The sequence below is a fragment of the Aquabacterium sp. genome, assembly GCF_048860245.1.
Classification (GTDB): Bacteria; Pseudomonadota; Gammaproteobacteria; order Burkholderiales; family Burkholderiaceae_C; genus Aquabacterium.
On the sequence record NZ_JBLIZW010000096.1, the window covers coordinates 1 to 48090 of the forward strand.

Sequence of the window (48090 nt, forward strand, 5' to 3'; positions counted from 1 at the left end):
GCCATGACCAAGTGCAACAAGTGCGGTGGCCACTTCATCACCCACCCGCACGAAATCGCCCGTCACTTCACCTGCGGCCTGTGCAACCCGCCCGCCCGCGCCGGCAAGGGCAAGGCCTCCGGCGCCATCCAGATGCACTGAGTGCGTGCCTTTTGTCACAAAGTCGCCCTGCAATGCACTTTCGGCTTCAAGTTTTGAGATGCGTCGCCGAAGAAACAGTCGGACGGTTTTGTGAAGGAAAGCGTCCTTGCTTGTCTCCTCCGCACTAGATCAGTGCTTTATCGCGGACCCCGATCAGGGTCCGCTTTTTTTCTTGGACCACCGCGTGCTTTTTCCATAAAGCGGGATGTGAAGTGAAAAAAAGCCATGGTCGTGGCCTTGTTCACTGCATCAAATGCGCCTCGCTGACCGAAGATGCACACATGATTCGATCTCAAGCTGAGCCATCATGTTCGTACTCATTGGTTATGTAGTCTGCCTGGGGTGCATCTTTGGCGCCTACATCATTCACGGTGGCAACATGAGCGTGATCATTCACGCCATGCCTACGGAAATGATGGCCATTGGTGGTGGCGCGATTGGCGCCTTTCTGGTGAACAACCAGCCCAAGACCGTCAAAGCGGTGTTGCGTAACTTTGGCCCCCTCTTCAAGGGCTCCAAGTACAGCAAGGATCGCTACATGGAATTGATGGCGATGCTCTTCGAGATCCTGCAGAAGGTTCGAAAAGAGGGCCTGATGTCCATTGAAAAGGACGTCGAGGATCCGCACAACTCTGCGCTGTTCAAAAAATACCCCGTGGTCGGCAGTGATCACCACGTGGTGGAGTTTGTCACGGACTATCTGCGCATGATGGTGTCCGGCAACCTGAATGCCCATGAGATCGAAACGCTCATGGACAACGAAATTGACACCCACCACCATGAAGGCCATCAACCGGTGGCTGCCGTGGCACGTCTGGCCGGCGCCCTGCCCGCCTTCGGTATCGTGGCGGCGGTGCTGGGCGTGGTGAACACCATGGGCTCGGTGGGCCAACCCCCCGCCGTGCTGGGGGGCATGATCGGCTCCGCGCTGGTGGGGACCTTCCTGGGGATTTTGCTGGCGTACGGCGTGGTGGAACCTCTGGGCGGCCTGATGGAGCAAAAGCTGGATGAAGGCACCAAGGAATTTCAGGTCGTAAAAACCGTACTATTGGCATCGATGCAGGGCTACGCCCCTCAAGTTGCCATCGAGTTTGGCCGTAAGGTGTTGTATTCCACCGAGCGACCCACGTTTGCCGAGCTGGAAGCTCACGTCAAGAAGAAGTAAGCCATGGCCGGTGATTCGAAGAAGGTCCAGCCGATCATCATCAAGCGCATCAAGAAGGGCGGCCACGCTGCCCACGGTGGTGCGTGGAAGATCGCCTATGCCGACTTCGTGACCGCCATGATGGCGTTCTTCCTGCTGATGTGGCTGTTGGGCTCCACCACGGAAGGCGACAAGAAGGGCATTGCCGACTACTTCAACAGCCCGCTGAAGGTGGCTTTCTTCGGGGGCTCCGGTGCCGGGGATGCCACGTCCATCATCAAGGGCGGTGGCAACAACCTGTCCGAATCCACCGGTCAGATGAAGAAGGGCCGCACATCCGAGACGGCCGAAGAAAAGATGAAGCGCAAGGCCATCCGCATGGAGCAGGCCCGCGCAGAGGCTGAACGCCTGCGCGTGCTGAAGCAACGCGTGGAAGAAGTCATCGCCAATGACGACCGTCTGGCCAAGTACAAAACGCAGATCCGCCTGGACCTGACCGCCGAAGGTCTGCGCATCCAGATCGTGGATGACCAGAGTCGCCCCATGTTTGCCAGTGGCTCTCCAGTGGTGGAGGGCTACATGCGCGACATCTTGCGTGCCATCGGCAGCGTCTTGCAGGAGGTGCCGAACCGGCTGACCATCGAGGGCCACACGGACGCCAAGCCATTCAGCGCGGGTGAACGGGGCTACAGCAACTGGGAGTTGTCGGCAGACCGCGCCAATGCCTCTCGCAGAGAGTTGATCGCGGGCGGCTTGTCGGGGGACAAGGTGCTGCGAGTCCAAGGGCTGGCGGCCAGCATGCTGTTCGAAAAGGAGCAGCCGGAAAGCCCCCTCAACCGGCGGATCAGCATCATCGTGATGAACCGGGAAGCCGAAGATCGCTTCTTTGACGCCGCCCGATCCGCGGCCATTGATGCCGAAGATGAAGAATTGGCAGCCAAGGAAGAGGCCGCAGCGGCGAAGGTCCAGGAACAGACCGACATAAAGCCCTCAAGACCGTCCATCACTGGCCGATAAACCATCAGCGACTGCGCGCAGCGGAGACTGCGCCATGATTTCTCACAAGGACGAGCCCATGAGCAAACCCACCGACATGAAGTTTCTCATCGTGGATGATTTTTCCACCATGCGCCGAATCGTTAGAGGCTTGCTGAAGGAAAGTGGCTACGTGAACGCCGAAGAAGCAGAAGACGGTGCCGTGGCACTGAACATGCTCAAGAACGGCAAGTTCGACTTCGTGGTCAGCGACATCAATATGCCGAACATGAATGGCTTTGAGTTGCTCAAGGCCATCAAGGCAGACGATGCACTGAAGCATCTTCCCGTCCTGATGGTGACGGCCGAAGCCAAAAAAGAAGACATCGTGCTGGCCGCCCAATCGGGTGCTGCGGGCTACATCGTCAAACCTTTCACCAAGGCCACCTTGGAAGAGAAGGTCGAAAAGATCATGCAGAAACTGGCCGCAGCGGCCTGAGCTTAGGGAGAGCAGCATGCAGGTCGATCTGCCCGATAACATGACGATGCCAGCGGCATCGCCTGAAATTTTCCAACAACTGGGTACGCTGACCCGTCAGCTGCACGACACCTTGAACATGCTCGGCGTTTTGCCGGGCCTGAAAAACAATGTCGACGACCTGCCTGATGCCCGCGCGCGTCTGAGCTACATCGCCACCAAGACGGCTGACGCCGCCGAGCGCGTTTTGAATCTGGTTGACGCGGCCAAAGCCGATCAAGAGCACATTGCGAGCGAAACACGCAAGCTGGCGGCCCTGATCACCGCCGACCCGGTCAAAGCTGTCGCCACAGGCGCCGTTTACAACTTTGTGCAAGACGTTGAGACCACAACTCACCGCGTCGACGCACACCTGACCGACATCATGATGGCGCAGGACTTCCATGATCTGACGGGTCAGGTGGTCGCCAAAGTGGTCAAGCTCGCCAATGACCTCGAAAGTCAGTTGGTCAAACTGCTGGTGCAGGCGGCCCCGCTGGATCAAGCCCACAAGGTTGAGGCAGCACTGACGCACAGCCCCGCACCGGGCGAAATCAAGCTCGAAGGCCCCGTGGTGAGCCCCGAAGGCCGCTCTGACGTGGTCAGCAATCAAAGCGAAGTCGACGATCTGTTGGCCAGCTTGGGCTTCTGATCTTCAGACTGGCAACAGCCATGCATGGCGATGCGGCAGTCAACTGCCCATCGCCATGATTTCTTTGACGGTGGCCAATTGGCGGCGCGAAACCGCCAGCCACTCACCGGTGGGGCGGATCTGCACAGCCCACACCTCGCCACCCTCCTCATCGTCAGGGTGTCGCGCCAAGGCCTTCATGGCCGCACGAGCGACCAGGGTGTTGCGGTGTACGCGAACAAATCGTGGCCCTAGCCGAGACTCCAGCTCGACCAACGATTCGCTGACCACCGCCGTCCGCTCGACGGCATGAAGGGTCACGACCTTCTGCTCCGCCTTGAAGTAGAGGATGTGTGCCAAAGGAATGCGCTCGACACGGCCGCGGTCTTGCACCACGAAGGCATCCCCTGGCTCGCGCAACTCCTCAGGGGGGCGAGATGCCAGCCAATGGCGCACCCGCGCCAACGAGGCATTCAGTCGCTCCACCCGAACGGGCTTGGTCAAATAGTCAACGGCTGCCACATCAAAAGCACGCACCGCGTGCTCGGCATGCGCTGTCACAAACACGACCGCAGGCGGTGTCCGCATGTCCCGCAGCCGTGCAGCCAGAACCATGCCGTCCAAACCGGGCATCTGAATGTCCAACAACACCATGTCGGGAGACTGCCCGAGGTCGTCTTGCTCGCGCAGCCACATCAACGCCGCGACCGACTCGCCAAACTCACCAACGACCTCGCAGGAGGCATCAGCCTGGCTCAAGAGGGTGCGCATGCGGGCTCGGGCCAAGGGCTCGTCATCGATCAGAACCACCTTCAGGCTGGCACTCATGCTGACGCCTCCGAAGGCAAGGGCAACACCATGCGAACCACATACACCGGCGGCTGACGACCATCGGTACTTTGCTGCAAGCGAGCGTCAAAATCGGCCACCACGTCATGCATCAACTTCAGTCGTTGACGCACATTGCGCAAAGCCATGCCATGCCCCTCGCGGCCCTGCAGCGGCAGTTGCAAGGGCACCGAGTTGCTGACCGTCAACACGACCTGTCCGGCTTGCACCCCGGCCCTCACCGCGATCCAGCCACCTTGCGGATCCACCTCAATGCCGTGATGCACGGCGTTCTCGACCAAGGGCTGTAAAACCAGGGCAGGCACTTTGGCGCCGCCTGCGGCTTCGTCCACATCCCAGCGAACTTTCATCCGCTCACCAAAGCGAAGGGCTTCAATGTCGAGGTACCGCTTTGCCAGCGACACCTCCTCACGCAGGGTGGACATCGAGGACGGGGACTGCAAGGCTTGCCTGAACAACTCCGCCAAGTCCTCCAGCACACGCTCGGCGCGCTGTGGATCAATCTGCACCAACGCAATGGCCGTGTTCAGGGTGTTGAACAAGAAGTGAGGCCGAATGCGCGCTTGCAACTCGGCCAAGCGTGCGGTGGCATGGGCAGGCACGACGCTGCGCGCGCGATGACGCAGCCACCCGAGCGCCAGCGCCGACAGCGCGGCCCCGGTCATCATCGCGGACACCTGTGGCCAGCCCGTCAAGGCGCGCTCACCGATCAGATATTCATTGAGCAAGGCCCCGCCATACTGCGCCAAGCCACCCGCGATGGCCCCCAACGCCAACGCCACACACGTTTGCATCCAATCTGACAGCGTGTTGACCCAACGCTTGCCGGCACATGCCACCACCAGCCAGAACAAACTGGCGGACAAGGTCACCACCGCGACCTGCGACCACCGATTGAAGGCATCCCCCGCAGAGGCGGCTTGAACGGACACAGCCAGCGCCACCACCGCCTGGACACCCAGCACCACCCGCAACACCACCCCGACGTGACACACATCGAATGGCGAGCCCGACACGGGCGAAGACAGGCCATTTGACCCAGCTTGTGCATCAAGCTGGGTCGATCCGAAGGACGTAGACGGCGGCAACTCATTAAAATCCATGGTTTGCACATTTTGCGTGAGAAGCGCGCTGCCGGATACACCCATGAGCACCAACCAACTCGACAAGAAGTCCCAGGCCTGGTCGGCCCTGTTTTCCGAGCCGATGAGCGAGCTGGTCAAGCGCTACACCGCCAGCGTCTTCTTCGACAAGCGCCTGTGGGCCGCTGACATCCAGGGTTCCCTGGCCCACGCCGAAATGCTGCAAGCCCAAGGCCTGATCTCGGCCTCGGACTGGGAGGCCATTCAAAAGGGCATGGCTCAGATCCGCTCGGAGATCGAGGCAGGCACCTTCGAATGGAAGCTGGATCTGGAAGACGTCCACCTGAACATCGAAGCCCGCCTGACCCAATTGGTCGGGGACGCCGGCAAGCGCCTGCACACCGGACGCTCGCGCAACGACCAGGTCGCCACCGACGTGCGCCTGTGGCTGCGCGGCGAGATCGACGAAATCGGCGTGCTGCTGATCGAGCTGCAAAAAGCCCTGGTGGATGTGGCCGAGCAAAACGCCGACACCATCCTGCCCGGGTTCACCCACCTGCAAGTAGCCCAGCCCGTGGCCTTTGGTCACCACCTGCTGGCCTATGTGGAAATGTTTGCCCGTGACGCCGAGCGCATGATCGACCTGCGCAAGCGCGTGAACCGCCTGCCGCTGGGCTCGGCCGCTTTGGCCGGCACCAGCTACCCCTTGGACCGCGAGCGTGTGGCCCGCACTCTGGGCTTCGAAGCTGTCTGCCAGAACAGCCTGGACGGCGTGTCCGACCGCGACTTCGCCATCGAGTTCACCGCCGCAGCCTCCCTGCTGATGGTGCACGTATCTCGCCTGAGCGAAGAGCTGATCCTTTGGATGAGCCAATCGTTCGGCTTCATCGATCTGGCTGACCGCTTCTGCACCGGCTCGTCGATCATGCCCCAGAAGAAGAACCCCGACGTGCCCGAACTGGCGCGCGGCAAGACCGGCCGCGTGGTGGGCCACCTGATGGGCCTGATCACCCTGATGAAGGGCCAGCCCCTGGCCTACAACAAGGACAACCAGGAAGACAAGGAGCCCTTGTTCGACACGGTCGACACCCTGAAGGACACCCTGCGCATCTTCGCCGAAATGGCTGCTGGCATCACCGTCAAGCCCGAAGCCATGGAGCGCGCCGCCAAGAAGGGCTACGCCACCGCCACAGACTTGGCCGACTACCTGGTGAAGAAGGGCCTGCCCTTCCGTGACGCCCACGAAGTCGTGGCCCACGCCGTGAAGGACGCCATCGCGGCGGGCGTGGACCTGTCGGAACTGCCACTGGACAAGCTCCAGGCCTACAACCCTGCCATTGAACAGGATGTGTACGAGGTGCTGAGCCTGCGCGGCTCGCTGAACGCGCGCAACATTCTGGGTGGCACTGCGCCCGAGCAAGTGCGCGCCCAGGTGGCCCGCCACCGCGCTCGTCTGGCCTGATCCGCACCGGTTGGCAATGGCAAGGGGCATGCGCCCCCTTGCGCCAACGCAAAACCCTGCTGCGCACGGCCAGATACCCTCTGCGTCCGATGTGAACCTTGGCCCGTCGCGGCCCCGAGAAGGACTTTCTGATGTCGAGCTTTACCTGGTCCGAAGAGATGGCACTGGACCTGCCCGCCATTGATCACCTGCACACCGAGTGCACGGACCTGATCAATGCTGTCATCGCGGCCAGCGATGCCGACCTGCTGCCAGCCTGGGACAAGCTGATCGCGCACACGGCGGAGCACTTTGCACAAGAAGACCGCTGGATGCAGGACACGGGCTTTGCACCCAACAACTGCCACAGCTCCCAGCACGCCATCGTGCTGAAGATCATGCGCGAAGGCGCCGAGAAAGGCGCCAACGGTGACTTGAGCATCGTGCGCCAAATGGCGCAAGAACTGACCTTGTGGCTGCCTCATCACATTGACGCGATGGATGCCGGCTTGGTCATGCACCTGCGCAACGTGGGCTACAACACCGAAACCGGTGAAATCACTGCTCCAGAGGCTCTGCCAGAAACCACCCTGACCAGTTGCAGCGTGGAGCCTTGCGACGACCACGCCTGACGTCGGTCCCGACCAAGCAAAAGCCCTCGGCACAGTGATGTGCACGAGGGCTTTTTCATGGGCCACGCTGCGCACCCATGCGCAGCAGTTTGGACGCCTCAGTCCACCAATTGCGCGCGGCGTGCGCGCACCGATTGCTCGATGCCTTCGGCATCCAGCCCGCACAGCGACAGCAACTTGGCCGGCTCACCATGCTCGACAAACTCGTCCGGCAAACCCAAGATCATCAACGGGGTGTTCAGGCCAGCGGCAGCCAAAGCCTCGGCCACGGCCGAGCCAGCACCGCCCTGCACGCAGCCCTCTTCCACCGTGACCAGCAGGTCGTGGTTGCGTGCCACGTCCAGCAGCAGATCGGTGTCCAGCGGCTTCACAAAGCGCATGTTGACCACCGTGGCGTCCAACGCCTCGCCAGCCTGCAGCGCCGGATACAGCAAAGTACCAAAGGCCAGAATGGCCACACGCTTGCCGGGCACGGTTTCGTGCGACTGGCGACGGACCTCACCCTTGCCCCAAGGCAGCGGCGTCAGATCAGACGGAATGGGCGTCCCCACGCCGGCGCCACGCGGATAACGCACGCACACCGGATGGCTCTGCGCGTAGGCTGCGCTCAAGGCCTGACGGCACTCGGCCTCGTCCGCCGGCGCGATCATGCTCATATTGGGAATGCAGCGCACGAAGGCGATGTCAAACGCCCCCATGTGCGTGGCGCCATCGGCCCCCACGATGCCAGCGCGATCCAGCGCAAACACCACGGGCAGGTTCTGCAAGGCCACATCGTGGATCAACTGATCGTAGCCACGCTGGAGGAAGGTCGAGTAAATGGCCACGACCGGCTTGAGCCCTTCACAGGCCAGGCCCCCGGCAAACGTCACCGCGTGTTGCTCGGCGATGCCCACATCGAAATAGCGTGACGGGAATTTCTGGTGGAACTCCACCATGCCCGAGCCTTCACGCATGGCTGGCGTGATCGCCACCAGACGCGAATCGTTCGCAGCCATGTCACACAGCCATTGACCAAACACCTGGGTGAAGGTCGGCTTGGGTGGGGTGGCGGGCGTGGCCTTCACCAAGCCCACTGCCGGATCGAACTTACCCGGGCCATGGTACGAAATCGGATCGGCTTCGGCCAGTTTGTAGCCATAGCCTTTTTTGGTCACCACGTGCAGGAACTGCGGGCCCCCTCGGTCACGCAGGTTTTCCAGCGTGGGGATCAGCGAATCCAGATCGTGCCCATCAATCGGGCCCACGTAGTTGAAACCGAACTCTTCAAAGATGGTGCCCGGCACCACCATGCCCTTGGCATGCTCTTCAAACCGCTTGGCCAACTCGAACAAGGGCGGCGCGTGACGCAGCACTTCCTTGGCGCTTTCGCGCGCAGCGGCGTAGAAACGCCCCGACATCAGGCGCGCCAGATGTCGATTGAGTGCCCCCACCGGCGGCGAAATCGACATGTCGTTGTCGTTGAGCACCACCAGCATGTCGGGCATCTTGCCGTCGTGTGGCACACCGGCGTTGTTCATGGCTTCAAACGCCATGCCAGCAGTCATGGCGCCATCGCCAATGATGGCCACGGCCTTGCGCTTTTCCCCCCGCAGTTGCGCCCCCAGGGCCATGCCCAGCGCCGCCGAGATCGAGGTCGACGAGTGCGCGGTGCCGAAGGTGTCGTACTCGCTCTCATCACGGCGGGGAAACCCGCTCATGCCACCGAACTGACGCAAGGAGGGCATGCGGTCGCGGCGACCGGTCAGGATCTTGTGAGGATAGGTCTGGTGCCCCACGTCCCACACCAGGCGATCATCCGGCGTGTTGAAAACGTAGTGCAAGGCGATCGTCAGCTCCACCGTCCCCAGGTTGGACGACAAATGCCCGCCCGTGCGAGACACGCTGTGCAGCAGGTAATCGCGCAGCTCGGTCGCTAGCTGTTTGAGCTCAGTCCGGGACAGGTGCCGAATGTCGGCGGGCTTGTCGATCCTGGACAGCAAGGGGTAACTCATGGTGGGCATCCTCAGGGGATCAATTCGGTGTGTCAGTGATCGCGGTGAACGATCCGGTCCGCCAAGGCGGCCAAGGGGGCGGTAGCCTGCTCGGACAGACCACTGCGCGCCAGCGCATCGTGGGCCTGTGTCAGCAAGTCCGCCGCTTCCTGCCGGGCCCCTTCGAGACCCAACAGGCTGACATAAGTGGGTTTGTTGGCATCGGCATCCTTGCCCGCCGTCTTGCCCAAGGTTTCAGACCCTTGGGTGGCATCGAGCACGTCGTCGACGATCTGGAAAGCCAGGCCCATGGCATGGCCATACGCCGTCAGCGCCTGCCACGCGGCACTGTCGGCCTGCAGGCCGCCGCACGCTGCGCCCATCTGGACACTGGCTTGCAACAAGGCGCCCGTTTTGCGCTGGTGCATGTCGCGCAAGGTCTGCTCGTCCAGCGCACGGCCCACACTGGCCAAGTCAATCGCCTGACCACCCGCCATGCCCGACTGCCCCGACGCGCGAGCCAGCAAGCGCACCAGCCGGGCTTGCAATGCAGGCGCCACGCCAGCACCCTCGCCCACGTCCGGCGTCAGCACCTCAAAGGCCAAGGCTTGCATGGCGTCGCCCGCCAGCATGGCCTGCGCCTCGCCAAACGCCACATGCACGGTGGGCTTGCCTCGACGCAGCACGTCGTTGTCCATGCAGGGCATGTCGTCATGCACCAGCGAATAGGCATGAATCAGCTCGACCGCGCAGGCGGCACGCAAGGCCGCCTCGCCCCCAGCTGGCGAGGCCAGTGCCCCCACCGCTTGGGCGGCCGCCTGCACCAGCAAGGCGCGCAAACGCTTGCCGCCTTCCAGCACGCCATAGCGCATGGCCTCACCCAGGCCTGCAGGCGCCGACACCGGCACCCACGCACTCAGCGCCGTTTCCACGCGGGCCAGCACGTCGTCTGACCAGTTCTTGAATCCTTCGGGGCTCATGCCGCATCCCACGGTTTGACCTGCCCATCTTCCAGCAGCTTGACCTGCTCTTCCACGGCCTGCAGACGATCACGGCAGAACTGCAGCAATGCTGCGCCACGCTGATAGCTGCTCAACAACTGTTCCAGCGGCAAGGCGCCCGACTCCATCTGAGCGACGAGTTGCTCAAGCTCAGCCAGCGCCTCCTCATAGGTGGCGGGCAAAGTGGGTGCGGCAGCTGCGCCTGTTTTGGCAGAAGTTTTAGCCATGTGCGGGCCTGAGAAGCTTCGTCAGGGAAGTTTGCGGGCAAACGCGTATTCTATTTCGGTTGACCTGCCTCATACCCACGCGAGCAGGCAGGGCTACCCCAACCCCCCCCCCTAAGGGTACAATCTCGGGTTCCCCCGAACATGATCGCGCACCGACATGGCGCCTGACGCACCATGCCGGATACTGCCTCACGGCTGTGTTCCAGCGACCGGATTCGAGGGCATCGCCCCCCAATCAAGACATTGGGGATTCATCCAAGACCTTGGGTCGGGCCATGCCTGTGCTGTGCCGCCAAGGTGGGTTGACATTGGTTTTTGGAGATCCTGGGGATCATGTCCGACCTGAGTAACGCGCTCAACTCTCTTCAACGCAGCCACTCTCAGCTGCCTGTGTCCGTCTACTTTGACGAATCACTCTATAAGGAGGAGCTTGAACGCATCTTTCAGTCCGGTCCTCGCTACCTGGGCCACGCACTGAGCGTGCCTGAGGTAGGCGACTACTATGCACTGCCCCAGGAAAACGAAGGCCGTGCGCTCGTGCGCACGCCGGATGGCATCGAACTGATCTCCAACATCTGCCGCCACCGTCAGGCGGTGATGCTCAAAGGTCGCGGCAACAGCAAGCACAACATCGTGTGCCCGCTGCACCGCTGGACCTACAGCCACAAGGGCGAACTGATCGGTGCCCCGCACTTCGACCATGATCCCTGCCTGAACCTCAACAACTACAAGGTCCGCAACTGGAACGGCTTGCTGTTTGAGGACAATGGCCGCGACATCGCTGCAGATCTGGCTGGCATCGATGCCCGCTTCAAACCCGGCGGTGATCTGGACTTCAGCGGCTACGTGCTCGACCACGTTGAATTGCACGAGTGCAACTACAACTGGAAGACCTTCATCGAGGTGTACCTCGAGGACTACCACGTGGGCCCCTTCCACCCCGGCTTGGGCAATTTCGTCACCTGCGACGATCTGCGCTGGGACATGGCCAAGGAATACTCGGTGCAAACCGTGGGCGTGGCGTCGACGTTCGACAAGCCGGGCTCCGACGTGTACAAGAAGTGGCGCGAAGTGCTGCTCAAGTACCGCGGCGGGCAAAAGCCAACCCAAGGTGCCGTGTGGCTGACCTACTACCCCACCATGATGGTCGAGTGGTATCCGCACGTGCTGGTGGTATCGAACATGTACCCGATGGGGCCACAAAAGGCCCTCAATGTGGTCGAGTTCTACTACCCCGAAGAAATCGCCGCGTTCGAGCGCGAGTTCATCGAGGCACAGCGCGCAGCCTACATGGAGACCTGCATCGAGGACGATGAAATCGGTGAACGCATGGACGCCGGTCGCAAAGCTCTGATGCTGCGCGGTGAAAACGAAGTGGGCCCCTACCAAAGCCCCATGGAAGATGGCATGCAACACTTTCACGAGTGGTATCGCCGCGTGATGAACTTCAAGGACTGACCCAGCCCTCCGCCATCCAAGCCGCCCTCGGGCGGCTTTTTCTATCCATGACCCAGCCTCGCGTCTCCCCCTACATCCAGATGGTGATGGCCACCCTGCTGTTTGCCTGCATGGGGGTTTGCGTGAAGTTCGCGTCCAACGACTTCGGCACTGCCGCCGTTGTGGCCGCCCGAGGCTGCGTGGGCGCGGTGATCATGTCCGTCATCGCCCTGAGTGCCGCCACCAGCCTGCGCACGCGCGTGCCCATGCTGCATGTCAAGCGCGGCCTGGCGGGCGTGGCAGCCTTGTCCATGTGGTTCTATGCCATGGGGCAATTGCCCTTGGCCACCTCGGTCACCCTCAACTACATGTCGTCGGTGTGGATGGTCGTGTTCCTCATCGTTCAGGCATTGTTTTTAGGCGGACGACGGGTGGACCTGCGCATCGTGGCCGCCATCGCCGTGGGCTTCATGGGCGTCGCACTGGTCCTTCACCCCACCATCAACCGCGACCAGATGTGGGCAGGCTTGTGCGGCCTGTGCTCCGGCATGCTGGCCGCCACGGCCTATCTGCAAGTGACCGCACTGGGACGCGCCGGCGAGCCGGAAATTCGTGTGGTGTTTTATTTCTCGCTGATGGGGGCCGTACTGGGTGCCGCCTTGTGGCTGATCCCCGGCCAGTCCAACCCCACTGCGCTGGCGAACATCCCTTTGACATCATGGCTTGCCTTGCTGGGGGTCGGCGTCTTTGCCACCATCGCACAATTGCTGATGACCCGAGCCTATTCGCAAGGCAACACGCTGGTGATTGCCAACCTGCAGTACTTGGGCATCGTCCATGCCGGCCTGTTTGGCACTTGGCTGTTTGACGAGACCCTCAAATGGGATGCCGTCATCGGCATGCTGCTGATCGTGGCCTCCGGCATGGTGTCCACGCGCCTGAAGTCGGCGTCCTCGACACCCTCACCATCGACCAAATAAGTGAGACAGCCGTCAGGGCTTGACCTGCACTTGGCTGGCGCTCTGCGCGGCATGGTCTGCCGGCGCGTCAGCGTGTTCGTGGTGGCCATGCGCATCGTGTTCGTCGTGCAACTTGCCCACGATGGTTGCAATCATGCCCAGCCCAATCGCCAGCCAGACAATCTGCAGCGCCGTATCCCGGCCATTCAAGCGCTTTTGCAATTGCGGAATCAAATCGGCCACAGCCACGTAGATGAAACTGCTCGCAGCCAGCACCATCATGTAGGGCAAATAGTCCTGCCAAGGCCCGATCAGGAAGTAGCCCAGCACACCGCCCACCACGGCCGCCAGGCCTGACAGTGCGTTGTACGCCAGCGCCCGCATGCGCGAAAAGCCCGCATTGATCAGCACGATGTAATCGCCCACCTCCTGCGGAATCTCGTGCGCAATGATGGCCAGCGCCGTCACCACACCCAACTGCTGATCGGCCAGGAACGACGCGGCGATCAGCACCCCGTCACAGAAGTTGTGAATGCTGTCACCCACCAGCACACTCCAGCCGCCGCGGCCAGCCTGCTCGGCATCAAAGCCGTGGTGGTGATCGTGGTGGTCATGCTCATGGTGATGCCCATGGCGATACAGCTCCGCCTTTTCCAGCAGGAAGAAAAACAGCAGCCCACCCAGCAAGGTCATGAACAAGCCGTGCGGCGCCTTGCCCGAATCAAACGCCTCGGGCAACACATGCAACAAGGCCGTCCCGAGCAGCACACCGGTCGACAAACTCACCAGATGTCGAACGATCAAACCCAACAAAGGGGCAGACAGGGCTGCGGCCAGCAGCACCGAAACCAGGCCACCAATGAAGGTCGCCAGCACGATGGATAACAAGGTCATTTGACGATCTTAGCAATGCTGTCAACAACCCATGCCCCCTGTCACGCAAACCATAGACAATACCGGGCTATGGACACCATGCTGAGCGCCAAGTCGGCCAAGAAAACCTCTCCGGGGCTGGATCGCAGCCGTCAATCCGAATTGCTGGCAGCCATCGACATCGGCTCCAACAGTGCACGACTGGAAATCGGCACCATCACCAAGGGTCGATACAAGCGCGTCGACTACCTCAAGGAAATGGTGCGCCTGGGAGGCGGTCTCGATAGCCACGGCATGCTGACCGAAGAGGCCATGCAGCGCGGTTTGGCCTGCCTGGCTCGCTTTGCACAACGACTCAAAGGCTTTGAACCCTGGCAAGTCCGCGCCGTGGCCACGCAAACCCTGCGCGAAGCCCGCAACCGCGATGCTTTTCTGCAGCGCGCCAACCGCGTGCTGGGCCACCCGATCGAAGTGATTGCCGGCCGCGAAGAAGCGCGCCTGATTTACCAGGGCGTGGCTCGACTGCAACCCAGCGAACTGCCCCGTCTGGTCATTGACATTGGCGGCCGTTCGACCGAAATGATCTTGGGCCAGGGCCGCACCGCACTGACCAAGGAATCATTCAGCGTCGGTAGCGTGAGCCTGTCCCTGCAGCACTTTCCGCAAGGCCGCTTCACCGCAGAGGCCTTCCGCTCCGCACAAATTGCGGCAGGCGCCGAATTGGAAGAGGCGCTTACCTTGTTTGACCGCAGTGCCTGGCAAGAGGCGCTGGGCTCGTCCGGCACCGTGGGGGCTGTTTCACAAATTCTGGTGGCCAACGGCATCACCGACGGCAGCATCACCCCTGACAGCCTGCGCTGGTGCATTGAGCGCTGCATGGAAGCCGGCTCGGCCGATCTGCTGAATCTGCCTGGCCTGAAGGCCGAGCGCAAAGCGGTCTTGGGGGGCGGCCTGTCTATCCTCTACACCTTGGCGATGCACTTCGACATCGAAGCCTTGCGCCCGGCCAAGGGGGCCTTGCGCCAAGGGGTGATCTTCGACCTGGAAGAGCGCCACGAAGCCGCTCGCAATCACCGCGCCCTGGATCCCCGTGATGCCTCGGTGCGCGAACTTCAGCAACGTTTCCGGGTGGACAAAGTCCATGGCGAGCGCATCCGGGCTCGCGCGCTGTCGTTGTGGCAAAGCCTGGCAGACCCTTCCGCGGCCACAGACGGTGAGCACACGCGTGAACTGGGATGGGCCAGTGCCCTCCACGAAATCGGCATGATGGTGTCGCACCACGACCACCACCGACACAGCGCCTACCTGCTCGGTCACGTCGACGCGGCAGGCTTTTCGCAATCCCAGCAACGTCGCTTGGCGGCCTTGGTCTTGGGGCAGCGCGGCGAACTGATCAAATTGGCTGAGCACATGCACGACACCGCACTGATGTCGCAAGTGCTGTGCTTGCGACTGGCCATCATCCTGCATCACGCACGGATCGATCTGTCAGCCGAAACGGCCAGCCTGCAACGTGGCCGCAACAAGGTGCATCTCAAACTGAACAAGCGCTGGGCAAACCAGAATCCCCGCACGCTCCACCTGCTCGACGAAGAGTGCCGCCGATGGAGCGCTCAGGGCAACCGCCAACTGAGCCTCATGCTCACTTGAGGCCCATGGCCTTTTTGTAGGCCTTGGCCCACATGGGGTGCCCCGCCTCAGCCTTGCTCAGCGCAAAAGATGGGTCTGCCGTTTTCGCGGCCTTGAACGCAGCCAAACACTGCGCCTCCCGCTTGCTGGTGCAGTAAATAAACGCCAGATGTTTGTGCGCCTTGGCCGTGTCACTTGGCACAGCCAGGCCTGCCTTCAGCGCGGCTTTCAACTGCGATTCAGCCTGACCATATTGGCCGGCTTGATACGCCTTCACGCCTTGCGCCAAGGCAGCCTCAGCGGGCGGTGTCGCGCGAGCAGGCTCAGACGCCGCAGACGCAGGCGACGCACTGGATGCCACAGCTGAGGCCACCACAGAAGGTGGATGCGGCACATCAGCAGCGGGCACGGCCGGCTTGGTCGCGCAACCTGTCATCCACACCGCGCCCAAAACGAGCACGGCCCGAACAACCTGCCACGCCGAGACAGATGAACACAACTTCATAGCGAACTCGCGGATCAGAATTGATGCTTGATACGCACAGGCTTGCCTGCCTGCACATGCACAGTCTGCCGGAATTCCGGTGCATCCGCGTTACGAATGGTGATCGTGTGCTCACCTTCGGGCAAATTCAACTGATTGAGTGGCGGCGCCACACCAGCCGAACGGCCATCCACCCACACTTCTCCCCAAGGGCTGATGGCCAGTTTGACCACACCTTTGGCATCCACCGCTGCGGGGGATGGCGCACTCGCAGGCGCGGCAACACTGGCCGCCGGCACCGACTCCAGCGCCACAGACGGCATCTTCGGCGCAGGTGCCAAGCCCGCCGAGGCTGATGCAACCGTCGAGGGCACCGATTGCGCCACCGCAACAGGCACCGGATCGACCGCACGATGGCTCCAGGCCTGCCAGGCCATCCAGCTACCACCGACCAGCGCGGCCACCCAACCAAAGGCAGCGACATACCAGAGGCCCGACCGCGACGATGCGGACATGGGCGAGGCAGGCGCATCTCTCAATGCCGACTCGCCCTCAGCGCTGTCCAGCCACGCACGCAACTCACCCGAGAGACGTCGGGCCGAGCGCGTGCGCTGATCCACATCGCGATGCATGGCACGCGCCACAATCTCGGACAAAGTGCGGGGCACCGCCGGATTCACTTCGTGCGCCAGCGGAACCGGTTTGATCAACACCGCATCAGCGATCTCTTCCAGGCTGTTGCCCGTGAAAGCACGACGCCCCACCAGCAACTCAAACAACACGACACCCAAGGCGTACACATCCACCCGACGATCGACGGGACGGTACTGCACCTGCTCCGGGGCCATGTAATAAGGCGATCCGCCCACGATTTCCTGGAAGCGGCTTTGCGGGTCATCGCGGTTCGCCAGTGACTCTGCCTGACGAATGCGAGCAATACCGAAATCCAGCACACGCGGCTGTGTCCGACTCACCATGAAAATGTTGGCCGGCTTGATGTCTCGGTGAATGACGCCTTTGTGATGCGCATAGGACAGCGCATCTGCCACGCGCCGCACAATCAGCGCGGCCTGCGCGGGCGTGGGCTTCCACCCCATCGCCAGAAGCTGGCGCAGATCCTTGCCGCGCAGCATTTCCATGGCGATGTAGGCCGTGCCCTGCTCGGTCATGCCCGCGTCATACATCGTGACGATGTGCGGATGATTCAGGCTACCCGCCGCCTTGGCTTCGTTCAAGAACAGCGCATTGAACTGTTCACGGTCTTGCGCCGTGACATCCACATGCAGCGTCTTGATGGCAATCAGTCTGGACAGCAGCGGATCATGGGCCGCGTAAACCGTCCCCAATCCGCCTTCGCCAATCACATACTTCAGCGCATAACGGCCAATGTGCCCCATCGTGGGCATGGCCTCCGGGCGCAACTTCTTGAGGTCTGCGGCCTCAGGCTCGGGAAGAGGACGTGTCTCTGCCACGGTATCCGGATCGTCAATCGCCAAACGACGCTCAGCCTCTTCATCGTAAGGCTGCGTTTCTCCCGGCAATGTAGGACGCGACGACACGAATCAACAACCCTTTATGGCCAGATCTCAGCGTGAGCCAGGACGAGCCGCTTTGACTTCGTCAGGGCGCAGATTGGGAGCCAGGTGGTCCAGCACGCCGTTGACGTATTTGTGTCCGTCGGTCCCACCGAAGCTCTTGGCCAGCTCAACGGCCTCATTGATGGCGACCTTGTAAGGCACATCCAGGCAATGGGTCAGTTCGTACGCGCCGATCCAGAGCACGGCGTGCTCAACGGGTGAGAGTTCTTCGACGGGACGATCAAGGAACTTGAGCAATGTTGCATCCAGTTGCGAACGCTGCTCGATGCAGCCGTGCAGCAAACCGTCGTACAGCACGCGGTCACACTTGGCGAAATCATCCTGCTCGCGGATGTGTGCATCGACCGCACCGGGATCACGCGGGTTGATCTGCCATTCATACAGGCCTTGCAAAGCAAACTCGCGTGCACGGCGACGTGGCGATTTGGCGCGGTCACGAGGGCCGGGGCCCGTCTTGCGTGCAGGACGGCCTTGCAGGGGGGCGGATTGGGGGGTGTCAGCGGCGTCGGTCACAGCAGGTCATCCAGCAGATTGGCCATCTCGACGGCAACACGAGCCGCATCGCGACTCTTTTCTTCCACACGCGCTTGCGCCTGTGCGTCGTTCTCGACGGTCAGGATGGCATTGGCAATCGGCACATGGTGGTCCAGGCTGACACGGGTGACACCCGCGCCGCTTTCGTTGGACACCAGTTCGAAGTGATAGGTCTCGCCACGGATGATGCAGCCCAGCGCGACCAGCGCGTCGAAACGCTCGCTGTCGGCCATGGCTTGCAGGGCAACCGGCACCTCCAGGGCGCCCGGCACGGTCACGTGCTGAATGTGAGATGGGTTCACGCCCAACGCCACCAACTCTTCCTTGCACAGCTCGGCCATGCGGGAAGTCAGTTCATCGTTGAAGCGGGCTTGCACGATCCCGACACGCAAATCGTGTCCATCGAGTCGTGCAGCTTGTCCTTTGTCAGCGCCTTGCATAGTGCGTCATCCAGAAAAAGAGCGATCAATCAAATCAAAAGAGCAATGGGGCGGCTAACGCCGTCCGCCCTGCGGATCAGTGTGGCGGGTCGAGCAAGTCGCCGGCTGCCGTCAGGAAACCGGTGACTTCCAGGCCATAGCCCACCATACTGGGCATGCGCTGCTGGTTGCCCATCAGGCGCATGCGTTGCACACCCAAGGTGCGCAGAATTTGAGCCCCGACCCCGTAGGTACGCAAGTCCAGAGGCTGCTTGGCGGCTTGTTGCGGCACCGCAGGCAGCATGCGCTCCAGCAGGCGCTCGGCTTCGTCGCCTGCGTTCAGCAGCACCAGCACGCCGCGGCCGGCTTCGCGCACAGCGGCCAGCGCCTTGGGCAAGGCCCAAGAGTGACTGCGGTTGCCGGCATCCAGCCAGTCCATCACCGACAAAGGCTCATGCACACGCACCAGCACCTCGTCAGCCGGAGTCCACTCCCCCAGGCTCAAGGCCAAATGCAGCGCGCCAGTACGGTCACGGAACACGTTGGCATTGAACGGGCCCTCGGGGGTTTCCATCGTGCGCTGTCCCACGCGCTCGATGAGGGATTCGTTGCGGCTGCGATACTGGATCAGATCCGCGATGGTGCCGATCTTCAGACCGTGCTCCTTGGCGAAAATTTCCAGATCCGGCAGACGCGCCATCGTGCCGTCGTCGTTCATGATCTCGCAGATCACGGCCGACGGCGTCAGCCCCGCCATGCGGGCCATGTCGCACCCGGCTTCAGTATGACCTGCGCGCATCAACACGCCGCCATCCTGCGCTTGCAGGGGGAAGATGTGACCAGGCTGCACCAGATCTTCCGGCTTGGCATCGCGAGCCACAGCAGCCTGCACCGTGCGGGCACGGTCGGCGGCAGAGATCCCCGTGGTCACGCCCGTGGTCGCCTCGATCGACACAGTGAACGCCGTGCCGTGCTTGGTGCCATTGCGGGTCGCCATCGGTGGCAACTGCAAGGTCTCGCAGCGCTCACGCGTCAGCGTCAGACAGATCAGGCCACGACCAAACTTGGCCATGAAGTTGATGGCTTCCGGCGTGACGTGGTCAGACGCCAGGACAAGATCGCCCTCGTTTTCGCGGTCTTCTTCATCCACCAGGATGACCATGCGACCGGCAGCGAGTTCGGCAATCAGCTCGGGAATGGGAGAGATGGGCATCCTCACATTGTAGGCGGGCCGGGCACCAGTTTGGCGCCAGCCCGGTCAGGCGCCCCTCAGAAATCAGGCCTAATCTTCCCGATTTGGCCTGTTTCACACGGTGAGCAACGCCCCTCAGGCACCCAGCTTGCCGTCGGCGCGCAACATGCGCTCCACATAACGCGCAATGAGGTCCACCTCCAGGTTCACCTTCGCGCCGGCCTTCAGGTCACCCAAAGCGGTGTTCTCGATGGTGTGCGGGATCAGGTTGATGCTGAACACACAGCTACCGTTGGCGTCATCTGCCACGCTGTTGACCGTCAGGCTGGCACCATTGACCGTGACAGAGCCCTTGTACGCCAGGAAGCGCGACAGGGTCTGCGGGGCACGGATCTGGAGCAGCCAGGACTCGCCCACTGGCTCGAACACCACGACTTCACCCACATCATCGACGTGACCGGTGACGATGTGGCCGCCCAAACGGTCGTGTGAACGCAGGGCTTGCTCCATGTTGACGCGCCCCGTGCGGTCCAACCCCACCGTGCGTGCGAGGCTTTCCGCCGACACGTCGATGGTGAAACGGCCTGCGGCCGCATCGAAGCTGGTCACGGTCATGCAGGCGCCATTGATGGCAATGCTGTCGCCCAAGCCCACACCATCCAGATAGCCTGCAGGGGTTTGCAAGGTCAGACGACGACCATGGCTGGCGTCCGAGCCCAGGGGTTGGGAATCCACGATCTGGCCTACGCCAGTGATGATGCCGGTGAACATGTGTACAAACCTGTATCGAAAAGAAGAACGAACGTCAGAATTGATCGCGCCCGTCCGGTCGGGCGATGATACGCAGGTCCTCGCCCACTTGCTCGACCGAGTGGAATCGCAAGGTCAGCGCATCGGCCACGCGGGCCAGGGGCGACAGGGTCGCCAAACCGCGCCCTGGGCCGATGAGTTTCGGGGCCACGTACAGCAGGTATTCGTCGACCCACCCCCCCTCAATCAGCGCAGCATTCAGCCGAGCCCCGGCCTCCACGTGCAACTCGTTGACCCCACGGTGCACCAGATCGGCCATCGCCGCTCCCAAGTCCACATGTTGCCCCGAGGCGTCTGCCGGCAAGGTGTGAACCGAGGCCCCCATGGCCAGCAGGGCGTGCCGCTGCGCCGCGGCATCGCGCCCAGCCTCGTCGGCCAAGCCGTACACCAGGGCCTCACCCGGTGTTTGCAGCAAGCGCGCCTGGGGCGGCAAGCGCCAGTGTGAATCCAGCACCACCCGCAAGGGCTGACGCGCCACGTCGATCACCCGAACATCCAGGCGGGGGTCATCATCCAAGGCGGTGCCGATGCCCGTGAGCACCGCCCCGGCCCGCGCGCGCCAACGCTGACCGTCCGCCCGAGCGGCATCGCCGGTGATCCATTGGCTGTCGCCGTTGTCGAGCGCGGTGCGACCATCAAGGGACCCCGCGATCTTCATGCGCACCCATGGCCGCTGACGCACCATGCGCGACAGGAAACCCATGTTGAGTTCGCGCATCGCCACCGCTTGCGGATGCTGCGGCGACAAGGTCTCGACCTGGATGCCGGCTTCGCGCAGTCGCGCCACGCCCTGCCCCGACACCAAGGGATTCGGATCCATCAGGACCACGACCACGCGCGCCACTTGGGCGCGCACCAAGGCATCGGCACAAGGCGGCGTGCGCCCATGGTGCGAGCAGGGTTCAAGTGACACATAAGCCGTTGCGCCGACCGTACTGAGCCCGCGCGCCTGCGCATCACGCAGCGCCATGACCTCGGCATGCGGTCCACCGGCCCGCTGCGTGTGACCTTCGCCAATCACCTGCCCATCCGGCCCCACCAACACACAGCCCACACGGGGATTGGGATCTGACAGCCCCACGGCCTGGCGCGCCAACGCCACGGCGCGGCTGATATGCACATCACGTTCCATCACGGTTTCAACACCCAATCCTTGCTCTGAACCATCCCCCGGCGGGGCGTGACGATTTTGACGCAGGCCCATCATTCCTTTGGGGGAAACCTGCACACAAGCCACAACGACCGCACAACAATGCGCGCCCATGATGACAACTCATGGAAAACAGCGCCAGCGAGGGTGGACCTTGGTGGAGTTGCTGTGCACACTCGGCATCCTGGCCATTGTGGCCGCACTTGCCACGCCGCCCTTGCACCGCTGGGTGGCCCGGCACACGGTGGCCCTTCAGGCCAGCGCACTCACATCGGCATTGCGGCTGGCACGATCAGAAGCCATCCGACGAGGTCAACGGGTGAGCCTTTGTGCGGCAGTCGGCACCCCCGACGCACCCCGCTGCCAGACCCGCACCCGAGACTGGTCCCAAGGCTGGCTGGTGTTTGTCGACGAAGGCGCCACCCCTCGTCAATGGGATGAGGGCGAACGATTGATTGCCGTTCAAGACGGGCAGGGAGGCGTGACCATCACCCTCCCCTCCAACCAAGCCAGCGTGAGCTTCACGGCCAGCGGACTGGCTTTGGCCGACAACAGCAGCTTTGATGTCTCCCCCACGATGGCTGAGGCTGCGGCGGCACAGTGCGTGCGCGTGGCCACGTCCGGACGAATCCGGCTTCAGGAGGCACCATGCGCCAGCTGAACCGAGGCGGCAGCCTGATCGAAGCTTTGGTGTCGACCGTGTTGCTGTCGATGGGCGCGGTCGGGATGCTGGGCATGCAAGGACGCGCCCTGGCATATGGGCATGACAGCCAATCGGCCATTGCCGCCACGCTGCTGGCACAAGACCTGGTGGCACGCATCCGCGCCAATCCGCCCGAAGACCTGTCCCACAGCCCTTATCTGAACCCCGATGCGGGATTGGCCGATGCAGCCGACCACATCACCTGCCAGCACGCCGACACCCACTGCACACACGCCCAACTGGCCGCTGCCGATCTGCGCCAATGGCTCAAGGCCCTGCAGCAACATGTCAGCGACGGGACACCCCAAGTGCAACTGCATGCCGAGGGCATTGATGTGTGGATTGCATGGCAAGGCAGCGACAGCAATGGCTCGCCCGGCGTGGCGTGTCCACCAGGCCACACCCTGCCCGCAGGGGCGCAATGCATCCACCTGCAAAGCCCATGGTGAGCTGACATGCGCGCAGCCAGCATCCTCCATCGAGCCCGGCACCAGCAAGGCATGACCCTGCCTGAATTGATGATCGGACTGGCTTTGGGGCTGCTCATCAGCGCCGCGGCCCTGGGCTTGCTGTGGGGCAGCGAACGTACACAGCGCACCGCACGCGCATTGGCGCAAATGAGCGAAGACGCCAGCTTGGCCCACCAGATCCTGCGCCACCACCTGTCGCTTGCGGGCTGGCAGATGCCTGCCGACGAAAGCCTCGGCTCACGACCCATGGCACTGTTCGCCTGCCAAGGCGGGGTCAGCGCCGACACCGAGGCCGCACCGATGAGCGAGTGGCATTGCCTCGACACGAGCGGCCCCGACGCCTTGATCGTGCGCTACGAAGCCGACCTCCACAACACGCTGCCCACCGTCGACCGCGAACCCACAGACTGCCTGGGGCACCACGTCGACCCAGCTCCCACCGACACGCCAGACGCCCGCTCCCGCACCTGGGTCGACAACCGCTTCGCGGTCAAGGCCGGTGCCTTGCGCTGCAAAGGCCCTGGTCTGGGCCCCGCGCAGCCGATGCTGGACAACATTCTGGACATGAAGATTCAACTGGGATTGAGCGCAGCACCCGCCGCCTCATCAGGTCCTGCACGAGTGGCGCATTACCTGTCTCCACACGACATGGGCCCCGTCGGCGATGCCCGCTGGCAGCGGGTGCGTGCCGTTCGCATCTGCCTGCTGATTCGCAGCCTCACCCCGCTCACCGAGGCACCGACCACCTACCAGGACTGTGAAGGCCACACGCAAACCGCACCCACGACACACCTGTATCGCACCTACACCCAAACCACGCTGCTTCCCAATGTCGCGCCATGACAGCCCCAAACTCCAACGTCCACACGCATCGACCGCGAACACCGCCCTCGGTACAGGGCATCAGCCTCGTGGTGGTGCTCGTGGTACTGGCCCTGCTCAGCCTGGGCGCTGCCAGCATGATGCGCCAGGCCATCGAAGGTGACCTCGTCAGCCAGCACATCCGCATGGAAAGCCTGGCGCACGCGGCAGCCGAACAAGCCCTGCGCCACTGCGAAACGGCAGCGATGAGCAGTCCGGCTCGCATGACCCCAATCCCGCCCTCCAGCACCCCGACATGGCAAACGATGGCGCATTGGTTGCCCAGTCACCCAGCCTATCGGGCGCACACGGTTGAGGTCACAGCCCCTACTGCCCCGCCACCGCAATGCATGGCGCAATGGACGATCAACGCATCGCAACCCTTGCTGTGGATCACCGCGCGCGGCTTCAGCCCCGATTACGTCGCCAGCCGAACCGGCCACACCGACCGCGGCACCGTGGTGTGGCTCCAGACCGTCTGGCGCGTGCCGACAGCTCACACCGCTGAAGCCCCCACCAGCCCCGACGGCACATCCTCGCCGACCGAGCCACCCGCGCCGACTGCCGCCACCGAGGCGCCCTCGGCAGCCAGTGCCATACGCATCCACGAATCGGTGACGCTCCCTTCAGAGGCAGAACCCGCAGATGCACCAGATACCTCTGCCACCCCAACGCCACGCCCGCAAAGACTGGCCTGGCGCGTGCTGATCAACCCGCCTCGCCCATGACTTTGCCAACCTCACCAGCCCGCACACACCGTCAGGGCTGGACCTTGCCCGAAGTACTGGTCACGCTCACCCTGGTGGGCATCCTGTCTGCCTTGGCTTACCCGAGCTATGCGCGCCATCTGGCACGGGGCCATCGCGTGGAAGCGCAACGTGCCCTGCTCGAAGCGGCGCATCACCTGCTGCGCCTGCACGCCATGCAACATCGACTGGATGACTCGCGCGGCGGGGAGGCCATCAGCCTGCCCGCCACCTTGCGCCAGACACCCGCTCATGGAGATGCTGTGTATCGACTGCGCGTCGCGCGCATCAGCGCGCACTCCTTCAACATCGAAGCCGTACCCGAGGTCTCTGGCCCCATGCGCAATGATCCTTGCGGCACCCTCGCCGTGGATGAACTGCTGCGCCTGCGACACACAGGCGCGGCCGCGGCCAGCCTGTGCGCCCGCTAGCGCGAACCATCAGTCTTCTTCGCCCGCAGCGTCTTTGGTCGAACGCTTGGTGCCCGTTTCCTTGATGGCTGCCACAAACTCGCTGACATCATCAAAGCTGCGATACACCGAAGCGAAGCGCACATAGGCAACCTTGTCGAGCTTACGCAGTTCGCGCATCACCCACTCCCCCAACTGGGTCGAGTTGACTTCTTTCTCACCGCACTGGCGCAGTTTGGCTTCGATGGCCTCCAGCGCACTTTCCAGCGCTTCCGCGCTCACGGGCCGCTTGCGCAAGGCAATCATCAACGAGCCCTTGAGCTTGGCGCGGTCGTAGTCCGTACGGCGCCCGTCCCGCTTGACGATGGCGGGCATGTCGATTTCGGCGCGCTCGTAGGTGGTGAAACGCTTGTCACACCCATGGCACTTGCGACGACGGCGGATCGAATCTCCCTCGTCTGAGTCACGGGTTTCCACAACCTGGGTCTCCAGGTGTCCACAAAACGGACAGCGCATGGCGTCGGTACTTTCTGTCTGTAACTTGTAAAAAACCCGGCAAGGACCAAAGGCCCCGGCCGGGTTCATCGCATCGCTAAAGCGAAAGCGTCAATCAGCGATACACAGGGAACTGACGGGTCAGTTCAGCCACTTGCGAGCGTACGCGGGCGATGACAGCCTCGTCCTGAGGATTGTCCAGCACGTCAGCGATCAGGTTGGCCACCAGCACCGCTTGCTCTTCCTTGAAGCCGCGGGTGGTCATGGCGGGCGAACCCAGACGGATGCCCGACGTCACGAAAGGCTTCTGCGGGTCGTTGGGGATGCCGTTCTTGTTGCAGGTGATGTGCGCCTGACCCAGGATGGCTTCCGCTTCCTTACCGGTCAGGTTCTTCGGACGCAGGTCCACCAGCATCACGTGGCTTTCGGTACGGCCCGACACGATGCGCAGACCACGCTGGGTCAGCGTGTCAGCCAGGGCAGCAGCGTTCTTCACGACTTGCTGTTGGTAAGCCTTGAATTCAGCCGATGCCGCTTCCTTGAACGCCACGGCCTTACCAGCGATGACGTGCATCAGTGGACCACCCTGAATGCCAGGGAAGATGGCCGAATTGATCTTCTTGGCGATTTCTTCGCCGCGCATCAGGATGATGCCGCCACGAGGACCACGCAGGCTCTTGTGGGTGGTCGACGTGACCACGTCAGCGTGTGGCACGGGGTTGGGGTACACACCCGCAGCGATCAGACCGGCGTAGTGGGCCATGTCGACCATGAAGTAGGCGCCGACTTCCTTGGCGATCTTGCCAAAACGTTCGAAGTCAATGCGCAGCGCGAAGGCCGACGCACCAGCAATGATCAGCTTGGGCTTGTGCTCGCGAGCCAGCGCTTCCATCTTGTCGTAGTCGATGTCTTCGGCGGCGTTCAGACCGTAGGACACCACGTTGAACCACTTGCCAGACATGTTCAGCGGCATGCCGTGGGTCAAGTGACCACCTTCAGCCAGGCTCAGACCCATGATGGTGTCGCCAGGTTGCAGCAGACCAAAGAACACAGCCTGGTTGGCTTGCGAACCGGAATTAGGCTGAACGTTGGCGTATTCGGCACCGAACAGGGCCTTCAGGCGATCGATGGCCAGTTGCTCGACCACGTCGACGTTTTCGCAACCACCGTAGTAACGCTTGCCAGGATAGCCTTCAGCGTACTTGTTGGTCAGTTGGGAGCCTTGGGCCTCCATCACGGCCGGCGAGGTGTAGTTTTCAGAAGCGATCAGCTCGATGTGATCTTCCTGACGCTGGTTCTCAGCCTGGATGGCTGCAAACAGCTCGGGGTCAACGTTGGCAATGGTATGTTGGGCTCGGTCAAACATGACTTGGCAGTCCTCTTCAAGGTTGAAGTCCCGCAACACTGATTTCATCAATCAGGTGTGAGGGCTGCCCAGGCGAACGGCTGACTCAGCCCAGGCATTGGAAGCCCCTAGGGCTGGCCGCGCTTCCCGGTGGTTCACCACCTCAGGCATCGCTTCTCTGAACAGAAAAGCTATGCCATGTATCGCCAGTCGCGCAGCAGAAAGAATTGTAGCGGACTGGCCCGTTTTCGCGCCAGTCACGCTTTCAGACAAACAGGATCAAGGCGCCAGCAGCGCCACGTGCTCCACTTGGCGGGTGCTGGGGGCAGAGGGACCACCCTCGGGCTGATGCGCCTCGGGGGTGCCATGTGCGCCGTGCTGTGCTTCCGCATCCAGCTCTGCACCGCGCGACTGCACCAGTGCCTGAATCGGCGTGGCTTGCGGCAAAGGCGAGTTCACAGCGACCTTCTGGCCAGCTGCGACCTGACGCAAAAAGGCGCGCTCGGCCAGGACCTTGGCACCATAGCCCCCGTCGTCGGCCATGTTGGCTGCGCCGACATAGGCTTTCAGTCCACCTTCCAGGCTGCCCGCACGACGGATGCAATCCTTGAGCACCTGAGCGCCTACACGCAAGTTCGTCACGGGGTCAAACGCCGCCGCCATGCCACCAAAGATCTGGTACTTGTCATGGTGAACACGGGTCATCACCTGCATCAGGCCTTGGGCACCCACATGGCTTTGCGCGAAGGGATTGAAACCCGACTCCACCGCCATCACGGCCAGCACCAAGGTGGGCTCCACGCCCACGCGACGGCCCACGTCCCACGCCTCTTGAACCAAGCGGCTCACGGGCTCCGGGGCCACGCTGTAGCGACGCGCCAGCCAGTACGCCACATTCGCCTGCTGACGGTTCAGGTCAGCCGGGTTGGCGGCTGTGGCGCGCTGGATCGCATCCGGCTCCGCCATGGCCAGCAAGACTTCATCCGGCTCTTGACCATCTGCAGACGCCTGCGCGCCTGCGCGAACCGCAGCACGCTCGGTCAACCAGCTCAACACACGGGTCTCCAGGCCGTGGCGCACGTCCACGCGCCCTGCCAGGAACACCACAGCCACGACCGCCACCAGGCCCAACATGGCCAAAGCGTTGTGGCTGACACGGCGCATGCCCGTCAACACGTCTTGCAAAAAAAGTGACACCACCCCGCGCCAAGTCATGCGCTGACTGGGTCGGGCCCTTACAGAGTTCGACACTTCTGTCGATTTCGCGGCGACCGATTGGCCATCCGCTGCACGAACACACGCTGTCATGGTTCTCCTTTCCTCGCCATCGCCCTCCTCACCGTCTGGCTGGACCAGGCCAGCGCGACAACTCCGAAAGCGGCAGTGATAATGGCCCCGGCAAAACAATGGTGCGCGCCGTGCAAAAGCGATCGCACCACCACGACATGACCCGTCTACATCAACAGGCCGAATAAAACGCCAGGGCTGGCAGCGTTGCGCCTCTTAGATGAGGCACAAGGGGAAACCCGGTAAAAAAATGTGACCGGGTCCAACGAGGGCGGATTCTAGGCAAGCCTGTAATAACCAGTCAAGCATAAAGACTTTAAGTCTTATAACTTCAGAAGATGAAATACCGTGATTTGCGGGACTTCGTGTCCGGCTTGGAAAAGCAAGGAGAGTTGCGGCGCGTGGCAACTCCGGTCTCCGTTCACCTCGAGATGACCGCACTCAGCGACAAGATCCTGCGGGCGGGCGGCCCCGCGCTGTGGTTCGAACAACCCACCGGGGCGACTGGCACCAACCCGCCCAAGCGTTACAACTATCCGGTGCTGGCCAACCTGTTCGGTACGCCACGGCGCGTGGCCATGGGCATGGGCGCCAGCGATGTCAGTGAGTTGCGCGACATCGGGCACATCCTGGCCAGCCTGAAAGAACCCGAGCCCCCCCGCGGCCTGAAAGACACCGGCAAGTTGCTGCAAATGGCCAAGGCGCTGTGGGACATGAAGCCCAGCACCAGCCGCAGCGCCCCCTGCCAGGCAGAAATCCGCCGAGGCTGTGAGGTCGACCTCACCGAGCTTCCCATCCAACATTGCTGGCCAGATGACGCGGCCCCCCTGCTGACCTGGGGTTTGGTGGTGACTCGGGGGCCTCAAAGCGTGCCCAACCCGCGCCGCCGACAGAACCTGGGCATCTACCGCCAACAACTCATCAGCAAAAACCAGCTGATCATGCGTTGGCTGGCACATCGCGGTGGCGCACTGGACTTCCGGGAGTTCGCACTGGCCAATCCCGGCAAGCCTTTCCCGATTGCGGTCGCCTTGGGCGCCGACCCCGCCACCATCTTGGGCGCGGTCACCCCAGTCCCCGACTCCTTGAGTGAATACCAGTTTGCCGGTTTGCTGCGCGGCAGCCGCACCGAGGTGGTCAACACCGCCGTGGGCGAAGACGACCAATACCTGCAGGTTCCCGCCAGCGCCGAGTTCGTACTGGAAGGCCATATTCCCACCGCGCCCGCCGGTTTCAAGGGCGTGAGTGAGCACGGCGTGCCACTCATGGAGCGCGGCGGCTACCTGCACGCCCTCGAAGGCCCGTTTGGCGACCACACCGGTTACTACAACGAACAAGACTGGTTCCCGGTGTTCGAAGTCAGCCGACTCACCAACCGGCACAACCCGGTGTACCACTCTACGTACACCGGCAAACCGCCTGACGAGCCGGCCGTACTGGGCGTGGCACTCAATGAGGTCTTCGTCCCCATCCTGCAAAAGCAGTTCCCCGAGATCGTGGACTTCTACCTGCCGCCGGAAGGGTGCAGCTACCGCATGGCCATCATCAGCATGAAAAAGGCCTACGCGGGACACGCCAAGCGCTTGATGTTCGGCCTGTGGAGCTTCTTGCGTCAGTTCATGTACACGAAGTTCATCGTCATCGTGGACGACGACGTCAACATCCGGGACTGGCAAGAAGTGATCTGGGCGATCACCACACGGATGGACCCGGTGCGCGACACCACGCTGGTCGACAACACGCCCATCGACTACCTGGACTTCGCATCACCCATCAGTGGCCTGGGCGGCAAAATGGGGCTGGATGCCACCAACAAGTGGCCCGGCGAAACCACCCGGGAATGGGGACGCACCATCACCATGCCCGCCGACGTGGAGCAGCGCGTCGAGGCGCTGGTGGGCAGCATCCTCGGTCCGACAGGAAAGTGAGCAATATGCCCGCAAGGTCGCTCACAACCGTGTAACAGCCCTTGCGTGGCAGCCGCCCATCCCCTAATCTGGAGACACCTGCCAAGCAGGTACATCAAAGGGACGCAGTCTCCTGCGTCTTGGGAAGTGGTGGACTTTCCCCTCTACCCTTTCCTCGGACGGCCCGCGCGCCGCTCCAACCCCCGGCTTAGCCCGGGGGTTTTCGTTTTCAGCTTCCCACAACCCATCCCAGCCACTCCTTGAGGGCCAGGTGCACGCGCGCCATGCCTTCTGCAGAGGGCAACCAGTCCAAGCCCGGACGCTCCGTGCGCCGCCAAAAGCCCATCGGGGCATCGGTCACCTTGATGACCGGCCACTCTGGGTGAGCCACCGCAGCCGTCTGCACCGCCTCGACAAAAGCACGATGCGCACGGCGCATGTGATAGGCCTCGGTCACCACCACGACTTCCGCCACGCCCTGCTGCGCCAGCATGGCCACGGTCAAGGCCGCATTACCGCGCGTATCGCTGGAATGCGGTTCAACCCACTTCATCGGCACACCGTAGACCTGATCAGCAATGCGCGCCGCCACTTCAGCTTCAGCCGGACCGGGGTTGCCGCCAACCTGAGCCCACCCAATGCCGCCGCTGGCCCCCAAGGGCAAGCCGGTGCGTCGACTCAGCCACACACCGTATCGCAGACGCTGGGCCGCTGGCGCCGTCAAATCGGACACGCCATACTCGTAAGAGATCGGCTCGCGCCCCGCGCCCAACACAATGATGGCGGCCTGCGGCGCAGCACCTGCGACCGCCCCTGCACGCGTGGATTTGCGGCCGTTGTTCGAACCTCGCCCCGCCTGCTCCAATCTCTCCAGTGCTTCGCCCCGCAAGGCCTCAGGCGGCTTCAACACAAACTGCTGCAACCACACAGCCGTGACCTGGGCTGACGAGAACCAAAGCCCCGTCAAGCCCAACAGCACAAACAGATACCCCAAACCTCGTCGCGGCAAGATCAGTCGAGCCCCCACCAAGGTCAGCAGAATGAAGGGGACGGGCGGCAAAGCCAGCGCCGTCAAAAGGGGCTTGTAGATGGCCCAATCCGTCATGGACACTTCTCCTGCAATCTTGAAGACGCCCTCAGTCTAAGCACAAGCTGCACACCCATGGAAACAAACTGCTCACAGGCCACCGCGACACGTCACGAACTCGCCACGCTGGCGGGGGGGTGTTTTTGGTGCATGGAGGCCGTGTTCAGTCAACTGAAGGGCGTGCTGGAGGTGGCATCTGGCTACAGCAACGGCCACCACCCGCACCCCACTTATGAAGACGTGTGCAGCGGCGAAACAGGGCACGCAGAAGTCGTGCAAATCACTTTTGATCCGGCTGTCATCCGCTTTACAGACTTGCTCGCCGTGTTTTTCGAGACGCATGACCCGACCACACTGAATCGACAAGGGCATGACGTCGGCACCCAATACCGGTCGGGCATTTACACCCACTCTCCCGAGCAAGCCGAACAGGCCAGAGGCGTCATCCAACGCTTGACCGATTCAGGCGCGTTCGCCGCACCGATCGTGACGGAGGTTCATCCCGTCACCAACTATCACCCGGCAGAAGCCTTTCACGCCCGCTACGCCGAACGCAACCCTCATCAAGGCTATTGCGTGTATGTGGTCGCGCCGAAGGTGGCCCATTTTCGGCAACGCTTCGGCAACTGGCTCCAGGACGCCTGAGTGGATTCAGGGAGCCAAACGCTGCGTCAGCCACGTGCCATCTGCTTGCAGACGGTATTCGATCCGGTCATGCAAACGCGAGGGGCGCCCTTGCCAGAACTCCCAACGGTCCGGGATGAGGCGGAACCCACCCCAATGCGCGGGACGAGAAGGGTTGTCACCCAGACTGGCCTGCTGCGCCTTCCACGCCTCTTCCAGCACTTCCCGGTTGGGCAACACGGCGCTTTGCTGAGAAGCCCACGCACCAATGCGTGACCCCAAGGGGCGGCTTTGGTAATACTCGTCTGACTCGGCGTCGCTGACCCGCTCCACCCGACCTTCAATGCGCACCATGCGCTCCAGCTCGCCCCAGAAGAATTGCATCGCGGCATAGGGGTTGGCTGCCAGATCTTGCCCCTTTCGGCTCTGGTAATTCGTGAACCAGACCAGACCGCGCTCATCAGCCCCCTTGAGGAGCAGCACACGCGTCGAAGGCCGCCCCTGCGCATCGGCCGTTGCCAGCGTCATGGCATTGGGCTCCAGCACCTTGGCGTGCATGGCGGCATCAAACCAATGGTGGAACTGCTCCAGCGGCTCGGAACGCACATGCGCCTCGTCCAGTTCAGCCCGCTCATAGCTTTTGCGCATTTGCGCGAGATCGTGAGGTGTTTTGTTCATAGTTTGAGTATCAATCGGCTTCATTCACACCCAAAATGACCCGGATCAAACCTTGTCTCGGGTATGCACCTAAGTGATGGTGCGGTGGTGCGGCGCAACAAAACAAGTCACAGTTTGTAGCACAGCCAGAGACAGCCAACATGTCTACCTTGCCCACGCTCATTATCCTTGCCGACCCATGCAGTTGGCCAAGGAAACATGCTGCGCTGCCTCCCGAGGGCATCCACCAGCATGAACCACACTCACGCCACGATTCGGTGCCCGCCATCGAGATGGTGCGCTGCGGTATGTCCACCGGCATGCACGTGATGCTGGTCGGACCAACCAGCATCACCACCCATGCGCAGACCAGTCTTCCCCCTGATCAGTTGATCACATTGCCCGGCATGTGGAGCAACGACTACACGTCGCAGGACATCCTGGTTCAGGGCCTGAGCGCAGCTGTGTTGGCCAGCGCCAATGCACCGGCCTGGATTCTGCTGCCCGCCGACATGCCGCAACCGCAGCACACCACACTGACGCAGTTGGCCGATGCCGTGATGCACCAACATCCGATTGCCCACACGGAGTACCGCTGCCAGAGGGGGCGCCCGGTGGGCTTCTCATCGGAATTCTTCTCTGAACTGATCAGCTTGCGCGGGGAGCGCGACCTGCATCGACTGCAAGCCCGCTACCCATCCAAAGCCGTTGTGGTGAGCGATCCGGGGGTCGTGATGTCGCTCGAAGTTCATGCCCCATTGGGTGCACCCGCCCATCTCAAAGCGGCGGAGGCAACCCGTTAAACAACGCCCCGTAATATCCCTGATGGCGCCCCGTTAAAACCCGGCCCCGGATTACCCTGAAATTGGTTTATTTCCCGACAAACAAGGCAACTTAACCCCGCAGCTGAGGGAGGCGCCAAAACCGGTGGGCAAGCACCATAACTCCTGTCACATGTTCGCTTTGCACACCGCAAGCACAACCCCTGAGGAGTCACTGATGCGCATCCTGTCCATGCCCAAAGTCACCATCGTCGCTGCCATGCTGGCCGCAGCTTGCAGCTCTGCAAACGCCCTGACGATCCCCACCAACGCTCTGGAAGCCAACTCCGTTCAGGTCTTCTCCAAGGCAGCCCTGAACTCTTACAAGTTGTTTGGCATCTCGATCAAGCCCATGGGGAACGCCACCGCCGTCGCCGGCACCACCGATTCGTTCAACCTGCCCGTGACCAGCATCACCGTGGGCCTGAGCGGTGGCATCCAGATTCAAAAGGGTGACGCCAAGGGCTCCGCATTGGAGATCTCTCGCGTCGACCCAGAAACCGGCGACAAGAAGGGCCTGACTGTGGCCAACTTCACCATCGACTACCTGAAGCAACAAGTGCTGGCTGACACCACCCCGATCGGCGGCACCACCAAGTCTCAGGCCCCCCTGTACTCTTTTGAAATGCTGTCGCCACTGAGCGTGAAGTACCAATTCCCATTGACCATCACAGCCAAGGAACAACTGGGTAACCTGCGCATCATCGACGTTGAAGGCACTGTGGATGCCTTGGGCATCGACCCAGACCTGGGCGCCGCCGTGATTCCGGCGATTGATTTCGGCGTGATCAACATCGACATCGGTGTGAAGTTCCGCAGCAAGCCTGTATCGACCAAGCCTTACGTGCCTGCAATCTAAGCACTCGACCACAATGAATCCAGACTGATCAACAGCGATCAGTCACATTCCTCTGACGCCTTGGCACGCCAAGGCGTCTTTTTTTCGTTCATGCGTGTGAGAGCCCACGGCGATCATCACTGCCAGGCAACGCCATGACAATGCATTCAAGTCACATTGCACCCATGACGACTTGATGCCCCCGCGCTCAAACAGCAACATCGCCCCTTGACCTGCTCCACCAAGCCATCATCCAGAAATGTTTGGCGTGAAAAAGCCGAGCAGGTCACGCGGTTTTGTGAGCTCAGATCAATCAAAAAAAATGGCTGCACAACGTGCAGCCATTTCAAAAGACTGGTGACTCAGAACATGAGCCATTCATCAGAAGGATCGACTAACAGACAACATCAAAAGGGTATTGTCAAGCGTTGTCTTTTGCTTGCGCACAAAGGTTCCCAGCGTCCCGTTTCCACCCTTCGTCGCTTTATACGCAGCCAAGTCCTGGATCAACTCTGTGGTCAACCCTTTGTCAAAAACCGTCGCGGCATTGGCGGGAAGACCGTTATCAGCCAAGGCAACACTCAAGTTCAACTGAGCAGATGACTTGGCATTTTGCTCACCAATCACCTTGATTGCATTGACCGTCTGCGCACCATAGTCAGAACTCACCAAAGAGTCAGATGTGATCATGGTGTTGCGCGTCACCAGCGTGGCCTCGGTTTTCAGGCGAATCTTCCCAATCGATACACCGAACTGCCACCCCGAATCATTTTGATCACCGGCGCTCAAACCAAGCATCGGTCCGATACCCAACGCATTCTTGATGGATACGGAAGTCTTGCCGCCTTGATAATCATTGAAGAAATTGGTTGTCTTGGAATCGAAGAAGACTGCATACATGGCAGCGACCCCGGCGTAAGGTCGCACCAACCAATCCCTGCTACCGAAGTTGTAGCCAAATTTGACGATCGGCGGGATCATCTTCGTTTGAATGAGCGCTTGTCCATCCAGTGACAACGGTGACGTCCCGCCCGCGCGCGTTCCCGCACCATAGACTGTCGCTCGCACTGGAGCACCCAACACCAAAGCCTCAACGGCCCACTTGTTTGCATCGTCCAAGTAATAACCCAGACTCAAAGCAACCGTGCTCGATGGATCACCGGCTTTCGCCAAAATGCCTTTGGGCGACCCCAAGCCATCGTTGATATTGGCATTGCCATTGGCATAGTCACCTTGAATGGCTGCCGTCAGACCAGGAATCACCTGGGAGCCATAGGCGTTGATTTTTGCGTCAAGCGCCAACACCTTGGCAAGACTTGCCCCAGACACCGGGCCACCGCCCCCCGCAGCGATGATCGCGTCAATCTGACCACTCAGATAGCCCAGCATGCTGTTGCTGCTTACAGGCGCGCCGTCAAGGTAGTTTTGGTAATCGGCAGCACTGCCCAGATCACGCAAACTGACGACCGGCCCTGTGATGTCTCGCGGCCCCTCGGATTTGGTCGTGGTTTTCGTACTGATGGCCTGCAGACTCCAGAACATCCGACTCCGGACTGCAGAACTCATGTTCAACTGCAGACCACCGTCGGCCGATGAACCTGCCACACTGGGCAACGAAGCTGCCACCAACAATGCACAAACGGATACGCGCGATGTCGCACGCATCAACTTTGAGGCCGACATAAAAATCCTCGCAATAGACTCAGCACACTCAAGAAAAAGCCGCTTCGGTCAACGAAGCGGCTTTGTTCAAATCAACTCATTCAGTTGACCTGACTCACACGTGGTTTACTTGGCAGCGCGGCGACGAGCCACAGCACCAATACCCACCAGACCCAATGCCATCAGGGCATAGGTAGAAGGCTCAGGCACAGCAGGAGCCGACACCTTGGTGACGGTCAGCGCAGAGTTGATGTTGCCGAAGTTTTTGGCAGCAGCGCTCAAGGCCGAGGAACCCAGCGTATCCAGATCCAGGGCAGTGCTGATGGCGTCAAACGCTGCGGTGGTGATGGACAGGCCGTTCAATGTGGTGTTGGTCGTGCCAACCGTGAACTGTGTGCTGCCCACGACTGGTGCGAAGGTTGTGTTCACACCGCCCACTTTGGCTGTGTAACCGGCCACGTCAAACAGCTTCTGACCCAGGAAGCTCACTGTGGTACCGGCATCGCTCTTGCCGGTGATGTTGCCGTAGATTTCAGCACCGGTACCCGCAGCGTTGAAGCGCACATCCAGTTCACCCACTTGCACCCAACCGCCGAAAGACACACCATCCACGGCACCCGCAACTTGCTTGGCACCACCGGAGGTGATCACGCGGCTCACCTTGCCTGTGACGTCGTCATAGGTGATCGAGGTGATTGGCGCAGAAATGACCAACGCAGTGTAGGCACCCACAGAGCCGGTGATCGTGCCGGTCGCATCGCCGTAAGTCGATGCAGCCACTTGCCCGGTATTCAGAGCCGAACGCAGCAGGTTCGAAAAGGTCAACGCGCCCGAACCCGACACCACATACTGGTCACCTGCAGTCTGAACGTTGTCAATCGTGACCGACGCAGCGCTGGCAGCACCAGCGGCAACGAAAGCAGCCGCGACCACGATGCTCTTGATTGCGAATTTCATGTCTTTCTCCACTTGAAAGCGGCCCTTTGAGTTTTCTCTGCTGTCTGAAGGCATCCGCGTATTCCTTCGACGTGCACAGACTTTTTTGTTTGTCTGTTCGGTCAAAGAATATCGAGGCCACCTACCGGTCACAACAGCGCCGCCCCCCGTGGTCACATGAAACGCATCAGGAAAACACTAGCTCCTTTTCAAACCCCCCGCATTCATGCGTAGGGGTAACACCCGGCTGTCAGGAAATCATCCTTTCAGGTGGACTTTGGCGAACTTGCGCTTGCCAACTTGCAGCACAAACGTGCCCACTGGCAGCTTGAGTCCCTTGTCGCTAACAGCTGCGCCGTCGACCTTCACGCCCCCTTGCTCGATCATGCGAATGGCCTCACTGGTGGAAGGCACCAGGCCGGCCTGCTTGAGCAGCGCACCGATTCCCAGCCCCTCAGCAGGCAGGGCGATGGTGACCTCGGGCAGGTCATCCGGGATCCCACCACGTGCGCGATTCATGAAGTCTGCCAGCGCCGCTTCAGCCGCCTGCGCACTGTGGAAGCGCGCCACGATTTCCTGTCCCAGCAGAACCTTGGCATCGCGTGGATTGCGACCCGACTCACACTCGGCCTTCAGTTTGGCGATCTCGTCCATCGGGCGGAAGCTCAGCAAGGTGAAGTACTTCCACATCAGGTCGTCGCTGATGCTCATCAGCTTGGCAAACATCGAGTTCGGCGCCTCACTGATCCCGACGTAGTTGTTCTTGGACTTGGACATTTTCTCGACGCCATCCAAGCCCTCCAGCAAGGGCATGGTCAGGATGCATTGCGCCTCCTGGCCGTACTCGGTCTGCAGATGACGCCCCATCAGCAAGTTGAACTTCTGATCGGTTCCGCCCAATTCCAGATCCGACTTCAGGGCCACCGAGTCATAGCCTTGCATCAAGGGATACAGGAACTCGTGCACGCTGATCGAGGTGCCTGCATGGAAGCGGTCATGGAAGTCGTTGCGCTCCATCATCCGCGCCACGGTATAGCGACTGGCCAGCTGAATCATGCCGCGCGCGCCCAAGGCATCGCACCATTCGCTGTTGTAGCGAATTTCGGTACGGGCCGGATCCAGCACGAGGCTGGCCTGCTTGTAGTAGGTCTCGGCATTGACCTTGACTTGCTCGGGCGTCAAGGGTGGACGGGTGGTGTTGCGGCCAGACGGGTCACCAATCAAGGACGTGAAGTCCCCGATCAGGAAGATGACCTGATGCCCCAGATCCTGCAGTTGACGCAGTTTGTTGAGCACCACGGTATGACCCAGGTGAATGTCAGGCGCAGTCGGATCCAGGCCGAGCTTGATGCGCAGCGGCACGCCCGTTGCTTCAGAACGCGCCAGCTTGCGAACCCATTCGTTCTCAGGCAAGAGTTCGTCGACACCACGCTGGGTAACAGCCAGAGCCTCCTTTACACGGTCGGTTACAGGAAATTCGGGCTGGGTTGCGGCGGTTTTTTCGGATTGAGACATATCTGACCAGCTGGTGAAAATCATGCCTGACACCCCCCTTCGTGGGGGCTATACTTGGCAGATTGTGGGTGTCCACAGGCGTGAGCCTTGGCTTCGTCTGAGGGCAGATTTTAGGGGAGAGCCTTCTCCCCGCCACCGGATCAGATGGGAAATCAAGTTTTGACCTCATTCAAGTTGTTCAAGGCCGGGCAGTTTTCTCCGCTGTCGGCAGCGATCTCGGTGGCCACAACCGTTCAATCTTTCGCTCACCGTCACCCCCGCCGCGTCAGTGCTGCGGTACTGACGGTGCTGGCCGGCTCAGCTGTGACCGCCTTCGGTGTGTCAGACCTGGGCGCTCTGCCGCAAGGCCCTGCGCCCGTCGTCACACAAATCACCGAGACGATTGAGTCCAGCCAACTTGCCGAGCACGTTCAGGCTGTGGACAGCCAGTCTCTGACGCTGTACCGCAGTGAACTCACGCGGCCAGCAGACACCGTCGACAGCCTGCTGAAGCGCCTGGGTGTGGACGATGCCGACGCCGCCCAGTTCATCCGCCATGACGCGGTGGCCGCCAACTTGTTGAAGGGGCGCACCGGCAAAGCCATCAAGGCCTTGGTCGAAGACGGCCGCTTGCGCGAACTGGTCGTGCGCGGCCCAGCTGGCGATGGCGACAACGAAACGCACTTCACCCGCTTGACCATCGAGCGCACCGCCAACGGCTTCACCGCCCGTCAGCAGATCGTGCCACTGGAAGTGCGTCAACAGTTGGTGTCCGGCACGATCCAATCGTCGCTGTTTGCCGCAGCCGATGACGCCGGCATGCCCGATGCCGTGACCACGCAAGTTGCCGAGATTTTTGGTAGCGACATCGACTTCCGCCGCGAACTGCGCAAGGGCGATACGTTCTCCGCGCTCTACGAAGCCCACACCGCCGATGGTGAGCCCATCACTTGGGGGCACGCGTCCGGCAAAGTGCTGGCGGCGCGCTTCATCAACAAGGGCGAAACGCACGACGCCGTCTGGTATCAGGAATCCGGCCGTAAAGGTGCCTACTTTGATCTGACCGGCAAGTCCAAGACGCGTGCGTTCTTGGCGTCGCCTTTGGCCTTCTCGCGTGTAACCTCGGGCTTTGCCATGCGCTTCCACCCGATCCAGAAAACCTGGAAGGCTCACTTGGGCGTGGACTTTGGCGCCCCGACCGGCACCCCCGTGCGCAGCGTGGGGAATGGCGTGGTGAGTTTCGCCGGCGTTCAAAACGGCTACGGCAACGTGGTTCAGATTCAGCACAACGGGGACCGCACCACGGTGTACGCCCACTTGAGCCGCATTGATGTGCGCCGCGGTCAGCGCATTGACCAGGGCGACCGCATTGGTGCGGTTGGCGCCACGGGCTGGGCCACCGGCCCGCACCTGCACTTCGAGTTCAAGGTCAATGGCAAGCAGATCGACCCGATGGTCATTGCCCGCGCCTCGGAAAGCCTGCAACTGTCGCCACAGTCCTTGGGTGCCTTCAAGAAGGTGGCCACCACCGTGGCCCAGCGCCTCAACCAGGCATCCGACTGGCACACCGCCGGCGCGCAAACGGGCCCTCGCTTCGAATGAAGCCGGACCTGCTCCCCTCAGCCCGCGCCAGCGGGCTTTTTTCTGAGCTGTACATCGGCTTGATGTCGGGCACCTCGCTGGATGGGGTCGATGGGGTGATCGCGCGCGCCACACCTCACGGCTGGGAAACCGTGGCCCACCAGCACCACCCCTTCCCCGCCGCATTGCGCGACAGCCTGATGGCGCTGAACACACCCGGCACGGATGAGTTGCATCGCAGCGCCCTGGCCGCGCAAGCGTTGGCACGCGTGTACGCCGAAGTGGTCGACGCGCTGCTGACCAGTAGCAGCCTGCCCGCGAGCGCCATCCAGGCGATTGGTGCGCACGGGCAAACGGTACGTCACCGCCCGGAGCTCGGCTACACCTTGCAGATCAACCAGCCCGCCCTGCTGGCCGAACTGACGGGCATCGATGTGGTGGCGGATTTTCGCAGCCGTGACGTGGCTGCCGGCGGCCAAGGCGCCCCCTTGGTCCCCGCCTTCCATCAAGCGGTGTTCGCCCACCCTGAACACACCGTGGTCGCCTTGAATGTGGGCGGCATGGCCAACCTGAGCATCCTGCGTCCAGGGCATGCCCCATTGGGCTTCGACTGCGGCCCCGGCAATGCCCTGCTCGACCTCTGGTGCCAACGACACACCGGGCTGGCCTATGACGCCAATGGCATCTGGGGGGCAAGCGGTCAGGTTCACGCCGAGGCGCTGCAAACAGGGTTGCAAGACCCCTTCTTTCTGCAAGCGCCGCCCAAAAGCACCGGGCGAGATCTGTTCAATCCGGACTGGCTGGCGCGCTGGCTGGCCACATGGCCGCAGGCCGCGTCACCGGAAGATGTGCAAGCCACGCTGTGCGAGCTGACCGCACGCAGCTCCGCAGAGGCCATCCAGCAACATGCGCCAGAAGCCAAGGAAGTGATTGTGTGCGGGGGAGGCGCCCTCAACGGCGACCTGATGCGCCGACTGGCCAGACACCTCACGGGCGCCAAGGTGCTGCGCTCCGACGAGCGAGGGCTGAACGTCATGCAGGTCGAGGCTGCCGCGTTTGCATGGCTGGCCTGGACCCATGTTCAACGGCTGGCTGGCAATGTGCCCGCCGTCACGGGCGCCGCAGGACCACGCGTCCTGGGTGCCCTGTATCCGGCTCGCTGAACCCGCCGCCGGACAATCTCAAGCCTGTTTAGACCGAGAAGCTCGAACCACAACCACAGGTGGTGGTGGCATTGGGGTTGCGGATCACAAACTGCGCGCCTTCCAGATCGTCCTTGTAGTCGATCTCGGCACCCACCAGGTATTGCAGGCTCATGGCGTCGATCAGCAGGGTCACGCCGTTCTTTTCCATCTTCGTGTCGTCGTCGTTGGCAACTTCATCGAAGGTGAAACCGTATTGGAAGCCCGAGCAACCGCCCCCCTGCACGAACACGCGCAGCTTCAGGTCAGGATTGCCCTCTTCGGCCACCAGTTCAGCCACTTTGCCCGCCGCCGCATCGGTGAAGATGATGGGAGCAGGCATGTCGGAAGCAAAGGTATCGGCGGCTTGGTCAGCAACGGCGCTCATGGGTATCTCCGTGGGGAATTCAATCGGTCTTGTACAGCCCGAATCATGACACGGCCGAGCCCGACCTTGCCATGAACACGGGCATTCATCGGTACATCAGGGCAACACCGGCACGCCGGTCAAGCCCAGGTGCTCATCGAGGCCACACATCAGGTTCATGCACTGCACAGCCTGACCCGATGCGCCCTTGGTGAGGTTGTCCTCCACCACCAGCACCATGACGGTGTCGGGCAAAGGACGGTGCACGGCGATGCGCACGGTGTTCGAGGCACGCACCGAGCGGGTTTCCGGGGCGCTGCCAGCCGGCAGCACATCCACAAAGCGCTCGCCACGGTAAGCCTCTTCAAACACAGCCTGCAGATCAGCAGCCTGACCGGCACTGTTCAGGCGGGCATAGAGCGTGGAATGAATGCCGCGGATGATGGGCAACAAATGGGGCACAAACAAGCAGTTGACGCTGCTATCGCCCGCAATGGCGCGCAACTGCTGGTTGATTTCGGGACCATGACGGTGCCCCTTCACGCCATAGGCCTTGAAGTTGTCCGCCGCCTCGGGCAGCAGTGTGTGGACTTCAGCCTTGCGACCCGCCCCCGACACGCCGGACGCACAGTTGGCGATCAGACCCGTGGTCTCGATCAGCTTGTTCTTGAGCAGTGGTGCAAAACCCAACTGCACCGAGGTGGGGTAGCAGCCCGGATTGCCGATCACACGCGCACGCTTGATGGCCTCGCGGTTGATTTCAGGCAGGCCGTACACGGCCTCGGACAAGATGTCCGGGCAGGTGTGCGCCATGCCGTACCACTTCTCGAACTCGGCGGTGTCTTGCAGGCGGAAGTCAGCTGCCAGGTCGATCACCTTGACGCCTGCCGCCAGCAACTCGCGGGCCTGCGCCATCGCGACGCCGTGGGGCGTGGCAAAGAACACCACATCGCATTCCGTCAGCTTGGCGTCATCTGGCGTCACAAACGCCAGGTTCACGTGTCCGCGCAAGCTGGGATACATATCAGCCACCGGCATGCCAGCCTCTTTGCGCGAGGTGATGGCCTGGATCTGGACTTGCGGGTGCTGAGACAGCAAACGCAAAAGCTCCACACCGGTGTAGCCAGTTCCGCCGACGATGCCGACCTTGATCATGAGGTGTCCTTTTGGAAAATCAGGAAGGTATAAAGAATAAACCCGCCCGAGGCGCGGGCCTGGGGCGGGGTACTGGAAACCGATTGTTTGACACAACCGGTCCAGGAAGTTCGATCAGCGCTTGCTGAACTGCTTACGACGACGAGCGCCGTGCAGACCGACCTTCTTACGTTCGACTTCACGAGCATCGCGAGTCACGAAGCCTGCGCGGCTCAGTTCGGACTTCAGCGTTGCATCGTAGTCGATCAGAGCACGGGTCACGCCGTGACGCACAGCGCCAGCTTGACCGGATTCGCCACCGCCATGGACGTTGACCTTGATGTCGAAAGCTTCGACATTGTTGGTCAGCACCAGAGGCTGCTTGACGACCATGATCGAGGTCTGACGGCCGAAATATTGCTCAACGGGCTTGCCGTTGACGATGATTTGGCCAGTGCCCTTCTTGATGAAGACGCGGGCGACGGACGACTTGCGACGGCCGGTGCCATAGTTCCAGTTACCAATCATGTGGCCGCTCCTTAGATTTCCAGGGCCTTGGGCTGCTGGGCGGTGTGCGGATGCTCACTACCTGCGTAGACCTTCAGCTTCTTGATCATGGCGTAGCCCAGAGGACCCTTGGGCAGCATGCCCTTGACGGCCTTCTCGATGGCGCGGCCAGGATGCTTGGCTTGCATGTCCTTGAACTTCGTGGCGTAGATGCCGCCAGGGAAGCCAGAGTGACGGTAGTAGATCTTGTCGGTGGCCTTGGTGCCGGTGACGCGGATCTTGTCGGCGTTGACGATGACGATGTAGTCGCCGGTGTCCACGTGAGGCGTATAAATGGCCTTGTGCTTGCCGCGCAGACGGAGTGCCACTTCGCTGGCGACACGTCCGAGCACCTTATCGGTGGCGTCGATCACAAACCACTCGTGCGTCACTTCTGCCGGCTTGGCGCTGAAGGTCTTCATGAGATTTCCTAAGTAAAAAACTGGCTGACTGTCACCATTGGCACCTCTTCTTGGAAATTGGAGGCCTCTCAAGCAACGAGCCACGGGCGCAAAAAAGTTCAGCGCACCCGCAATCGCAAGCCACATCAGCACCGGCACACGCCAACACCAACGCAACCCTCCCGGCAGCCATGTCGGGAATCGTGCATTCTAGCTGGAATTTCATCAAACCCGCAAGAGCCCTGACGTACGGCAACCCCATCGGTCTTAACGCAGCACAAAAAAAGACCAGAATTGGACTATCAAGCACCAACTTGAAGCATTAATCGCCTTGCGACAGGCACAATATTCGCCTAGCATCCGGGTTAACCCTGACCATGTTGCGATGCAGCATGCCGATGCCACAGAGGTGTCTGGGCAAGAAAGGGGTCGACATGACCGCCACAAAACCATCAGAAGAGTTGGATCGCTTTGGCTTAGGCCCACAAGGGGGCATGGTTACCCATGCGCGACCACGTCTGCCCGACGGCTGGATCCCGATCCGCGACTTGCATGCACGCCATCGCAAGCGCATCCTTGATCATTTGCTGCAACTCGACGAGCACGACCGCTATCTGCGCTTTGGCTTCCAGGCCACCACGCAGCAAATGACCCAGTACGTCGCCTCCATTGACTTCAAGCGTGACGAGGTCTTTGGCATCTTTGACAAGCACCTGCATCTGGTTGCGGTGGCGCACTTGGCGGCCATGCCCGAAAAACAGGCGGGCAGCGTGGATTCCACGCATCGCGGGCGCGCCATGGAGTTTGGCGTGTCCGTTCTGCCAGCAGGACGAGGCAAAGGCTTGGGGCTGCGCCTGTTCATGCACGCCATCACCCACGCGCGCAACCAGCACGCCAGCCACCTGATGATCCATGCGTTGAGCGAAAACGCGCCCATGCTGCGCATCGCAACCAAGGCGGGTGCCACGCTGGAATACGACGACGGGCAAGACGCTGAAGCGTGGCTGAAGCTGCCCCCTGACACCATGAAAACCCACCTCAACAGCTCGCTGCAATCGCTGGCGGCCGAGGTGATTTATCGGGTGAAGTACCGCGCCATCCACATCAGCGATTGGTTGCGGATGCTGATGTCCACCAACTGACCCAGCCCCTCAAGCAACAAAGCCACGGCCTTGACGGCACGTGGCTTTGTTTTGGGGTGAACGCGCCGCGCGCGCCCACTCCCCCCGCTCAGACGGCGGCCGTCATGAGCAGTTGATTGACACGGCGCACATAAGCCGCCGGATCTTCGAGCTGACCACCTTCGGCCAGCAAGGCCTGATCAAACAGGATGTGCGCCAGATCGTCAAAGTGCGCGCTGGCTTCCAGCTTCTTGACCAGCGCGTGCTCCGGATTGACCTCCAGCACAGGTTTGACTTCAGGAGCCGACTGCCCCGCCTGCTTAAGCAGGCGAGCCAGGTGTGCACTCATGTCGCCCGACTCGGTCACCAGACAAGCCGGCGAGTCGACCAGACGAGTGGTCACACGCACCTCTTTGGCACGCTCACCCAGCGCAGTCTTCAAGCGCTCCAGCACGGGCTTGAAGGTTGCTGCGGCTTCCTCGGCCTTCTTTTTCTCTTCTTCGTCCTGCAGCTTGCCCAGGTCAACCGCCCCCTTGGTGACGTTTTGCAGCGGCTTGTCTTCGAAGTCATACAGGTGAGACAGCAGCCACTCATCGACCCGGTCGGTCAGCAGCAGCACCTCGATGCCCTTCTTCTTGAAGACTTCCAGCTGCGGGCTGTTCTTGGCCGCCGCCAGACTGTCAGCCGTGATGACATAGATGGCGTCCTGACCGTCCTTCATGCGCGACACGTAGTCCGCCAGTGACACGGTTTGCTCGCCCGACTCGTCATGCGTGGAGGCGAAGCGGTACAGCCTGGCCAAGCGCTCGCGGTTGGCAAAATCTTCACCAATGCCCTCTTTCAGCACCGAGCCGAATTCTTGCCAGAACGCCGCATATTGCTCGCGCTTGGCTTGGTCTTCGTTGTTCGCCAGGTCTTCGAGCATGCTCAGCACGCGCTTGGTGCAACCCTCGCGAATGGCCTTGACGTCGCGGCTTTCCTGCAGAATTTCGCGACTCACGTTGAGCGGCAAGTCGGCCGAGTCGATCACACCCTTGACGAAGCGCAGGTAGTTCGGCAACAACGCTTCGGCGTCGTCCATGATGAACACGCGCTTGACGTAGAGCTTCAAGCCCCCCTTCTTGTCGCGGTTCCACAGGTCATAAGGTGCTTTTTGGGGCACATACAGCAGCTGCGTGTACTCGCTGCGGCCTTCCACGCGGTTGTGGGTGTGGGTCAGCGGGTCTTCGCTGTCGTGACTGATCTGCTTGTAAAACTCGTTGTACTGTTCGGGCGTGATGTCGCTCTTGGCGCGGGTCCACAGGGCCGCCGCCTTGTTGACGGTCTCCCACTCGTTTTGAGCGACGTATTCACCCTTGTCTTTGTCCCACTCCTCTTTTTGCATGAGGATGGGCAGCGAGATGTGATCCGAGTACTTGCCAATGATGCTGCGCAGCTTCCAGGCCGCCAGGTACTCGTCTTCGCCGTCACGCAGGTGCAGGATGATGTCGGTGCCGCGGGTGGGCTTGGTGATGGCATCGACATCAAAGTCGCCCGTGCCCTCGCTGACCCAGCGCACGCCCTCTTCAGCCGGCAAGCCGGCGCGGCGCGATTCCACGGTGATCTTGTCGGCCACGATGTAGCCGCTGTAGAAGCCCACACCGAACTGACCAATCAGTTGCGCGTCTTTTTGTTGATCGCCGGACAGGCGCCCCATGAACTCCTTGGTCCCGGACTTCGCGATGGTGCCCAGGTGATCAATGGCTTCCTGGGCGCTCATGCCGATGCCGTTGTCACGGATGGTGAGCGTGCGGTTGGCCTTGTCGACCAGGATGCGCACCTCCAGATTCGGCGAGTCTTCATAGAGGGCGCTGTTGTCGAGCGCCTCGAAGCGCAGCTTGTCGCAGGCATCAGACGCGTTGGAGATCAACTCACGCAGGAAGATCTCTTTGTTGGAATACAGCGCGTGGGTCACCAGGTGCAGCAGCTGCTTGACCTCGGCCTGGAAGGAATGAGTTTGCTTTGTCATGGCGTGTTCTGAAGCAACAAAGGGGTTGCGAAACCAATGCGAACCTCATGTGGCGACGCCCGCGTTGTTTTCAAGAGCGCGCGTTTTGCAGATTTTTTGCGACACCTCTTGCGCACCTCTCATTTTTCGGCATATACTTTCAGTCTCGTTGGCGCTTTAGCTCAGCCGGTTAGAGCGACGGAATCATAATCCGCAGGTCCGGGGTTCGAATCCCTGAAGCGCCACCAGAATTTCCCTAAGCGTGACAACGACTTAGACAACAAAGCCACCCTCGCGGTGGCTTTTTGCTTTGCGGTCCATGTGTTACTTGTAGGCAATCTGTAGGCAACTTGCCTGAATGCGGACGCGTACCGTCACTATGCAGGCAGCACCTTGAGATGACGCATCACCCCGGCGCAGTGGCCCGTCAGGGGGAGCACGGTGCGCCCACCAACTCCCGGCGCAGGGCGTCGGCGCGTTGGTAGGCATCCACACTGGTGCAGGGCACCACGATGCACCGGTCCGCCACAGCCTCGGCAATGGTCAAGGCATCGCGCACCAAGCGACTCAGGACGGCGGCATAGTCGCTCATCTGTTCGGTGTCCAGGGCTTCGCATTGGGTGCGAGCATTCGCGGCAGCAGTGCCCAGCACACCCAGCATGGCGCGAGCTTGGTTCAGGTGCTGACACAGTGCATCGGTATCCGGGCTGGTGGGGGTGTCGTTGGCGGCTTGGTAGCTGTGCATGGTCGTGTGTCCTTGGGTTGACTGTTGACGGTCTGGACTGTGCCACTGCCCCCCACGTACAACCTAACGCCAGCCCGTAAACCTGAAAGGTGCGTAAGCCTAATGCGATGGGTTGTGCGCCGCTGCACAAACTCTGCGCGGGCTGTCGTGTTGCCACTTGCCAGCGGCGCAGGGGACGGGCTGGGGCTGGCGGCACCGGGCACCGGGCACTGGGCACTGAGCCGCTGGGCCCAGGCTGTGTGACGCTGCGCACGGTGCGCAGGGGCTGGGCTGGGTGCGGGTGACGGGCTGCAAAAGGCGTCTGGGCCCCTGACGCTCAGCACTGACGCAGGGGGGCGGAGAGCCGTCGTGATCGGGAGAATTGCAAAATCTGAAACTTAATTAGATTCCAAGTGCCCCCTGTTTGGTCAGTGTGTATGGTTCAACCCTGGAGGTGTGAGCTGTCCAACAGCGCCCGAAATCTCCATTGCAAAAGCCGATGCTCACCTGTTCGTTTTTCCTCGGACACCAGCGCACGCAACATGGTGCCGATACCTGCGACATCACACCCTCCCGGCAGACCTGAGTGTGTGACCAAAAATAGGGACCAAAAAGCACCGCGCCCATAGCCTTACCCCCTCTCTTTAGAGAGGGGTAGGAAGGCGGGTTTTGGTCATATTTTTTGGTCAAACACGATGCCCACTTTTTTGAAAACTTGAGGCAACAAAAAGCCGGGTGTAATGCCCGGCTGTAGGGATGGTGAGGTGTGCCGCTATGCTGGATTTGTCACCAGCCCTTGCTGGGTGTTCACCAGTCCGCGGGCCGACCATGCTTTCTGCACCCCCGAGTTCGACACCAAATGCTGTATGAAGCGCCCCGGGTTTCGCGGAGGCCAGTTGGTTTAAGTCAGGCGGTCACGGCCTGACCAGCGTGTTGTTGGTGGTAGTTTGCCTCGAACTCGGCTGGCGGGACATTGCCCAGCGGCCCCATCAATCGATGGTGATTGA

49 protein-coding genes, 1 tRNA gene and 1 riboswitch are annotated in these 48090 nt (G+C 61.5%); of the genes, 23 read left to right on the top strand and 27 right to left on the bottom strand.

All coding sequences use genetic code 11. The features are described from left to right. The 5 genes from ACMV18_RS11025 to ACMV18_RS11045 all read left to right on the top strand — a co-directional run. Window positions 1-141: FlhC family transcriptional regulator (locus ACMV18_RS11025; protein WP_420817594.1), on the top strand; the 141-nt coding region annotated here is incomplete at its 5' end. Between the two features lie 307 nt (window positions 142-448). Continuing rightward, a complete protein-coding gene (gene motA / locus ACMV18_RS11030; protein ID WP_420817882.1) occupies window positions 449-1306 on the top strand; it encodes a flagellar motor stator protein MotA in 858 nt (285 codons plus the stop codon). Window positions 1307-1309: 3 nt separating this feature from the next. After that, on the top strand, window positions 1310-2302 hold the full coding sequence (motB, locus tag ACMV18_RS11035) for a flagellar motor protein MotB (RefSeq protein WP_374259268.1): 993 nt from the start codon (window positions 1310-1312) through the stop codon (window positions 2300-2302). A 58-nt stretch (window positions 2303-2360) separates the two neighbouring features. After that, window positions 2361-2759: a chemotaxis response regulator CheY gene (gene cheY, locus ACMV18_RS11040; protein WP_374259276.1), complete on the top strand. Its 399-nt coding sequence runs from the start codon at window positions 2361-2363 to the stop codon at window positions 2757-2759. 16 nt (window positions 2760-2775) lie between these two features. Beyond that, window positions 2776-3429: a protein phosphatase CheZ gene (locus tag ACMV18_RS11045; RefSeq protein ID WP_374259269.1), complete on the top strand. Its 654-nt coding sequence runs from the start codon at window positions 2776-2778 to the stop codon at window positions 3427-3429. Window positions 3430-3468: 39 nt separating this feature from the next. Here ACMV18_RS11045 and ACMV18_RS11050 read toward each other — a convergent pair whose 3' ends face one another. Both ACMV18_RS11050 and ACMV18_RS11055 read right to left on the bottom strand, forming a co-directional pair. Then, on the bottom strand, window positions 3469-4236 hold the full coding sequence (locus tag ACMV18_RS11050) for a LytR/AlgR family response regulator transcription factor (RefSeq protein WP_420817883.1): 768 nt from the start codon (window positions 4234-4236) through the stop codon (window positions 3469-3471). After that, window positions 4233-5360 carry a sensor histidine kinase gene (locus ACMV18_RS11055; RefSeq protein WP_420817884.1) on the bottom strand — a complete coding sequence of 376 codons (1128 nt, stop codon included), beginning with the start codon at window positions 5358-5360 and terminating at the stop codon, window positions 4233-4235. The genes ACMV18_RS11050 and ACMV18_RS11055 overlap by 4 nt, the downstream gene beginning before the upstream one ends. A gap of 43 nt (window positions 5361-5403) precedes the next feature. Here ACMV18_RS11055 and argH point away from each other — a divergent pair, with 43 nt between their 5' ends. Continuing rightward, the gene (argH, locus tag ACMV18_RS11060) at window positions 5404-6801 is read left to right on the top strand and encodes an argininosuccinate lyase (protein WP_420817885.1); all 1398 of its coding nucleotides are present in this window, start codon (window positions 5404-5406) and stop codon (window positions 6799-6801) included. Window positions 6802-6932: 131 nt separating this feature from the next. Continuing rightward, window positions 6933-7412: a hemerythrin domain-containing protein gene (locus ACMV18_RS11065; protein WP_420817886.1), complete on the top strand. Its 480-nt coding sequence runs from the start codon at window positions 6933-6935 to the stop codon at window positions 7410-7412. 98 nt (window positions 7413-7510) lie between these two features. On the opposite strand, the gene dxs is transcribed toward ACMV18_RS11065, so the two are convergent. Genes dxs through ACMV18_RS11080 form a run of 3 tightly spaced genes read right to left on the bottom strand, consistent with a single transcriptional unit; the run spans window position 7511 to window position 10613 of the window. After that, complete coding sequence (gene dxs / locus ACMV18_RS11070) at window positions 7511-9415, bottom strand: 1-deoxy-D-xylulose-5-phosphate synthase (protein ID WP_420817887.1); 1905 nt, start codon at window positions 9413-9415, stop codon at window positions 7511-7513. A gap of 23 nt (window positions 9416-9438) precedes the next feature. Then, entirely contained in the window at window positions 9439-10365 is a 927-nt protein-coding gene (locus ACMV18_RS11075; RefSeq protein WP_420817888.1) for a polyprenyl synthetase family protein, read from the bottom strand. Continuing rightward, window positions 10362-10613: an exodeoxyribonuclease VII small subunit gene (locus ACMV18_RS11080; RefSeq protein ID WP_374255966.1), complete on the bottom strand. Its 252-nt coding sequence runs from the start codon at window positions 10611-10613 to the stop codon at window positions 10362-10364. The genes ACMV18_RS11075 and ACMV18_RS11080 overlap by 4 nt, the downstream gene beginning before the upstream one ends. 333 nt (window positions 10614-10946) lie before the next feature. Between ACMV18_RS11080 and ACMV18_RS11085 the strand changes: the two genes are divergently transcribed. Together ACMV18_RS11085 and ACMV18_RS11090 are read left to right on the top strand one after the other, a co-directional pair. Further along, a complete protein-coding gene (locus ACMV18_RS11085) occupies window positions 10947-12071 on the top strand; it encodes an aromatic ring-hydroxylating oxygenase subunit alpha (RefSeq protein WP_420817889.1) in 1125 nt (374 codons plus the stop codon). A gap of 47 nt (window positions 12072-12118) precedes the next feature. After that, window positions 12119-13030: a DMT family transporter gene (locus tag ACMV18_RS11090; RefSeq protein WP_420817890.1), complete on the top strand. Its 912-nt coding sequence runs from the start codon at window positions 12119-12121 to the stop codon at window positions 13028-13030. 12 nt (window positions 13031-13042) lie between these two features. Here ACMV18_RS11090 and ACMV18_RS11095 read toward each other — a convergent pair whose 3' ends face one another. Beyond that, the gene (locus ACMV18_RS11095; protein WP_420817891.1) at window positions 13043-13903 is read right to left on the bottom strand and encodes a ZIP family metal transporter; all 861 of its coding nucleotides are present in this window, start codon (window positions 13901-13903) and stop codon (window positions 13043-13045) included. 69 nt (window positions 13904-13972) lie between these two features. Here ACMV18_RS11095 and ACMV18_RS11100 point away from each other — a divergent pair, with 69 nt between their 5' ends. Next, window positions 13973-15532: an exopolyphosphatase gene (locus ACMV18_RS11100; protein ID WP_420817892.1), complete on the top strand. Its 1560-nt coding sequence runs from the start codon at window positions 13973-13975 to the stop codon at window positions 15530-15532. Here ACMV18_RS11100 and ACMV18_RS11105 read toward each other — a convergent pair. The 7 genes from ACMV18_RS11105 to ribD all read right to left on the bottom strand — a co-directional run bounded on the left by ACMV18_RS11105 (window position 15525) and on the right by ribD (window position 21680). Further along, a complete protein-coding gene (locus tag ACMV18_RS11105) occupies window positions 15525-16016 on the bottom strand; it encodes a TssQ family T6SS-associated lipoprotein (protein WP_420817893.1) in 492 nt (163 codons plus the stop codon). The two genes, ACMV18_RS11100 and ACMV18_RS11105, sit on opposite strands and share 8 nt — an antisense overlap. A gap of 14 nt (window positions 16017-16030) precedes the next feature. Further along, window positions 16031-17554 (bottom strand): serine/threonine-protein kinase, encoded by a 1524-nt coding sequence (locus ACMV18_RS11110; protein ID WP_420817894.1) that lies wholly within the window; start codon window positions 17552-17554, stop codon window positions 16031-16033. A 27-nt stretch (window positions 17555-17581) separates the two neighbouring features. Continuing rightward, the gene (gene nusB / locus ACMV18_RS11115; protein ID WP_374255955.1) at window positions 17582-18106 is read right to left on the bottom strand and encodes a transcription antitermination factor NusB; all 525 of its coding nucleotides are present in this window, start codon (window positions 18104-18106) and stop codon (window positions 17582-17584) included. Beyond that, window positions 18103-18567: a 6,7-dimethyl-8-ribityllumazine synthase gene (gene ribH, locus ACMV18_RS11120; protein ID WP_374255954.1), complete on the bottom strand. Its 465-nt coding sequence runs from the start codon at window positions 18565-18567 to the stop codon at window positions 18103-18105. The genes nusB and ribH overlap by 4 nt, the downstream gene beginning before the upstream one ends. A 76-nt stretch (window positions 18568-18643) precedes the next feature. Further along, window positions 18644-19759: a bifunctional 3,4-dihydroxy-2-butanone-4-phosphate synthase/GTP cyclohydrolase II gene (gene ribBA, locus ACMV18_RS11125; protein ID WP_420817895.1), complete on the bottom strand. Its 1116-nt coding sequence runs from the start codon at window positions 19757-19759 to the stop codon at window positions 18644-18646. Between the two features lie 114 nt (window positions 19760-19873). After that, entirely contained in the window at window positions 19874-20509 is a 636-nt protein-coding gene (locus ACMV18_RS11130) for a riboflavin synthase (RefSeq protein ID WP_420817896.1), read from the bottom strand. A 34-nt stretch (window positions 20510-20543) separates the two neighbouring features. Beyond that, complete coding sequence (gene ribD, locus ACMV18_RS11135; protein WP_420817897.1) at window positions 20544-21680, bottom strand: bifunctional diaminohydroxyphosphoribosylaminopyrimidine deaminase/5-amino-6-(5-phosphoribosylamino)uracil reductase RibD; 1137 nt, start codon at window positions 21678-21680, stop codon at window positions 20544-20546. A gap of 130 nt (window positions 21681-21810) precedes the next feature. On the opposite strand from ribD, the gene ACMV18_RS11140 reads away from it, so the two are divergent. Genes ACMV18_RS11140 through ACMV18_RS11160 form a run of 5 tightly spaced genes read left to right on the top strand, consistent with a single transcriptional unit; the run spans window position 21811 to window position 24909 of the window. After that, window positions 21811-22359 carry a GspH/FimT family pseudopilin gene (locus ACMV18_RS11140; RefSeq protein WP_420817898.1) on the top strand — a complete coding sequence of 183 codons (549 nt, stop codon included), beginning with the start codon at window positions 21811-21813 and terminating at the stop codon, window positions 22357-22359. Continuing rightward, complete coding sequence (gene pilV / locus ACMV18_RS11145; protein WP_420817899.1) at window positions 22347-22850, top strand: type IV pilus modification protein PilV; 504 nt, start codon at window positions 22347-22349, stop codon at window positions 22848-22850. The genes ACMV18_RS11140 and pilV overlap by 13 nt, the downstream gene beginning before the upstream one ends. Before the next feature lie 6 nt (window positions 22851-22856). Beyond that, a complete protein-coding gene (locus ACMV18_RS11150; RefSeq protein ID WP_420817900.1) occupies window positions 22857-23714 on the top strand; it encodes a PilW family protein in 858 nt (285 codons plus the stop codon). Then, a complete protein-coding gene (locus tag ACMV18_RS11155) occupies window positions 23711-24460 on the top strand; it encodes a hypothetical protein (protein ID WP_420817901.1) in 750 nt (249 codons plus the stop codon). Before ACMV18_RS11150 ends, ACMV18_RS11155 begins: the two co-directional genes overlap by 4 nt. Beyond that, on the top strand, window positions 24457-24909 hold the full coding sequence (locus tag ACMV18_RS11160; protein WP_420817902.1) for a type IV pilin protein: 453 nt from the start codon (window positions 24457-24459) through the stop codon (window positions 24907-24909). Before ACMV18_RS11155 ends, ACMV18_RS11160 begins: the two co-directional genes overlap by 4 nt. Before the next feature lie 9 nt (window positions 24910-24918). Here ACMV18_RS11160 and nrdR read toward each other — a convergent pair whose 3' ends face one another. The 3 genes from nrdR to ACMV18_RS11175 form a co-directional block, all read right to left on the bottom strand. Further along, window positions 24919-25404 (bottom strand): transcriptional regulator NrdR, encoded by a 486-nt coding sequence (gene nrdR / locus ACMV18_RS11165; RefSeq protein WP_374255942.1) that lies wholly within the window; start codon window positions 25402-25404, stop codon window positions 24919-24921. A 94-nt stretch (window positions 25405-25498) separates the two neighbouring features. Then, window positions 25499-26749, bottom strand: coding sequence for a serine hydroxymethyltransferase (glyA, locus tag ACMV18_RS11170; RefSeq protein ID WP_420817903.1), 1251 nt, complete (start codon window positions 26747-26749; stop codon window positions 25499-25501). A 59-nt stretch (window positions 26750-26808) separates the two neighbouring features. After that, window positions 26809-26952, bottom strand: a riboswitch (ZMP/ZTP riboswitch). A gap of 55 nt (window positions 26953-27007) precedes the next feature. Further along, window positions 27008-27943 carry a lytic transglycosylase domain-containing protein gene (locus tag ACMV18_RS11175; RefSeq protein ID WP_420817904.1) on the bottom strand — a complete coding sequence of 312 codons (936 nt, stop codon included), beginning with the start codon at window positions 27941-27943 and terminating at the stop codon, window positions 27008-27010. 410 nt (window positions 27944-28353) lie between these two features. Between ACMV18_RS11175 and ACMV18_RS11180 the strand changes: the two genes are divergently transcribed. Beyond that, the gene (locus ACMV18_RS11180; protein WP_420817905.1) at window positions 28354-29943 is read left to right on the top strand and encodes a UbiD family decarboxylase; all 1590 of its coding nucleotides are present in this window, start codon (window positions 28354-28356) and stop codon (window positions 29941-29943) included. 208 nt (window positions 29944-30151) lie between these two features. On the opposite strand, the gene ACMV18_RS11185 is transcribed toward ACMV18_RS11180, so the two are convergent. Continuing rightward, a complete protein-coding gene (locus ACMV18_RS11185) occupies window positions 30152-31027 on the bottom strand; it encodes a YdcF family protein (RefSeq protein ID WP_420817906.1) in 876 nt (291 codons plus the stop codon). Window positions 31028-31084: 57 nt separating this feature from the next. Here ACMV18_RS11185 and msrA point away from each other — a divergent pair, with 57 nt between their 5' ends. Then, window positions 31085-31654: a peptide-methionine (S)-S-oxide reductase MsrA gene (msrA, locus tag ACMV18_RS11190; RefSeq protein WP_420817907.1), complete on the top strand. Its 570-nt coding sequence runs from the start codon at window positions 31085-31087 to the stop codon at window positions 31652-31654. 6 nt (window positions 31655-31660) lie between these two features. Here the strand turns inward: msrA and pdxH are convergent, their stop codons facing one another. Continuing rightward, entirely contained in the window at window positions 31661-32311 is a 651-nt protein-coding gene (pdxH, locus tag ACMV18_RS11195; protein WP_420817908.1) for a pyridoxamine 5'-phosphate oxidase, read from the bottom strand. A 287-nt stretch (window positions 32312-32598) separates the two neighbouring features. Here pdxH and ACMV18_RS11200 point away from each other — a divergent pair, with 287 nt between their 5' ends. Together ACMV18_RS11200 and ACMV18_RS11205 are read left to right on the top strand one after the other, a co-directional pair. After that, window positions 32599-33093 (top strand): NTP transferase domain-containing protein, encoded by a 495-nt coding sequence (locus tag ACMV18_RS11200; protein WP_420817909.1) that lies wholly within the window; start codon window positions 32599-32601, stop codon window positions 33091-33093. A gap of 196 nt (window positions 33094-33289) precedes the next feature. Continuing rightward, a complete protein-coding gene (locus ACMV18_RS11205; RefSeq protein ID WP_420817910.1) occupies window positions 33290-33970 on the top strand; it encodes a hypothetical protein in 681 nt (226 codons plus the stop codon). Window positions 33971-34330: 360 nt separating this feature from the next. On the opposite strand, the gene ACMV18_RS11210 is transcribed toward ACMV18_RS11205, so the two are convergent. From ACMV18_RS11210 to tyrS, 3 genes are all read right to left on the bottom strand, one after another. Beyond that, a complete protein-coding gene (locus ACMV18_RS11210; RefSeq protein WP_420817911.1) occupies window positions 34331-35632 on the bottom strand; it encodes an OmpW family outer membrane protein in 1302 nt (433 codons plus the stop codon). Between the two features lie 105 nt (window positions 35633-35737). Then, a complete protein-coding gene (locus ACMV18_RS11215; protein WP_420817912.1) occupies window positions 35738-36568 on the bottom strand; it encodes a PEP-CTERM sorting domain-containing protein in 831 nt (276 codons plus the stop codon). A gap of 237 nt (window positions 36569-36805) precedes the next feature. Further along, on the bottom strand, window positions 36806-38062 hold the full coding sequence (gene tyrS, locus ACMV18_RS11220; RefSeq protein ID WP_420817913.1) for a tyrosine--tRNA ligase: 1257 nt from the start codon (window positions 38060-38062) through the stop codon (window positions 36806-36808). Between the two features lie 159 nt (window positions 38063-38221). Here tyrS and ACMV18_RS11225 point away from each other — a divergent pair, with 159 nt between their 5' ends. Then, window positions 38222-39643: a peptidoglycan DD-metalloendopeptidase family protein gene (locus ACMV18_RS11225; protein WP_420817914.1), complete on the top strand. Its 1422-nt coding sequence runs from the start codon at window positions 38222-38224 to the stop codon at window positions 39641-39643. Next, entirely contained in the window at window positions 39640-40785 is a 1146-nt protein-coding gene (locus ACMV18_RS11230) for an anhydro-N-acetylmuramic acid kinase (protein ID WP_420817915.1), read from the top strand. Before ACMV18_RS11225 ends, ACMV18_RS11230 begins: the two co-directional genes overlap by 4 nt. Before the next feature lie 28 nt (window positions 40786-40813). Here ACMV18_RS11230 and erpA read toward each other — a convergent pair whose 3' ends face one another. The 4 genes from erpA to rplM form a co-directional block, all read right to left on the bottom strand. Next, complete coding sequence (gene erpA / locus ACMV18_RS11235) at window positions 40814-41191, bottom strand: iron-sulfur cluster insertion protein ErpA (RefSeq protein ID WP_420817916.1); 378 nt, start codon at window positions 41189-41191, stop codon at window positions 40814-40816. A gap of 96 nt (window positions 41192-41287) precedes the next feature. Beyond that, window positions 41288-42325 carry an N-acetyl-gamma-glutamyl-phosphate reductase gene (gene argC / locus ACMV18_RS11240; protein WP_420817917.1) on the bottom strand — a complete coding sequence of 346 codons (1038 nt, stop codon included), beginning with the start codon at window positions 42323-42325 and terminating at the stop codon, window positions 41288-41290. Window positions 42326-42439: 114 nt separating this feature from the next. Next, on the bottom strand, window positions 42440-42832 hold the full coding sequence (gene rpsI / locus ACMV18_RS11245; RefSeq protein ID WP_374255922.1) for a 30S ribosomal protein S9: 393 nt from the start codon (window positions 42830-42832) through the stop codon (window positions 42440-42442). Between the two features lie 11 nt (window positions 42833-42843). Beyond that, window positions 42844-43272: a 50S ribosomal protein L13 gene (gene rplM, locus ACMV18_RS11250; RefSeq protein ID WP_374255921.1), complete on the bottom strand. Its 429-nt coding sequence runs from the start codon at window positions 43270-43272 to the stop codon at window positions 42844-42846. Between the two features lie 413 nt (window positions 43273-43685). Here rplM and ACMV18_RS11255 point away from each other — a divergent pair, with 413 nt between their 5' ends. Continuing rightward, on the top strand, window positions 43686-44393 hold the full coding sequence (locus ACMV18_RS11255; RefSeq protein ID WP_374255920.1) for a GNAT family N-acetyltransferase: 708 nt from the start codon (window positions 43686-43688) through the stop codon (window positions 44391-44393). 88 nt (window positions 44394-44481) lie between these two features. Here the strand turns inward: ACMV18_RS11255 and htpG are convergent, their stop codons facing one another. Further along, complete coding sequence (gene htpG, locus ACMV18_RS11260) at window positions 44482-46380, bottom strand: molecular chaperone HtpG (protein WP_420817919.1); 1899 nt, start codon at window positions 46378-46380, stop codon at window positions 44482-44484. Between the two features lie 150 nt (window positions 46381-46530). Between htpG and ACMV18_RS11265 the strand changes: the two genes are divergently transcribed. Next, window positions 46531-46607 (top strand) — tRNA-Met (locus ACMV18_RS11265). Between the two features lie 179 nt (window positions 46608-46786). Here the strand turns inward: ACMV18_RS11265 and ACMV18_RS11270 are convergent. Continuing rightward, the gene (locus ACMV18_RS11270; RefSeq protein ID WP_420817920.1) at window positions 46787-47104 is read right to left on the bottom strand and encodes a hypothetical protein; all 318 of its coding nucleotides are present in this window, start codon (window positions 47102-47104) and stop codon (window positions 46787-46789) included. Between the last annotated feature and the right edge of the window lie 986 nt (window positions 47105-48090).

Bases quoted from the DNA above. Each gene is read 5' to 3' on its own strand.
- ACMV18_RS11230 (WP_420817915.1), top strand. From the start codon at position 39,640: ATGAAGCCGGACCTGCTCCCCTCAGCCCGCGCCAGCGGGCTTTTTTCT.
- ACMV18_RS11075 (WP_420817888.1), bottom strand. From the start codon at position 10,365: ATGAGCCCCGAAGGATTCAAGAACTGGTCAGACGACGTGCTGGCCCGC.
- ACMV18_RS11095 (WP_420817891.1), bottom strand. From the start codon at position 13,903: ATGACCTTGTTATCCATCGTGCTGGCGACCTTCATTGGTGGCCTGGTT.
- ACMV18_RS11150 (WP_420817900.1), top strand. From the start codon at position 22,857: ATGCGCGCAGCCAGCATCCTCCATCGAGCCCGGCACCAGCAAGGCATG.
- ACMV18_RS11210 (WP_420817911.1), bottom strand. From the start codon at position 35,632: ATGTCGGCCTCAAAGTTGATGCGTGCGACATCGCGCGTATCCGTTTGT.
- argC (WP_420817917.1), bottom strand. From the start codon at position 42,325: ATGATCAAGGTCGGCATCGTCGGCGGAACTGGCTACACCGGTGTGGAG.
- nrdR (WP_374255942.1), bottom strand. From the start codon at position 25,404: ATGCGCTGTCCGTTTTGTGGACACCTGGAGACCCAGGTTGTGGAAACC.
- motB (WP_374259268.1), top strand. From the start codon at position 1,310: ATGGCCGGTGATTCGAAGAAGGTCCAGCCGATCATCATCAAGCGCATC.
- glyA (WP_420817903.1), bottom strand. From the start codon at position 26,749: ATGTTTGACCGAGCCCAACATACCATTGCCAACGTTGACCCCGAGCTG.
- ACMV18_RS11140 (WP_420817898.1), top strand. From the start codon at position 21,811: ATGATGACAACTCATGGAAAACAGCGCCAGCGAGGGTGGACCTTGGTG.
- ACMV18_RS11200 (WP_420817909.1), top strand. From the start codon at position 32,599: ATGTCCACCGGCATGCACGTGATGCTGGTCGGACCAACCAGCATCACC.
- ACMV18_RS11080 (WP_374255966.1), bottom strand. From the start codon at position 10,613: ATGGCTAAAACTTCTGCCAAAACAGGCGCAGCTGCCGCACCCACTTTG.
- ACMV18_RS11065 (WP_420817886.1), top strand. From the start codon at position 6,933: ATGTCGAGCTTTACCTGGTCCGAAGAGATGGCACTGGACCTGCCCGCC.
- ACMV18_RS11205 (WP_420817910.1), top strand. From the start codon at position 33,290: ATGCGCATCCTGTCCATGCCCAAAGTCACCATCGTCGCTGCCATGCTG.
- ACMV18_RS11175 (WP_420817904.1), bottom strand. From the start codon at position 27,943: ATGACTTGGCGCGGGGTGGTGTCACTTTTTTTGCAAGACGTGTTGACG.
- erpA (WP_420817916.1), bottom strand. From the start codon at position 41,191: ATGAGCGCCGTTGCTGACCAAGCCGCCGATACCTTTGCTTCCGACATG.
- ACMV18_RS11155 (WP_420817901.1), top strand. From the start codon at position 23,711: ATGACAGCCCCAAACTCCAACGTCCACACGCATCGACCGCGAACACCG.
- dxs (WP_420817887.1), bottom strand. From the start codon at position 9,415: ATGCCCACCATGAGTTACCCCTTGCTGTCCAGGATCGACAAGCCCGCC.
- ACMV18_RS11050 (WP_420817883.1), bottom strand. From the start codon at position 4,236: ATGAGTGCCAGCCTGAAGGTGGTTCTGATCGATGACGAGCCCTTGGCC.
- ACMV18_RS11255 (WP_374255920.1), top strand. From the start codon at position 43,686: ATGACCGCCACAAAACCATCAGAAGAGTTGGATCGCTTTGGCTTAGGC.
- rpsI (WP_374255922.1), bottom strand. From the start codon at position 42,832: ATGATTGGTAACTGGAACTATGGCACCGGCCGTCGCAAGTCGTCCGTC.
- ACMV18_RS11160 (WP_420817902.1), top strand. From the start codon at position 24,457: ATGACTTTGCCAACCTCACCAGCCCGCACACACCGTCAGGGCTGGACC.
- msrA (WP_420817907.1), top strand. From the start codon at position 31,085: ATGGAAACAAACTGCTCACAGGCCACCGCGACACGTCACGAACTCGCC.
- ACMV18_RS11100 (WP_420817892.1), top strand. From the start codon at position 13,973: ATGGACACCATGCTGAGCGCCAAGTCGGCCAAGAAAACCTCTCCGGGG.
- pdxH (WP_420817908.1), bottom strand. From the start codon at position 32,311: ATGAACAAAACACCTCACGATCTCGCGCAAATGCGCAAAAGCTATGAG.
- ACMV18_RS11055 (WP_420817884.1), bottom strand. From the start codon at position 5,360: ATGGATTTTAATGAGTTGCCGCCGTCTACGTCCTTCGGATCGACCCAG.
- ACMV18_RS11105 (WP_420817893.1), bottom strand. From the start codon at position 16,016: ATGAAGTTGTGTTCATCTGTCTCGGCGTGGCAGGTTGTTCGGGCCGTG.
- ACMV18_RS11130 (WP_420817896.1), bottom strand. From the start codon at position 20,509: ATGTTCACCGGCATCATCACTGGCGTAGGCCAGATCGTGGATTCCCAA.
- htpG (WP_420817919.1), bottom strand. From the start codon at position 46,380: ATGACAAAGCAAACTCATTCCTTCCAGGCCGAGGTCAAGCAGCTGCTG.
- ACMV18_RS11270 (WP_420817920.1), bottom strand. From the start codon at position 47,104: ATGCACAGCTACCAAGCCGCCAACGACACCCCCACCAGCCCGGATACC.
- ACMV18_RS11090 (WP_420817890.1), top strand. From the start codon at position 12,119: ATGACCCAGCCTCGCGTCTCCCCCTACATCCAGATGGTGATGGCCACC.
- ACMV18_RS11085 (WP_420817889.1), top strand. From the start codon at position 10,947: ATGTCCGACCTGAGTAACGCGCTCAACTCTCTTCAACGCAGCCACTCT.
- argH (WP_420817885.1), top strand. From the start codon at position 5,404: ATGAGCACCAACCAACTCGACAAGAAGTCCCAGGCCTGGTCGGCCCTG.
- cheY (WP_374259276.1), top strand. From the start codon at position 2,361: ATGAGCAAACCCACCGACATGAAGTTTCTCATCGTGGATGATTTTTCC.
- tyrS (WP_420817913.1), bottom strand. From the start codon at position 38,062: ATGTCTCAATCCGAAAAAACCGCCGCAACCCAGCCCGAATTTCCTGTA.
- ACMV18_RS11215 (WP_420817912.1), bottom strand. From the start codon at position 36,568: ATGAAATTCGCAATCAAGAGCATCGTGGTCGCGGCTGCTTTCGTTGCC.
- pilV (WP_420817899.1), top strand. From the start codon at position 22,347: ATGCGCCAGCTGAACCGAGGCGGCAGCCTGATCGAAGCTTTGGTGTCG.
- rplM (WP_374255921.1), bottom strand. From the start codon at position 43,272: ATGAAGACCTTCAGCGCCAAGCCGGCAGAAGTGACGCACGAGTGGTTT.
- ACMV18_RS11185 (WP_420817906.1), bottom strand. From the start codon at position 31,027: ATGACGGATTGGGCCATCTACAAGCCCCTTTTGACGGCGCTGGCTTTG.
- motA (WP_420817882.1), top strand. From the start codon at position 449: ATGTTCGTACTCATTGGTTATGTAGTCTGCCTGGGGTGCATCTTTGGC.
- ACMV18_RS11180 (WP_420817905.1), top strand. From the start codon at position 28,354: ATGAAATACCGTGATTTGCGGGACTTCGTGTCCGGCTTGGAAAAGCAA.
- ribBA (WP_420817895.1), bottom strand. From the start codon at position 19,759: ATGCCCATCTCTCCCATTCCCGAGCTGATTGCCGAACTCGCTGCCGGT.
- ribH (WP_374255954.1), bottom strand. From the start codon at position 18,567: ATGCAAGGCGCTGACAAAGGACAAGCTGCACGACTCGATGGACACGAT.
- ACMV18_RS11045 (WP_374259269.1), top strand. From the start codon at position 2,776: ATGCAGGTCGATCTGCCCGATAACATGACGATGCCAGCGGCATCGCCT.
- ribD (WP_420817897.1), bottom strand. From the start codon at position 21,680: ATGGAACGTGATGTGCATATCAGCCGCGCCGTGGCGTTGGCGCGCCAG.